Genomic DNA, 57,671 nt, shown 5'->3' with positions numbered 1-57,671 from the left:
GTGAGCTGCCCTACCAACTGTCGATGGGCCCCTACATGTTCTTGTGGTTTCGGCTGGACCAGCCGTTGCCGGGAGGAAGCCGCGCGTGACGACCTTGGACCTGACGAAGCTGCCGGAGTACCTCAAGAGTCAGCGCTGGTTCGCCGGGAAGGCCTGGCCCATCAAACAGGTCGCAGTGGTAGACCACGCCCAACTGGACGCCTCGCCGTGCAACCTGTCGCTGGCCGTGGTGGAAGTCACCTACGAGCTGGGTCAACCCGAGCGCTACCTGCTGCCGGTGAAGCCCTCGTCGGATGGAATCCGCGACGCGCTGGAGGACGACGGCTGCATTCGCGCCCTGTTCGACCTCATCCGTGACGGCGCCCAGCTGCCCTCCGCTTCGGGCCGCATCGTGGGGGAATGGATTGCGGGGCCCGAGGGCTTGTTGGGCATGCCTTCGCCGCTCACGGTGCGCCGGCTGATGGTGGAGCAGAGCAACACCTCCATCGTGCTGGGCGAGAAGGTCATCGTGAAGATCATCCGCAAGCTGGAGGCCGGGGTGAACCCCGAGCACGAGGTGGGGCGCTTCCTCGCCACGCGGACGACGTTCCGGGCCACCCCTGCCCTGCTGGGCGCGCTGCGACTGGAGGGCGCCGCCGGAGCGACGCTCGCGCTGGCGCACCGCTTCATCCCCGACGCGGTGGACGGATGGAAGTACACGTTGGACCGGTTGCGCCAGGCGCGGCCGATGGGAGACCGCTTCCTGGAGGAGATGGAGGAGCTGGGCGCGCGGCTGGGAGATCTGCACCTGGCCTTCGGCTCGGCGCCCATGGACGACGCGGCCTTCGCGCCGGAGCCGTTGCTGCAGGAGGACCTGCAACGCTGGAGCGCGTCCATCGTCGGCGAGCTGGGCGTGACGCTGGCGGAGGCGGGCCGGCTTCATCCGGACCTGGAGGGGCGCCGCGAGGGGCTCATCGAGTACGCGAAGCGACTGGCCCAGGTGGCGCCGTCCGGCCAGAAGATCCGCATCCACGGCGACCTGCACCTGGGCCAGGTGCTGCGGGCCAACGAGCAATGGCTCATCTTCGACTTCGAGGGCGAGCCTGCGCGCAGCTTCACGGCGCGGCGGGAGAAGTACAGCCCGCTGCGAGACGTGGCGGGGATGATTCGCTCGTTCGACTACGCGGAGGCCACGGTGGCGCTGGAGGGTGGCACGCCGCGAGGTCGCGTGGGGCCCAGCCGGTCGGCCTTCCTGGAGGGCTACCGCAAGGCGACCCAGGGGGCGGCCTTCCTGCCGACGGACGCCGCGGCATTCGACACGATGCTGCGCGCGTTCGAGCTGGAGAAGCTCCTGTACGAAGTGAGGTATGAGATGCAGAACCGGCCAGACTGGGTGCGCATCCCCGTCGAGGCCCTCTTGCGGATGGAGGAGTCCCAGTGAGGAAGCCCGCGGAAAAGGTGCAGGTCGACGCGGAGCTGCGACGCGTGGTGGAGCTGCGGCACCCGGAGCCCCACTCCGTGCTCGGCATCCATCCGGACGGCGATGGCGTGGTGGTCCGCGCCTTCCGTCCTGACGCCGTGGCCATCCACGTCCTCCCGGAGTTCGGAGGCCGCGTCCCGATGACGCACCGCCAGGACGGCGTCTTCGAGGCCCGCGTCAACGGACGGGACAAGACCTTCGGCTACCTGTTGGAGGTGGAGTACCCCGGCAAGCGCGTCTTCACGCTGAGAGACCCCTACAGCTTCCTCCCCACGCTCGGGGAGATGGACCTGTACTACGCGGGCGAGGGACGCCACGAGCGGCTCTGGGAGCGCATGGGCGCGCACCTCATCCACCACAACGGCACGCGCGGCGTGTCCTTCGCGGTGTGGGCGCCCACGGCGGCGGGAGTCTCGGTCGTCGGCGACTTCAACAGCTGGGATGGTCGGCTGCACTCCATGCGGCGCATGGGCGCATCGGGCATCTGGGAGCTGTTCGTTCCCGAGGTGGGCGAAGGCGCGCGCTACAAGTTCGAGATTCGCCCCGGCCAGGGCGGGCCTCGCGTGCTGAAGTCGGACCCGTTCGCCTTCCGCGCCGAGATGCCTCCGGCCACCGCGTCCGTGGTGCATGACCTGGGGCGCTACGGCTGGGGTGATGGCCCCTGGTTGGAGGAGCGCACTCGGAAGTCCGACGTCACGCACCAGCCCTGGAGCGTGTACGAGGTGCACCTGGGGAGCTGGCGCCGGGTGGTGGAGGACGGCGACCGCCCCATGACGTACCGCGAGCTGGCGCCGGCGCTGGCGGAGTACGTCAAGCACATGGGCTTCACGCACGTGGAGCTGCTCCCCGTGTCGGAGCATCCCTACGGCGGCTCGTGGGGCTACCAGGTCAGTGGCTACTACGCGCCCACCGCGCGCTTCGGCCACCCGGACGACTTCCGCTTCATGGTGGACCACCTGCACCAGGAGGGCATCGGCGTCATCGTCGACTGGGTGCCCGGCCACTTCCCCCGGGACGCGCACGCGCTGGGCGAGTTCGACGGCACGGCGCTGTACGAGCACGCGGATCCGCGCAAGGGCGCGCAGCCGGACTGGGGCACGCTGGTCTTCAACTTCGGCCGCAACGAGGTCCGCAACTTCCTCATCGCCAACGCGCTGTTCTGGATTGAGGAGTACCACATCGATGGTCTGCGCGTGGACGCGGTGGCGTCGATGCTCTACCTCGACTACAGCCGCAAGCAGGGCGAGTGGATTCCGAATCGCTGGGGTGGCCGGGAGAACGAGGAGGCCATCCAGTTCCTGCGCGAGCTGAATGAGACGGTGCGCCGCAAGCACCCGGGCGTCGTGGTCATCGCCGAGGAGTCCACCGCGTGGCCGAAGGTCTCCTCGCCCGTGAGCGAGGGCGGCCTGGGCTTCCACTTCAAGTGGAACATGGGGTGGATGCACGACACGCTGTCGTACTTCTCCAAGGACCCCATCTACCGGCAATACCACCACAACCAGCTCACGTTCGGGCTGCTGTACGCGTTCAGCGAGCACTTCATGTTGCCGCTGAGCCATGACGAGGTGGTGCACGGCAAGGGCAGCTTGTACGGGCGCATGCCGGGAGACCCGTGGCAGAAGCGCGCCAACCTGCGCTCGCTGTTCGCGTGGATGTGGGCGCACCCGGGCAAGAAGCTGCTCTTCATGGGCGGCGAGTTCGGCCAGCCGTCCGAGTGGAACCACGACAAGAGCCTGGACTGGCACCTGACACAGGACCCGGGACATCAGGGCATCCAGCGACTGGTCGCGAAGCTGAACCACGTCTACAGGGAGCTGCCCGCGCTGCATGACGCGGACAGTGAGCCGGTGGGCTTCCAGTGGCTGCAGCCGGACTCCGCGGCGTCGAACGTGCTGGCCTTCATCCGGCGCTCGCGGCAGCCGGGACGCCATGTGGTGTGCGTGGCCAACCTCTCCCCCACCGTGCGCGAGAACTACCGCGTGGGCTTCCCGCTGCACACCCACTACGTGGAGATCCTCAACTCCGACGCGGGCGAGTACGGCGGCTCCAACGTGGGAAACATGGGTCAGCTCCACACGGAGGCCACGGGCTGGGATGGACAGCCGGCTTCCGCGCTGCTCACCCTGCCCCCGCTGTCTGTATTGTGGTTCACGCCGGGCTGAAGACAGACAATACAGACAATGCAATCACAGACATTCACGCCTGTCTGCGGTTGCATTGTCTTTCGTTACCAGTCGTCGTCGCTACCCCTGAAAACCACTGAACATCCAGCCATGTAGGCATGGGCCTTCGTGCGCGCCGGTGTCCAGGGCAGCAGACCCGTGCCAAAGGGGTGGAAAATCACTGATCATCAGAGCATGTAGGCATGGGATTTCCCGCCAGGCCGATCGCCGGGTGATCGACTGGCCTCGGGTTTTGGAAGCACTTTCGACCCACTGATAAGATGTTCAGGCATCCTCAAGCCCGCATTATCAGGCCGAAACGCGCTCAACCCCTGATGACTTTTGGACAATTCGCGTAGAGGCGAGGGACAGAAACCACTGATGCCTTGTTCATGTAGGCATGGCCCTTGAGATCGCCGGGTGATCTGAACGGTGGAGCCCGGCGCTCGCTTCCCCTCCAGGCCACCCGCGCCGCGCCGGGCTCGGCGATGGGAGCAGGCATTGCGGCCCCCCTGGGCGGCCCCCACCGTATGGGGACTACACCCCAGCCAGAGGAACGCGAGATGGCCCGAAAGAAGATCGCCGAGGGATATGGCGGCACCAGCGAGCAGCGCCAGCGGCAGCTCCAGGGCGACAACTTCTCAGAACGTGCGCCTCACACCCCGGCCGAAGCCGAGGCCACCCGGAGCACGCCTGACAAGGATGGGACCGTCGTCACCGTCCACCCGCTGGAGGACGAGGACGAGACGGACCTCTGGCACGGCAAGGCTTGAGCGCCGCGTCCTCGGCCGGCTACGCGCGCATGAAGAGGAAGTACAGCAGCGCGCTCAGCACCACGGAAACGAGGATGCTGCCCAGACAACCCAATCGGTTCGAAAAGAAGAAGAACATGGACGCGGAGGGAACCTAGGCACCGCCGCCCGGAATGGCACGGTGCCCCGCCTCCCCTCCCGTCCAGCGTCCGTCAGGCCCCGCCGCGCTTCAGCCGCTCCACGTAATCCGCGGGCAGCCCGGCCGCCTGGGCGCCCCGCACCAGTGCCTCCACGAAGCGGGGGCTCACCGGGCCGTCCTGCGCCGCGCGCCTCGGGTTGGTGACGAAGGCCGTGGCCTCCACCTCCTGCCCGTCCACGAGCACCTTCACCGTGCGCTCCACGCACATGCCCGTCACGAAGCCTTCCTTGTGCTGCACGATGGGCCAGTCCTGGCCCTGGATCTCGAAGAGACGCCCGAACACCTGGCCTCCCGTCGCATCCGCCAGCCCCGCCACCCGCCCACCCCACCAGCGCGACGGGAAGTCGTAGACCAGGTCCACGTCCACCGCCTCCGCCAGCCGCCCCTCCGGCAGCTCGAAGAAGCCATACGAGTGCTGCTGCTTCCACTCGTCGAACGCGGCCCGGTCCAGGATGGTGGAGTACGCGAAGTACAGCCGCTTCGCGTTCGGGTCCGCACCCTCCCGCGCCTTCATCACCATGTCGTAATGCGAATCCATGTGACGTCCCCTACCGCTCGTTCCGCCGCGAGGCGCCGTCCCGGAACACCGCCAGCACCCCGGACACGTCCAACCGCGACGTCTTGATGAACAGCCGCAGCGCCCGCTCCACGTGCTCCGCCAGCGTGGCCATCTTCTCCAGCCGCTCCAGCCGATCACTCGGGACCTGGCCCGCCACCTCCGCCAGCCGCCGCGCCTCGGCGAGGTCCGCGCGGATGCGCGCCACGAAGCCCGCCTCGCGCTCCTCGATGACGTGCCGCACCATCCGCACCAGGTCCGTCTCCGCGCCGTAGCGCCAGACCGTGTCCTGCGGCAGCCGCACCCGCTGGATGACGCCCCAGCGCTCCAAGTCGCGCAGCAGCATGGAGACGCCGCCCTTGGACAAGTCCAGCTCGCGCTCGATTTCACCCGCCGTCAGCGGCTCGCCCCGCAGGTACAGGAGCGCCCACACCCGGCCCTGGTTGCGCTTGAAGCCCCAGAACTCGATGACATTGCCCACCGCGTCCACCGCGATGGCTTCCCACGGCGCGAGCCGGCCCTCGATGACCGGCGCATCCGGGTTGCTCGGACTCCCGTGTCCCCCCGTCCACAGGTAGCCTTTCATGCGGCCCGCCCCTGGACTTGCTCCGCGATTCCCGCCGACAGCTTGCGCGCCCAGCCCACCAGCTCCGCGCCCGCCGGCTCGTGGGCGAAGTGGCCCAGCTTGTCGAGCGCCGCTTCAATCTCCACGTTCATCCGCGCCATGGACGCCTCCACCGCGCCGGTGGCTTCAATCGCGGCGCCAATCTCCTTCGTGCGGTCGGGCGTAATCGTGGAGAAGGCCCACGCGTCCTTCAGCTTGCGCCGCAGGCTCTCGTCCTTCGCCACCGCGAGCAGGATGGGCATCGACGGGGTGCGCGAGTGCACATCCGCGTACCGCGGCTTGCCCACGTCCGTGCCCAGGATGTCGCGGATGTCGTCGGCGATCTGAAACGCCACGCCCAGGTGACGGCCGAACCCGTCGAAGCGGTCCACCGCCTCCGGCAGGTTCGCCAGCGTCGCCGCCGCGTGTCCGCACCAGCCGAACAGCGAGCCCGTCTTGCCCTCGGCGATGAAGCGCAGCCGGTTCATCGGCAGGTCCAGGTCGCCTCGCGCCTCGACCTCGGCGATGGCCGCGCGGGTCATCTCGGAGACGACCGACAGCGCCGACAAGGTCAGCCGCGAGTCGAGCTGCGCCAGGTGGTGCAGGCCCGTGGACAGGATGAGGTCGCCGCTCATCACCGCCACGATGTTGCCCCAGCGCGCGTTCACCGTCGGGCGGCCCCGGCGGAACATGCCCGCGTCCACCACGTCGTCATGCAGCAGGCTCGCCGAGTGGATGAGCTCCGCCGCCACCGCCACGTCCACCAGTCGCTCCGGCGCCACACCCACCGCGCCGCCGAACAACCGCACCAGCATGGGACGCGCGCGCTTGCCGCCAGTGCCCACGCAGAGGTGCCGGGCCGCTTCCATCAGCGTGTCGCCCTTCACGTCCGGACCGGCGTTGCCATCCACCAGCGTGCTGTCGAGCCGCTGCTCCACCGCCGCCAGAAAGTCCGTGAGCTCCCGAGCCAGTTCCATGTGCGCCGTTCTCCTCGGACGTTCATATAGTTCAAGACCGCTTGAACTGCACCTGATTCCAGCGCCCCCTCCGGCCAGGGGGGCGGGCGGCCGGACTCGCCCGGGGCCCGAGCAGGCGGCCAGAGGGGGGACAAGGTCGGATTGAGGCGCCTGGGGGCGCCGTGCGACAGACGGAGGCGCCCCTCGATGAGCACCGCTGCCTTCCGCCGCTACGTCCTGAGCAGCTTCGCCTCGCTCGCCTCCGCCGTCCCCCTCTTCCGTCCGGGTTCGTCGCTGCCCGGCTCGGCCGCGCCCCTCCTGGGTGCTCCCCCGGCGGACAGCCCCGACGTCCCCTCGCACACCCCCGCGAAGAGGCTGCGCGCGACGCTGGGCGCATCCGTGGTGGAGGGCATGTTCACGGAGGTCTTCACCGCCTGCGCGGGCGCCACCGTGCTGACGGCGTGGGCCATCGCCCTGGGGCTGGGGCCGCTGCTGGTGGGCGTGATGACGGCGCTGCCGTTCCTCGCCCAGTTCGTGCAGTTCCCCGCCGCGTGGCTGACGTCCGCCTTCGGCCACCGGCGCGTGGCGCTGACGGCGGTGTGCCTGTCGCGCCTGGTGATGTTCCCGCTGGCCGTCCTGCCCTGGTTGGACCTGGAGCTGGCGGCGCGGCAGCACGTGCTGCTCGTCGTCGCGGGGGCGTCGGCGGTGCTGGGCGTGGTGGGCAACAACGCGTGGGTGGCGTGGATGGGGGAGCTGGTGCCGCGCGCCGTGCGCGGACGCTTCTTCGGACGGCGCACCGCGCTCACCACGCTGGCGGGCACGCTGGCGTCGCTCGGCGCGGGCCTGTTGATGGACCGGCTGCGTCCCGCCGAGGGCCTGGGCGTGGCCCTGCCCCTGCTGGCGCTGGGCGCGTGTGTCATGGGCGTGGTGACGACGCTGCTGATGGCCAGCCAGCATGACCCCGCGCCGCCGGGCACCGCGCCCCGGCTGGAGCTGAGGGGCGCGCTGGTGCCGCTGAAGGACCCGCTCGCGCGGCGCGTGCTCACCTACCAGGTCGCCTGGAACGCGGCGGTGGGCGTGTCCGCGCCGTTCTTCGCGCTGCACAGCCTCCAGAACCTCAAGATGACCTTCGTCATCATGGCCCTGCATGCCGCGGCCGTCGCCGGGGTGCGCATCCTCACCGCCCCTCTATGGGGGAAGATGATCGACAAGGTGGGCGCGCAGCCGGTGCTGCTGGCGTGCTCGCTGGGCATCGGCGTGATTCCGGCGCTGTGGCTCTTGCCGTCGGCGGGGACGCTGTGGCCCCTGCTCTTCGACGTGCTGCTCGCAGGCTCCCTGTGGAGCGGTCACGGCCTGGCCATCTTCGCGCTGCCGCTCAGCGTGGCGCCGCGCAAGGGCCGGCCCTTCTACCTCGCCGCCTTCGCCACGGCGGGCGGCCTTGCCTACTCCATTGCGGCCGCGCTGGGGGGCGCCATCGCCTCCGCCCTGCCCGAGCAGTTCATCCTCGGCGGCATGCCCTGGGTGAACCTGCACGTCCTCTTCGTCCTGTCCTCGGTGGCCCGGCTCGGCGCCGGCATGCTCGCCACGCGCCTGCCCGAGCCCGGCGCCCACCCCGTGACGTCCGTCAGTGCGCTCCTCGCCCGGCTGTTGCCGCGCCCCGCGCGCGTGCTGGCGCCGCCGAGCACGGAGAGCCACCGCCCGGGCTAGGGAGTCGAGCCCCGCCTGAGCTCCGGCAGCGCCCTGAGCGCGGGGCCCCTCTCAGACGCGGTAGGCCCGCACCACTTCGGCCACCCGTTCGGAGAGCAGCCTCAGGGACACCGCGGAGTCGTTGGTGTTGGAGATGCGTGTCACCGTGTCGCCCATCAGCGCGTTCAGCTCGTTGACGGCGGTGAAGATCTGCTCGATGCCCGTGGCCTGCTGGTTCACCGTCTGGGCAATCTGCCGCGCGGCCGCGGTGCTGTCCTGGACGATGGTGGTGAGCTGGCGCAGCGTGTCCCCGGACGCGCGCGCCTGCGTCAGCCCCGCCTCCATCCGCTGCGTCCCCTCGGCGGTGATCTGCACCGTGCCGGCGATGGCCTCGCCGATGTCGGAGAGGATCTTCCGCACCTGATTGGTGGCCCGGATGGACTGGTCCGCCAGGGCGCGGATCTCCCGCGCCACCACCGCGAAGCCCTTGCCGTGCTCACCGGAGCGCGCCGCTTCAATCGCCGCGTTCACGGCCAGGAGGTGCGACTGGTCCGCCAGGTCCTTCACCGTCTCCGTGATTCCGCCAATCTGCTGCGTGCGCTCGCTCAGCGACATGATGCGCAGGGTGATCTGCTCCACCTGCGAGCGCAGGTCCACCATGCCCTCGATGCTCGCCGACACGGCATCCTCGCCGGACTTGCCCAGCGCCTCCGCGCGCTCCGCCACCTCGATGACGGACTGCGCGGAGCTGGACGCCAGGAGCGCCGTCTGGCGGATCTCCTGCGCCGTCACCTGCGTCTCCTGGACCGCGGCGGCCTGGCGGGACACCATCTGGTTCTGCTCGTTCGCGGACTCGTTGAGCCCCATCACCGAATCGCTGAGCAGCTCCGTGGACGAGTGCAGCTGGTGCAGCAGGTCCTTGAGCTTGCCCACCAGCAGCCCCACCGCGCGCGCCAGGTCTCCGACCTCGTCCTGCGTGGAGACGTGCACCGGCTCGCGCAGGTCGCCATGCTCGGCGATGCGCCGCACGGCGCCGGTGAGCGCGACGAGCGGAGCGACGATGCGACGGCTCATCATCCACGCCAGCGCCATCAACACCACCAGCGCCGCCAGCAGCACGATGCGCAGGTTGCTCACGATGCCGTCGATGTGGCCCCGGGCCTCCGTGCGATTGAAGCCCACGTGCACGGTCCCCAGTCCGCCGGGCACCTGCGCGCCCATGTCCAGCAACTCCACGTCCTCGGCATGGAGCGGCGTGCCCTCCTTCGTGACGGTCAGCTCGGAGGCGTGAGCTCGCAAGAGCTGCGCGTGGGGCCCCGACACGGCCACCAGCGCGCCCTTCGGGTCCACGAGCGCCACGTAGGCCAGCGCGCCTTCCTTCGCCACCGCGTCCAGCGTGGGCTGGACCTCCGCCTGCTCGCGGTTTCGCAGCAGGTCCGCCATCGCGGAGGCGAGCGCCGTCGGCACCGCCGCGCTCATCGAATGGCCCTGCTCCTCGAAGGCCTCGCGGAGGCGGGGAATCGTGTACCCCACCGAGAGCAGGGCGAAGAACAGCGCCACGACGAGCGGCGCGAGGATGATTTTATGAGCGAGGGTTATTCGCATCCGAGCACGAGGGAATGCAGGGCGAACGCGGCGCGGCCATTCTGGACACGTGGCAGGCAAAGCCGCAACCCCGCCCGCCGATTCGTGAAGACACACATTGAAGCAAGGGTCCGTCGATACCCCAATCCGTGCTCGCCGGTGCGTGCGTCGCCGTCTATCTTTCCCGGCGGCTCGCGGCTCCAGGAGAAAATTGCACCATGAAGCTCCGTCGCAAGGTCCTCGTCTTCTCGCTCGCACTCCTCGTCGGGGTCCTCGCGGCCACCCTCCGGTGGGACGTGTCTCCCGCGGAGCTGGAGGCGCGCTACGCGACACGTCCTTCGCGCTTCCTGGACGTGGAGGGTTTGCGCATCCACTACCGCGAGCAGGGCCAGGGGCCTCCGCTGCTCCTGCTTCACGGCTCCAATTCCTCTCTTTTCACGTGGGAGGGCTGGGTGCGTGAGTTGTCAGAAAACTACCGCGTCATCACCCTGGACCTCCCCGGCCATGGCCTGACGGGTCCGGACGCACGGGGGCGATACACGGCCGATGCGATGGCGGAGGTGGTGGAGTCCTTCCGCGCGCGCCTGGGGCTGGAGCGCTTCGTCCTGGCCGGCAACTCCATGGGAGGCTCCGTCTCCTGGCGCTATGCCCTGCGGCACCCGGAGCGGGTGTCGGCGTTGGTGCTGGTGGACTCGGCGGGCTATCCGAGGGACACGCCCGCGCCGCTCGTGTTCCGGCTCATGCGCGCGCCCGGCGTGGGCGAGGTGCTGTCCCTCTTCTCTCCGCGCTGGGTCATCGACCGGAACCTGCGGGCCGTCTATGGAGACCCGTCGCGCGTGACGGAGGCGCTGGTGGAGCAGTACCACGCGCTGCTGCTGCGCGAAGGCAACCGCCGGGCCACGCGCGAGCGGCTGCGCTCGGTCAGCGACGAGACGCGGTGGAAGCACCTGGGCGAGCTGCGCATGCCCACGCTCATCCTCTGGGGCGGGAAGGACACGTGGATTCCGCTGGAGCACGGCCACCGCTTCGCCCGGGACATCCCCGGCGCCCGGCTCATCGTCTATCCGGAGCTGGGGCATGTCCCCATGGAGGAGGACGCCGCGCGCACCGCCGCCGACGTGCGAGGTTTCCTGGAGGCGTCTTCGGCCCCCTCGCCCTTGTGAGCAGCGGGGCCTTCAGCCTTCAGCCCGAGACCCGCGTCGTCATCGGGCACGAGGAGGCCTCCGGAGTGGCTCCGCGCTCGTGGGAGATCTCCAGCAGCGTCACCAGCCGATTGCGGGGGTCCACGACATAGTGGACCGTCAGGTCCTCCACCTGGAAGGTGGTGGACGCGGACAGGGCCGGCGCTCCGAGCGTGGCCACGCCTTCCAACCGGGCCTGGATGGCGCGGTAGCTCTCCTGGGAGAGCCGAGCGACCTGGTTCCAGGCCGCCGCGGAGATCTCCACGGTGTAGGGGCGATGGGTGTTCCTCGGAGACTTCATGCGGTGGTGGCTCATTGCAGGCCGCGCGCCACCACCTCTTTGAAGAAAACCGGACGGTTGGCGCCGGGACTGCTTGCGTCCCTGTAGAAACGTCAGCCGGCGCCCCCTGCCCTTTCAGTGCAGCCCTTTGGGCTCCGACTCCGGGTTGGGTTCCTCGTCCAGGCACGCCAGCGCGGCGAGCAGCAGCGTCTCGCACCCGAAGCGCAGGCTGTCGACCGAGGGGTCGAAGCGCGACGAGTGATTCGACGGCAGGGCCTGGACCTTCTCCCAGGGCGTCTTGCCTGGCGCCCGCTTCCAGGCTTCGTGAGACGTGCCCCCGAAGAACCAGTAGACGAGCGGCACCGGCGCATGGGCGTCCTGCGCGGACGTGCGCCCGTCGAAGTAGGGAAAGTCCTCGCTGCCGCTGCCCAGGCCCGTGTCGACGATGCGCTCGGCTCCGAACCAGGCCGCGTGCGCGGCGCGGACGCGGGTGAAGTAGGAGTCGTCGTTCACCATCACCCGCGTGTGCTCCATCACCTCGATGTCGGGCGGCTTGGGCGAGCGCCCCGCTTCGCACTCCGCCTTCGCCATGCGGGTGATGGCGTCGAGCAGCTGCTTCTGGAGGGCATCCGTCGGTGTGCGCACCGTCAGCTCCAGCACGGCCTCGTCCGGGATGACGTTGGAGCGGGAGCCCGCGTGGATGCTGCCCACGGTGAGCACCACGCCGCCGCGCGTGAGGTCCACCTCGCGAGAGACGATGGTCTGCAGCCGTGTCACCAGATACGCAGCGATGACGACAGGGTCCACCGCCGTCTGGGGCTGCGAGCCGTGCCCGCCCTTTCCGAAGATGCGCACGCGCACGTTGGCGGAGGCCATCATGTTGGCACCGGGATGGTGCCCCACGAGCCCCACCTCCAGCGGCGCCACGTGCTGCGCGAGCGCCACGTCTGGCTTGCCGAAGCGCGCATAGAGCCCGTCCTTCATCATGGCCCGTGCGCCCTGGAGCGTCTCCTCCGCGGGCTGGGCCACCAGCATCAGCGTCCCGCGCCAGTGGGGGCGGGATTGGGCCAGCAGCTCCGCCACGCCCACCAGGCAGGTGATGTGGACGTCATGTCCGCACGCGTGCATCACCGGCACCATCTTCCCGTGAGCATCCTTCATCCGCACGTGGCTCGCGTCAGGGCGGCCGGTCTTCTCCTCCACCGGCAGCGCGTCCATGTCCGCGCGCAGCAGCACGGTGGGCCCCGGACCGTTGCGCAGCACGCCGACGACCCCGTACCCGCCGACTCCGGTGGTCACCTCGTAGCCGATGCGCTCCAGCCACTTCGCCACCTTCGCCGCGGTCTGTTGCTCCTGCGTGGACAGCTCGGGGTGCGCGTGCAGATCTCGATAGAACGCCTCCAACCTCGGAGCGAGCTGCTCGTGTGCGAGCGTCAGATTGGGACGCCAGGCGTTCGTGGGCTGGGTCCGTTGCAAGGTCTCTGATACTTCCATTCCACATCCTCCCCGATGACGGCGCGGAAGATGGCCCTCTCCCGGCGCGCGCGAGCGGCGAGTCCGCCAGGTCTCCGCACCAATGTCCGTGGACCAACGGGCCTGCGGGCATGCGCCGCTTCGCTGTCCTCGCCGCGACGCTCACCGCGCGCGGTGGGGCAATGGTCGGGGGTGGCCTTGTTCCCCACGTTGCCCCAGATGAAGACCGCCATCTTGAGTCTGGGTGTGGTGCTGAGCCTCTTCGCGAGCTCCGCGCTGGCCGCGTCCAAGGAGGGAGAGGCGTGCACCGAGCCTTGCGGCGCGCGCTCCCGTCAGCTCAAGGGGCACACGTTCCTGTTTCCCATCCTCCAGCAGAGCGCGTTCGTCACCTCCCATGTGGGCATCCGGGAAGGGCTCGCGCGGTATGACGTCCCGGACGTCCCGGTGAACGACCTCGCGCCGCTGGATGTCCACCTCACCGGCATCCAGCAGACGTTGGACTTGAGCCTGAGCATCACGAACTGGCTCGGCGTCACGGGCTATGGCCGGGCGACCATCATCACCGGGACGAACGCGGATGGGCTGCTGGCCTCGGGCGCCACCGTGGACCTCCTTGGACAGTTGGGAGCCGTCGCGCGCATCCTGCGCAGCGACACGAGCGGCACGCAGCTCTCGTTCCGAGCGCACTATGGCTACAACCGGGGTCGGGAGATCACCCTGCTCCCGCTGGTCAACGCCATCGTCAACACGCCCCAGATAACAGTGGGCGGCATCATCGATGGAGACCTGGGCCAGTTCCTCTTCGTGCCCCGGAAGGAATCCAGTGCCCAGGGAGGACTCTATGTGGCGCAGTCCTTCGGGCCGGTGTTCTCGCTTCAGGCCTCCGGAGCGGCGGAGTACGCGTGGCAGACGCGTCGCCCCTTCGACAGCGTCCTGGGCGGGCGGTTCGACCAGGACACGCACGCGTTTCGCGTCTTCTTGTCGGTCGCGGCGACATTGGACATCTACCCGGTGACGGCGGTGCCCCTGGCGGTGATGGGAGAGTATGTCTTCCGCACGGGGTTCCAGGAGCGGGTGGACCAGGATGACCGGACCCTGAAGGACAGCACGGCGGCGCTGGGCATCTATTACTCGGGCCGTGCCAATCTCCAGCTCGGCATCGGCGCGGTGAGGACCTTCAACGCGGAGCCTCGCCCGGGCCTGGGTGAAGGGGGGCGACAGCTCGAATCCGGCGAGCCGTCCCTCTCCTACGGAGAGCTCATCCTCCGCTATGTCTGGTGAGTGCGTGCCGTAACAGGGCCGCGAGGAGCTCCGACGGCCCGCCGCAACTCACCTTCTGACAGGCGCGTGTCGCCTACAACGAGGAGGCGGGTGTCGCCATCATCGGCACGAAGGCGAGGTCCAACACCGTTCGTGGCAACACGAGCAACGCGAACGGGGGAAAGGGCATCGGGCAACACGTCAGAGCACGGCGGATGCAAGAAAGTGGTTCACGGAGGCCCCCGTGGTTCGCTGTGCACGAGCGGGCCCATGAGGCCCGCTCGCATCCGCCTGGCGGCCACCTGAATGCTCAGTGCCCTGCCCCGCTGGTGGCCTTCAGGCCGATGATGGCGACCAGCAGCATGGAGAGGAAGACGATGCGCAGCGGAGAGATGGGCTCATGGAAGAGCACCACGCCGAGCACCGCCGCACCGAGCGCTCCGATGCCCACCCACACCGCGTAGGCCGTGCCGATGGGCAAGGTCTTCGCCGCCGTGGACAACAGGAACATGCTGGCGACGATGGCCACGCCCGTGAGGACGCTGGGGACAAGACGGGTGAAGCCCTCGGTGTACTTGAGGCCTACGGCCCAGCACACCTCGAGCAGCCCCGCGATGACGAGAATGATCCACGCCATGACGTACGACTCCTGAGATGAGCGTCGTCTTGTCGTGACCGGGTACGGCGCACCTCGTCCGGGCCCGCTGAACCCACCCTGGGCTCAACGGACGGCGAGGTCTATAGCGCCTCGCCCCTCTGGCTTCAACGTCCTCGAACCCTCCGGGATTCCCCTTCACCCCTGCGACACGGCCGGAGCCTCCACCACGGGCACCGCCTTCGTGCGCGGAGCCACCTGGCGCTGCATCGCCAGCCCCTCCAGGTCCTTCTCCACGCCCAGGCCCGGCGACGCATCCGAGCGCGCCGGCTTCACCCCCCTCAGGAGGCACAGGTCGCCGCTCGCCTGCATTTAGACCTGGCACGTCGTTCAAGTCTGGAAGGGCTGGCAGTACCTTGAGTCTGCCTTTACGCGAATTCCTCTCGCGCGGGCATTCACTCGGAGCTTCTCGCCCATGTCCCATCCGTCTGACTCCCGGTCCGCCGGGAGCGTTGGCCTGTTCACAAGTGGCGACACCCGAGCCCGTCTGGAGGAAGCTGTCCGGTTGGCGCGGCACAGGAACCGAGGCCGTCTGGCCGCGCTGTCTCTGCTGCTGTTGCTCCCCATGACGGGAGGGGCTTCGGAGCCTCCTGTTCCCGAGGACGAGCCGACATCCCCTGCCCAGGCCCCTCCAGCGCGCAGGTGGTACTACGTGACGCGCGTGGAAGCGACGACGCTGGCGCTCCTTCCTCGCGCTGGCGTGGGGGAAGATGAAGGCTTCATCCAGGTGGAGCCCACCTTCATCATCGACGGTGGCCCCGAGTTCGGCGTCAACGTGGGCGCTCCCGTGCGCTTCAGCATGTCGGGCGGCGGTGATGGCGCGGCCCTTGTGCGTCATGAGGACTGGGACACGATCTCGGACTGGGGGCAGCTCGTCCGCGGTCTCAAGTTCGGCTCGGATAACGCGCCGTGGGGCGTGTGGTTCGGCGGACTGGACAGCTACAGCCTGCTCACGGGGCACCTCGTCCGCCGCTACTCCAATCGCACCAATCCCGACTACCACCCGGCAGGTGGCTTCCTCACTGGGACGGTGGGGCCCCTGTACACGGAAGCCTTCGCCTCGGATGTGCTGGGCGCGCGGTTGATGGGGGCGGAGTTCTCCCTGGACATGGAGCACCTCCTGTTCGGCAAGCCCGAGCAGAAAGGGCGGTACACGCTGGCACTGTCGGCGGTGCATGACTGGGGACGCGCTGGAGGGCGCGCGGCCTCGGTGACACTGGCGCATCTGGACGCTACCGCGGTGGTGGTGGTGAAGCCTGGCTATGAAGCGCTCGTGATTGCCGGCTGGGGCGGTCCGTCCTGGTGAAGCGGGCGCATGGGGCGCGGTGGTTGGCGCGGGAGTGGACGCGGTGACACCGACGCTGGACACGACCTTGCGGCTGGAAGCGCGCCTCCAGCATGGCGGTTTCCGTCAAGGCTTCTTCGGTCCTGACTACGAACTGGCGCGTTTCAAGGCGGCGGGCCCTGACGACGTACCGCTCGCGGATGCGCCCTTCCCGGATGGCTACTCCGTCCATGGCGAGGCGGTGGTGGGCTGGGATGCAGTCAGCTACGGAGGCATCTACAAGCACCTCAAGCTGTCTCTTGGTGTCGAAGCGTTCTCTTGGGGACGACTCGACATGGACGGACGCGTCGCCGTGCAGTTGTTCGAACGCAGCCTGGAAGTGGCGATGAAGGGGCTCGCGGTCGGAGCTGGGAAGCCAGGGGCACGCTTCCTGGGTGCCACGGAGGTGCGCTGGCGATTCCTGGGAGGGAGGCTCTACGCGATGGGGACGGGCGGCACGCTGCTGTTCCCCACGAGGGAGGGGGCGTTGCGGCCGGGGGCGTTGCGGCCGGAGGCCTTCGCCTCGGTGGGCCTGGGGGTGGACAATGCGCGCTGACGCCCTGGTGTTGGCGGTGTTGCTGCTGGCCACGGCCTGCGCCTCCGTGCAGCGTGCTCCCGGGCAGGGCCAGGGCTTGAGCTACACGCCGCGCGTGGCCACTCCTCCCACGTGGATGGAGCCTTCGAACAGTGGCCCGCCCCACTCTCCCGTGACCGTGCCGCGTGCCGTATCAGGGGCCGATGAACCGGCGAGGATGAGCCGGCGTCGGCTCCACCGCGAGGATGCGACAGGAGCCGGGCCAGGCGCCGCGGCGACAGCCGTGGGTGGCACCTACACAGCCGGGCCTTCGCATGCGGATTCATGGGACGCGCTGCTCACGAACGCGGGGCTTGAGGATGGAGACGAGCGCCCGATTCCAGGAGGAACGCTCACCCCAGTCCACGCAACGCGACTGTTGAAACGACTGTTGGGAAAGCCCGTCACGCTCGGACAGTTCCCCTCGCGCCTCGCGGCGGGCCACTTGCTGCGCAAGTCGTTGGAGGGCGGCGAGCTGTCGCGCGCCGAGCTGCTGCGCCAGGTCGAGCGCTTCACTCATCTCGCAGTGCTCCGTCCCGACGGCTGCCTCGCGTGGGTACGGAGTGGGAAGACGCAACAGCGAGTAGCCCCCGTGGAGTGGCGAGACGGTGGCTTCCGCGCGCACGGCTTCGAGCTGGGCCGTTTCTACGACGGGCGCACGGGCGTCTACCGGCTGCTGGATGGCGACCTGCGGGAGGCCGACGGGCGCCCGCTGGCGGAGGTCTACGACGACGCGGACTACGTGGGCCGCACGCTGGATGGGACGCAATCGGCTGTCGTGAAGCTGGCGCTCTCACTCGGTCATTTCTTCACATATCCGCTGGACAGCATCTCCGCGCTCAAGAACCTGCCCGCTGGCGTGGCCGCGCTCATCGAATCGTCGCCGGAATACTTCGAGCGCTTCCGGTACATGACGAGGGGCGAGCAAATCGAAGCGGTGGCGGAGCTGGCCACGAACCTCCTTCTCACGACGGGTACCGCTGCTGCGACGACGCGCACGGTGACTGGGGTACTGGCGGGGGCCGAGGCCACGGTGCCGGTGTTGTCCCTGTCCGCACAGGGAGCGCTGACCCTCGAGCGCGTGGCGGTGCCGGTGGGGCGCGCGGCGTCGGTGCTGGGGGGCGGTCCTGGAGCTGCCATCATCCTTCACCGTGCCAATGCGAACACGGGGCAGTCCGCGCCCTCCGGAGGAAAAGGACCCGGGGAGTGGGGACCGTCAGACGAGAAAGGCGCGTCCGAAAGTGCTCGGGCGTACCAGGAACAAATCTCGGGCCGCTCCTACGACGAGGCCTACTGGGTCGGAGGCGTTGGCAGAAAGAGCGGTGGGACGAAGTTCGATGGCTTCAAGGATGGCGTATTGCTGGAGGCAAAGGGACCCAGCTACGCCAAGTTCTTCGAGAAGAACCTCTCTCCCAAGAGTTGGTATGTGGATTCGGGAAAGGCCGAGGAGCTCGTTGATCAGGCCCGGCGGCAGACCGTTCGGGTCGCAGGCAGGGGCATCCTCATCGAGTGGCACGTCGCGGAGAAGCATGCAGCGAATGCCATCCGGAAGCTGCTGGCGGATAGGGGCTTCCCCGAGATTTCCGTCATCCACACCCCGGCACGCGCCCTGGTACCCTGAGACGAGAGAACATCATGAGCACCCAGCCCACTCCCCCGGAATACCCCGAGACCTACTACGCAGGTGCCTACTGGGGCCCGCGACAGGAGTCCGCCGAAGAGTGCGCCCGCCGCGCGGTGGCCTTCCTCGAAATGCTGGCCGCTTGTGACCCCTTTCTGTCGCACTGGAACAAGATTCCCAAGCCGCGCGGACGAGGCCGCAAGACCCCCCTCATGCCGCCTGAGCTCTCCACCTTGACCGAAGCGTACCGACGTGGAGTCAACCGGGAACCCGGCGGGCCGCCTGTCGAATCCCTAGGCCTGACCGTCTCGGCGTACAACGACGGCACTGGCCAGGACCGCGCGACGTTGAGCATGAACTGCGGCAGCTATGCGAACGGCATGTCGAATGCGTGCGTCCTGTCCCTCCCCTCAGAGGGAGAAAACGCTGAGCGAGTCATCGCGACGTCCGTCCTGAGCGAGGTGGTGCGCGCCATGGCGCTGGCCTGGGAGCCAGACTGGGCCGTGGCAATGTCACATGCGTACCGGGACCTGGACGGGAGGCAGGACAGGTCGGACATGTGGCTTGGCTGGGTGACGTACATCGCTCGTCATCGAGGCACGGTGCCTCCGCTCCCAGCTCCCGTGCGCATCGAACCGGTGGAAGACAGAGGCACGCTCATCGTCCTGACCCCGGAACGCTTCACGGTGGCCAACCCTGAGCATGTGGTGCTCGCGAAGCGAGTGCGGGAGCTTCTTTCGAGGGCAGACATCATGCGGCCTGCGGTGTCCTGACCGGGCCCTCAGTGCCTCGTGAGCGTCACCCCTGCGACACTGCCGGCGCCTCCGCCACGGGCACAGCCTTCGTGCGCGCAGGCACCTGGCGCTGCATCGCGGTGTCGGCGATGCGACGGATGAGCGCCGGATAGGACAGCCCCCGCTCCCTCGCTCCGAGCGCCACCTCGCACTGCGCCTCCAGGTAGGGATTCGGATTCACCTCCAGGAGGAACGGGTCCTTCGTCGCACTGGAGACCCGGAAGTCGATGCGCGCGTAGTCACCCAGCTTGAGCGCGCGGAACGCGGTGATGGCGGCGCGGGAGATGCGCCCGAGCAGCTCATCCGACAGGTCCGTGGGCAGCACCAGCCTCGGGCTTCCCGCTGTCTCCGGGCCGAACTTCACCTCCCGGTTGGCGATCTTCATCCGCTTGCGGCTCCACTTCTTGCCGAAGTCCAGCTCCACCACCGGCAGGACTTCCGGCCGCGAGGGGTCTCCGAGCACGCCCACGTACAGCTCGCGCCCCTCGATGAACTCCTCCGCGAGCGCCTCGTCACCGAACTCCTCTCGAATCCTCCGCACCCGCCGCGCCAATCCCTCCAGGTCCTTCTCCACGCCCAGCCCCAACGACGCATCCGAGCGCACCGGCTTCACCACCACCGGGAAGCGCAAATCACCGCTCGTCTGCAGCGAGCCCCCATCGAACGTGGCGAACCGAGGCGTGAGCACCCCGTGGTACTGGAGCAGTTGCTTGGTGAGGACCTTGTCCTGCGCCAGCAGCAACCCCGCCGTACCGGAGCCCGTGAAGGGCACGCGCGCCAGCTCCAACATCGCCGCGACGTTGACCTCCAGCCGGTAGTCGTCGGCGAACGTCTCACAGATGTTGAAGACCAGGTCGGCGCGGCTGCGGCCCACCTGGCGGACCAGGTCGGAGACGCTCTCATCCACGCCAATGGCCACCGTGTCGTGTCCCCCCTCCTCCAGCGCCGAGCACACCTGGCCCACGACGGGGTCCGGCGGCTCTCCCTTGGGTTGATAATGGAGGACCGCGATACGCCAGGGGCCAGGGGCCATGTTCACTCCTCGAAGAAGCGGTCGGTGTAGAGGTGGTTCATCGCCAGCGCCGTCACGAGCGAAGCAATGCGCAGCGCGGCCTCCCGGCTGTCATCGGGATGCAGCGTGAGCCCCAGGGACGCGGTCCTGTCTCCCAGGTGGTCCAACAGCGCTCGCACCACGCTCGGGCTGACGCCGGTGTAGTGGCTCACGCTCGACAGGAGCCGCTGCCGCTCGGCGCGCACCAGCGTCTCCGCGCGCACGGGCGCCACGCCGGGCCCCTCGAAGATGTCCTCCAGGAACTGGTCGAACGCGTCGCGCAGCTCCAGGTCCACCTTCTCGTCCAGCTCCCGCTGACGGTAGTGGTCGAGGACCGTGCCCTCCATCTCCTCCGTCGTCAGGTCCGGCTGCGCCAGTTGGACGAGCGGCGGCGTGCGGCCCAGCCGAGCCACCGCCTCCTCCACGTACTGGAGCTTCCGCAGCGCCCCCCAGCCCTGGTACCGCTTGCGCCAGTCGCTGTCAGGCGTGAGCCACACCGCGAAGGTCTCCGCGAAGTCCTCGTCCGGGTGCTTCTGCGCGTACCAGCCCGCGATGTGGTGGACGTAGCGCCGGGAGAAGGGCCGGGCCTTGTAGTCGTCCCGGTACGGCCGCGAGTAGTCGCCGAACACCTTGCGCCACTCCTCCGTCTCATAGAGCTGGTAGGCGTAGTTGAAGGCGTGCCCGGCCTCGTGGCGCAGGTACATGAGGATCTCCCCTTCCGTCTCCACGCTGCCGCCCAGCTCCGCCTCGATGGAGTGCAGGTCCGGGTCCGCCAGGTAGAACGGCACGCCGATGACGGGCACGCCGGAGGGACAGCCCCACTCGTCGGACAGGTAGCACTGGGGCTTGAAGGAGATGCCTCGCGCCTCCAGCTCCGCGTGGAGCTGGTCGATGTGCCGCTCCAGCGGGGTCCCCGCCAGTCGCAGCGACAGGTCCTTGATGCGAGCCTGGAGGAGCTGCTCGCGCCGAGGAGGAAGTCCGCCGCGTCCGTCGCCCTGCTGGGCCGGGTGCTTCTCGCGCAGGGGGAAGGCGGGATGGGAGGGAGGAGTCCACATGCCCTCTTCTAGATAAGAAGCCCCGCGCCGAGCGGGCAGCCCGGGGCACGTGCACAGCGAGCGACCTGCCGAGGCCCCGCCATGTCGCCCGTCAATGCAGGGCCGGGGGCTCGGGGCTGGGGAGCACGTCTCCGTCACGTCGCTGGAAGCGGGCCACGGCGGCCTCGACGGTGAGGTAGACGTTCTCCTCGCCCAGCCGCTCCATCATCCCCGTGCGCCGCAGCATTCCACGCAGCGGCGCGTTCGCGTCGGCGATGACCAGGACGATGCCCTCCGCCTCCAGTTCGCGGCGCAGCTTCTCCAGGCCCTCGGCGGCGGTGATGTCCAGGTCGAACACGGCGCTCGCATCCAGCACCACCTCGCGCAAGGGCGGCGACGCCTGGGCGACCAACGTGCGCAGCTGCTCCCGGAGGTGGCGGGCATTGGCGAAGAACATGGGCGCGTCGAAGCGATAGACGAGGAGCCCCGGCACCGTGTGGGTGCCCGCGTGGCGGGAGACGTCGTGCCAGCCGGGCACGCCCTCGCGCTCGCCGAGCACGGCGTCGTGAGGATGCGCCGCCCGGCGGATGAGGTCCCCCAGCGCCAGCGCCACGGCGATGAGGATGCCCTGGAGGATGCCGAGCACCAGCACGCCCAGCGTGGTCGCCACCGCGAGCACCGCCTCCACGCGCCGCACCCGCCACAGCGCGGCGATGGCGCCCACGTCCATCAGGTACACGGCCGCGACGATGACGATGCCCCCGAGCGTCACCAGCGGGAGGCTCTGGAGCAGCGGCGTGAAGAAAAGCGCGAACACGGCGACGAGCACGGCGGCGATGACGCCCACCAGCTGCGACTTGCCGCCCATGGCGTCATTGACGGCGGTGCGCGAGTCGCTGCCCGTCACCGGAAAGCCCTGCGTGAAGGCGTTGGCCAGGTTCGCGGCCGCCTGCCCGAGCAGCTCCTGGTTGCCGTCCAGGCGATAGCCATGCTTGTCCGCGTAGAGGCGACCGGCGAGCACGGAGCTGGCGTAGTTGACCAGCGCGAGGCTCATCGCGGCCGGCAGCAACGCCCGGACATCGCCGAAGCCCACCGAGGGCAGCCCCAGCGACGGTGGCGTGGCGGCGATGGGCCCGACGACCTTCACACCGCCATGCTCAAGCTGGAACACCTCCTCGAGCGCGGTGGTGAGCACCACGAGGATGAGCGGACCGGGCAGCTTCGGCAGGAAGCGCCGCAGGAGCACCAGCACGACGACGATGCCCAGCCCGAGCAGCAGCGTGGGCACATGCGTCCGGCCCAGCCCCCGGCCCACTTCCACCAGCTGTCCCGGAAAGTCATCCGCCTTGCGCTCCAGGCCGAACATCCGCGCAAGCTGACTGCCGATGATGATGAGCGCCGCGCCGTTGGTGTAGCCGATGAGGATGGGCTTGGAGAGGAAGTCCGCGAGCGCCCCCGTCTTGAACAGGCCCGCCGCCAGGCTGATGAGCCCCACCATCATCGCCAGCAGCGCCGCGAGCGAGGCATACCGCGCGGGGTCCGCGCCCGCCGCGACACCGCCCAGCGCGCTCGCGGCGATGATGGCCGCGCCCGCCTCGGGGCCGAGCATCAGGTGCCGGGAGGGACCGAACAGCGCATACGCCAGCATGGCGATGACGCCCGCATACAATCCCGCGGCGGGCCTGACGCCGACAATCTGCGCGTAGGCCAGGCCTTGCGGCACCAGCATGGCGCCAATCGTCACCGCGGAGAGCAGGTCCGGACGCAGCCAGGACCTCGAGTAGCCCTCCACCCAACGCAGGCCCGGGATGAACCGGCGCGCGCTCCGCCATCCATGAGTGGCCGTGAGCTTCATCGTCTCGCATCGCTCCGGTGAGGACCCGCGCCCTGACGATGCGTCGCCCGCGAATCCTCCGCACGGTCCGCCGGGGAGGGACAGGCACGCGGGGCAAGCACTGCTCGCGGGTCAACGTGAAAGGGGCCCGCGAGGGTCCGGCGAGCCTGGGGCACTCCGAGCCCACTCGCCACCGCATCCCCAGCTTCAGCCGACCATGACAGGAGGGGGTTCCATGTCTCGATACTTCGCCATGTCCGCGCTGTTGGCCACGCTGCTCGCCGCGCCGCCCGCCCTGGGAGGAGCATTGAGACAGTCGGCCGAGTCCACTGCGGGCTTCATCGAAGAAGAGCCGCCCGTGGCCGGCAGCTTCACGTTCAACCTGGGAATCGGCATCGTCTTCCCGACCTTCGAAACGAACAGCCGGTTCAAGGAAGGCTGGGCCTTCCTGCTCGGCGCGGGCTACCACCTCACCGAGCGAATCGGCGTCGTCGCGGAGTACCAGTACAGCGACTATGACTTGAAGAGCGACCTCCTCGCGGACAGCAGCTTCTCCGGCGACCACATCATGCAGTACGGAGATCTCAACCTGCTCATCGGCCTGGCGCCTCGCGGGCGGTTCGGCCTGTATCTCACCGGTGGCCCGGGTCTGTACTACCGCAAGGTGGAGGTCACCCAGTTCGCCGGCACGGCCATCGTCCCCGTCTGCGACCCGTGGCTGCTCTTCTGTGACAGCGAAGTGGTTCCGGTGGACGCCGTCATCGGCTCGCGCAGCACGACGGACTTCGGATTGAACGGGGGCGTGGGCGTCTCCTACCGCATCTACGGACCGATGCGCGTCTATCTGGAGGCGCGCTACCACTACATCTTCGGTCCTGAGTACTCGACGCCCACGGGCTCGCGCCGCGCGAACGGCCAGTACCTCCCCATCAACCTGGGCCTGCGCTTCTGACGTCCTGGCGGCGGGCGCTGGCTTTGGCTGCCCGCCGCTCCCCGCGGGGCGCCTCCTTCGGGGAGAGGGCCACGCACTACCCTGGAACAGGAACCTGGAGGGACGCTCGCATGAGAAGCCAAGCGCGCCATGCCACCATGCTCGTGGGTGCCGCCGTCGTCGGTCTGGCGGTCATCGCCTTCGCGCAGGGACAGCCCACGCCTCCCGTGCAGCCGCAGCCTCACGGAGTCTTCGGCGCGCTGCTGGACTACCTGCGCCGCCAGCCCTTCATCCTGATGTTCCTCGTGGTGGCCGCGGGCTATGCCTTGGGCCAGGTGAAGGTGAAGGGCGTGAGCATGGGCTCGACGGCGGCGACGCTGCTCCTGGCCCTCATCGTCAGCTTCTGGGCCTTCCAGTCCTACAAGATTGAGTACTCCCTGCCGGAGTTCACCAGCACGGTGTTCTTCAACCTCTTCATCTTCGCCATCGGAATGAAGGTGGGGCCACAGTTCCTGGGTGGCATCCACCGGGAAGGCAAGCACCTCATCATCCTGGCGTTGATCGTACCGCTGCTGTCGTCGGCCCTCGTCTATGCGTCGCGCTACTTCACGCACCTGGAGCCAGGGCTGCTCGCCGGCATCCTCTCCGGCGCGAACACGGCCACGCCGGGCTTCGGCGCGGCGCAGGCGGCGCTGGCCAGTGGCTCCTCGGTGCTGACGGGGGAGGCAGCGCGCGCGGCGCCGGACAACCTCACCACGTCCTACGCGTTCCTCTACTGCATCAGCATGGTGGTCTTCACCGTGTTGATGTCGGTGATGCCCAAGATGTTCGGCAGGGACGCGGTGGCGGACGGCAAGGAGATGGAGAAGGAGCTGGCGGGCGAGGACTCCGCGCCGCTGCCGGGCACGGCGGAATCGTTCATGGGGGGCTACATGCCCTTGGACCTGCGGGTGTTCCGCGTGGAGAACCCCGCGCTGGAGGGCCGCACGGTGGCGGACCTGGACCACGCGCACCCCCGGGTGGCCATCGAGCGCGTCTACCACAAGGGGCGCGTCTACAACCCGCCACCGGACCTGGTGCTGAATCGCGGTGACGAGGTGGCGATGCTCGGGCCGGTGTCACTGCTGCTGGCGGGCGGGCCGCACATCGGGCCGGAGGTGGATGACTCGAAGCTGCGGAACGTGAAGTTCGACACGGTGGAGTTCATCGTCCACAACGACGAAGTCGTCGGGAAGACGCTGGGGGCGCTGGCGCTGAGGATGGGCCACGGCATCTACCTCAACGCCCTCTTCCGGGCGGGAGATCAGCTCCCGGTGAGCCGGGACCGCGAGGTCAACCGGGGTGACGTGCTGCGCATCACCGGCAGCCCCAAGCGGGTGGCGGAGCTGCGCAAGGTGCTGGGCCCCGCGGTGAAGCCCAGCCTGTCCACGGACATCATCACGCTGGGCCTGGGGCTCGCGGCGGGTGCCTTCCTCGGGGCCATCACCGTTCCGCTGTTCGGCATCCAGTTCAGCCTGGGCTCCGCGGTGGGTCTGCTCATCGTCAGCATCGGCTTGAGCATCCTGCGCACGCGCAACCCGGCGCTCGGTGGACCGTTCCCGGAGTCCGCGCGGCAGCTGCTCGAGGACGTCGGGCTGAATGTCTTCATCGCCATCCTGGGATTGAACGCGGGCGCGGGAGTGGTGCATGCCATCGCGGGCGGCCTGCTGGCGCCCACGCTCATCATCGGCTCCATCGCGGCCTTCGTTCCGCCCATCATTGGTTGGATGGTGGGTCAGTACATCTTCAAGATGAACAGCGCGGTGTTGATGGGCGCCATCGCCGGAGCGCGCTGCAACAGCGCTGGCATGAGGGCCGCACAGGAGGCGTCGAAGAGCATTGTGCCGGCGATTGGATATCCGGTGACGTTCGCCATCTCGAACCTGCTGCTCACCCTCATCTGCTACCTGTTCGCCCTGCTGGGCTGAGGAGGCACACCATGAGCGCTCCCCTTCCCTCCTGGAATGACGGCACGGCGCGCCAGGCGCTGCTGGACTTCGTCGACGCGGTGACGACGGAAGGTGCTTCGAGCTTCGTCCGGCCGGAGGACCGGCCACGCATGCGGGGATGACCACGGGGGAGTTCTCCCGGACGGCGAAGGCCAAGCCGGTGCTGGTGAAGCGGCCGAGCCTCACCAGCATCGACGATGGCGAGGGCAAGCCCATCAACATCCACCTGCACCCGGACACTCGGGACGTCCGTCAGTCGCTCAGCGCATCAATGGCCGGAGGGACGTAGGCCCCGCGCAGCACCGCCTCGGAGGGGCCGTAGATGCGCAGCAGGACATAGAAGCGCCCGTCGGGGAGAGGCAGCCAGTTGGCCACCCGCTGTGGCTCGGGGGCGTCGTGCTGGAGGAAGAAGGAGATGGAGCCATCGCTCGACTTCTTCAAATCACGCGAGCGGTCCCCGACCGAGTAGCGCTGGATGGGATTGTCCACCAGCATCCGCGTCTCCGCGTCGTAGGCCGTGAGCGACCAGAAGAACCGGGCGGGAGGTAGCGCATCCGCCGCGAAGCGCAGCACGTAGCGACTCCGGCTTCCATCCAACAAGCGGTCCTCACCATCCTGGTGGGTGATGGGATAGACGGCCTCCTCGGGAGAGTTCGCGTAGATGTAGTTCCACGCGACATGCGCACGCAGCAGGTAGTCGTCCCCGAACGCGCCCACCTTCGGGTCCGGCAGCTCCCAGCCCCGGTGCAGCACGGGGCGCTTCTGGATGACCCGGCGCGCATCCTTCACGCCCTCCAGCATCGCCGCGCGCACCTCGGGCGCGAAGGCCTGGGCATCCATGCGCGCCCCAGGCCGGACGCCAATGCGGGCGAAGCGCGCCAGCAAGGGCTGCTCCGCGTCCGTGAACCGGTGCCACTGCATCATGAAGTTGACGTACTCGAACGCCTTCAGCGAGCTGTCCGCCTTGTCATCGAAGTACGGCGGCCAGACCACGTCGGGCAGCTTCGGCGCGGGGCGCTTCGTGAGCACATGGAGCGGCGTCAGGCGGAACTGTTGCTGGAGCGACGCCGCCGCGGACACGTCCTCGGGCCCCTGGACGCCGATGCGCAGCAGCGCCGCCACGAACCTCGAGGGCGACCGGATGACGCGCGCATCCGCCAGTGACTCCGGCAGCTCACCCAACCAGTCGGGTCCCGCGATGACGAAGCGCCCAGGAGACGTCCCCGTGGCCCGCGTCCCGATGTACTCCAGGTTGTTCGTCGTGATGTCGACCAACTGGATGCAGAAGTACCGTCCTCCCAGCTCGGGAGTGTCCAGCACCACGGGCTCGCCGCGCAGGTCCAGGTTCGCCTCCGAGTAGAGCGTGTCGTTGTTCGCGGAGACGACGTCGCGGTCCTTCGGGGTGAAGAGCCGGGAGAAGTGCAGGAAGACGTTGGCGGGCCGGACCTGCGGCGAGTCCGACAGGAAGCCCAGCGCGAAGAGCCGGTAGTGCTCCACCATCGGCAGTCCAAAGACATAGGCGTCGCGCGCCAGGTCTTGAATCTCCTGGGCCGTCAGTCCCGCGGTCGATGGCTCCAACATGGTGGCACCTCTCCCGTGGAGCGAGGACGGTGGAATCACCAACCCTGCTCTCACGCCCGGCAACGTGGGCCGGAGCTGACGTGCACGCAACAGTCGGGGGACCGGCGAGGGAGGGCCCGCCGCGAGCCGCCGCGCACGCTGCTCGCTCGCCCCACCTCGCGGCCCGGGAGGGCCGGGCCTGGCGAGCCCTCGAATCGGCGCGGGCTCGATTGTCGGACCGGCGCGCGCTCAACAGCGTGTGCGGGACACGACCGTCGGAGCGACCCACATGCCGGAGACCTCCCATCCACACGGCCCCGGAGCCCACTCCGTCGCGCGCTTCCTGCCGTTCCTGTCCTGGCTCCCCAAGTGGCGTCCCAGTTCGCTCAAGCGCGACGTCGCGGCGGCGCTGACCATCACCGCGCTCCAGATTCCAGAGGCCATGGCCTACGCGGAGCTTGCGGGCGTGCCACCGCAAGCCGCCTTCTGTGCGGGCCCGGTGGCGCTGGTCCTCTCTGCCCTGCTCGGCACCTCCCGGCAGCTCGTGGTCGCCATCTCCGCCACGGTGGCCGTGCTCTCCGCGTCCACGGTGGCCGCGCTCGCGCCCTCGGGCACCCCTCGCTTCATCGCGCTCACCGCCGCGCTGGCCATGCTCGCCGGCGCCATCTCCATCCTCGCCGGCGTCCTGAAGCTCGGGCGCATCGCCCAGTTCTTCTCGGAGTCGGTCCTCACCGGCTTCGTCTTCGGCCTCGCGCTGGTCATCGCCATCAAACAGGTGCCCAAGCTGCTCGGCATCGAGGCCGGGGGGCGGCAACTTCTTCGAGCGCCTGTGGCACCTCGTCACGCACCTGGGGCAGACGCAGCCGCTCACGCTCGTCATCGGCGCGGCGAGCGTGGCGGTGTTGCTCATGCTGGGTCGGCTCCTGCCACGCCTGCCCGCGTCCCTCGTCGTGCTGGTGCTGGGGACCGTCGTCGTCGGCGTGCTCGGCCTCCAGACGCACGGCGTGAAGGTGGTGGGAAACATCCCCTCGGGCCTGTCGGGCCCGGCCATTCCGGACGTGGGCATGGGCGACCTCTTGAAGCTGCTGCCGGGCGCGTTCGGAATCGCGCTGGTGGCGCTCTTCTTCACCCCGCTGTTCCGCACGCTGCCGGAGGCCACGCTGGCCGCCATCGTCATCCTCGCCACGGTGGGGATGATGGACGTGAAGGAGATGCGCCGCCTCTTCAAGCTGCGCCGCACCGACTTCCTCCTCGCCGCGGGCGCGCTCCTCAGCGTGCTCGTGCTCGAGGTGCTCCTCGGGCTGATGGTCTCCGTGGGCCTGTCCGTGGCGCTCCTCGTCTGGCGTGCCAGCCAGCCCCGCGTCAGTGAGCTGGGCCGCGCGCCGGGCACGCTGGACTTCGCGGACGTCCGTCGCCAGCCCGCCCCCCTCACCGTGCCCGGGTTGCTGATGCTTCGTCCGAACGAGGGCATCTTCTTCGCCAACGCCACGGCCCTCCGGGACGCCATCATCAGCCGCGTGGACAGCGCGACCTCGCCCGTCCACGTCGTGCTGCTGGACCTGGAAGTCACCTCGGACCTCGACGTGCCGGGCGCGGACATGCTCGGCGCGCTGAAGGACTCGCTGGAGCACCGCGAAGTCACGCTGATGCTCTCCCGCGTGCTGAGCCAGACACAGCGGATGCTGGACCGGACCGGCGTGACGGAGCGCATCGGCGCGAAGAACATCCACCCGCAGACCTTGAACGGCGTGGTGGAGTACCTGTCACACCGGAATCACCACTCGAAGGCCGAGTGGTCGCTCGTGAAGGACGGGCTCCACCGGTTGAACGCCCTGGTGGAGGAGGCCATCCCCGCCGCCGAGGGCGACGACGACCGCCGCCGGCTGGAGGCACTGCGCCATCGGCTGGCTCGGCTCGACGACGGCTCCTCTCCACACGAGTAGGCGTCCACCCCGCTCCCCGGGGCCCATGGACAGACGCAACGGTGATATTCTGGACAGGTCGTACTAGCCAGAACTCATCGGACGGTTCCGCCTGTCCAACGAGGGGGGCCCGTGAGCAAGCGACGCCAGAGCAAGAGCAGACCCAACGTGGTGGAGCAGCGAGGCGGGTCCCCACTTCCCGTGGGTGACGCTGGCGGGCGCAATCAGCTGGTGCACGCGGTGCAGGGCGCGCGGAAGGAAGCAGCGCGAGTCCCCGCCTGGGTGGGCTATGTCGAGAAGCGGTTGGCGACCATCATCGCGCTGCTGTTGGCGGGGCTCGCGCTGACGAACCTGCCGCAGATCCACAACATCGTGTTGCAGCTGCCGGGTGTGGCCTCGCTGCAAGCGGGCGGCTCCGCGCTGATGGCCGTGACGTTCTGGGCGTACGTCCTCCTGCTCGGGGCCTTCTTCCTGATGAGCGCGATGTGGGTCTTCGTGCCGCGCGAGGACGTGCCCCGGTGGATGGAGCGCCGCAACTTCGTCAGTCGGGCGGTGCTCGCGGTGTGCCGACGCCTGGTGACGCTGGCGCGCTTCCCCCTGGCTTTTCCCGCCAACGGACTGCGGACCTCAGGAGGGCTGCTGTATTGCGGCATCATCGTCGCGGCGCTGGCGCTGGGCCTCGTCGGCTTCCTGGGACTGCTGCCCGCGCCGTGGAAGGCTCGGGATTCGGGGCCCATTCTCGTCGCGACGCTGGCGGCGGCGGTGGGGGTGCTCGGACTGGTGGGAGCGAGGGTGATTGCCTGGAAGCCCTCGCTGCGCGTCCTGACGGAGGTCATCACCCGGGGGCTGGTGATGTCGCTGGGCTCCTACTTCCTCGCGGAGCTGCTCTGGGGCTTCTTCATCCCGACGATTCCCGAGGCCAGCTTCCGGCTCTACACCATCTGGGCCATCTACCACCTGCTCTTCGTGATTCTGTGCGCGGCCCGCGCGCTCGACCTCGTGGAGAACGTGGTCCAGCGCGCCGTGCTCGCCCTCGCGCTCCTGGGCTCCGGCTTCCTCGTCGTCGACCTTTTGGACAGGCAGGAGTTCCTCACGCCCCTGCCGCTGGCCGACGGCGTGTCCGCGAGCGAGGACGCCGTCTTCACCCGCTGGCTCGGCACGGCGAACCGTCGCCTGGAGCAGATGTGTGACGGGCCGGTGGTCTTCGTCTCCGCGGCCGGCGGCGGCTCGCGCGCGGCCATCTTCGCCATGCTCACACTGGAGAGCCTGAGCCGGATGCACGTGAGCGTCCCCGACGCCACCTCCGAGCGGTGCCGCGCGCAGCGGCTGTCGGACCACGTGCTCTTCATCAGCAGCGTCTCCGGCGGCAGCGTCGCCAGCGCGCACTTCTCGCACCGGCTGGCGGCGGGGACGCTGGGGGCGATTGTCCCGGCCGACGTGCCGCTCAAACACGCGCCTCGCGAGGAGCTCGCCTCCCACCTGATGAACGGCGCCTGTCGCCTGAAGGCGGACCGCCTGTGGCCGCTGAGCAGCGACGCGCTCGACGACATGTTCGTCGACTTCAACGCGCCCCTGCTGCGCGGCGTGGTGATGCCGGGGGTGAGCCGTGGCGGAGGCCTGGCGTCCTTCTGGTCCGACTACCTGGGCTGGCCCGCGAGCCTCCCCGAGGATGGCAGCGTCCCCCTGCTCTTCCTCAACACGGCCAGCGCGCGGACGGGCGGCCGGGTCGTCACCGGCAAGCCTCCCCTGCCTCCGCGCATGGTAAGCGACGGCACCCAGCCGGAGGCCCAGGCGCGCTCCACCAGCGAGCTGACCACGACGGGGGACATCGCGCTCGCCGACGCCGTCCGGGCCTCCGCGAACTTCCCCTTCATCGTCGACCTGCCCGGCGTCATCGACGCGACGGGACACCGCGAGCCGCTCATCGACGGAGGCGTGTTCGACAACACCGGGCTCGACACCTTCGTCCTGTTGCTGCGAGGGCTCACCGACACGGAGCGCTGGAAGCAGAACCCCCAGGCGCAGGCGGGCATCGACCTGTTCTTCAAGCAGCTCCAGGCGCGGGGCGTGCTCTTCGTGGAGATCGACTCGGGCGCGAAGCCGCCGTCGCTGGACGAGAGCGAGGACACGACAGGCCCTATCTCCACTCCGCTCTCCGCCCTCTCCCGCTCCAGCCACGCCTTCGCGCGCGACATGGCCGAATACCAGAAGGCGGAGATCGGCCGCCTCCTCGCGGGCAGGCAGGTGACGATGATGCAGACCAGCTACGCGTACGGAGACGTCGAGCTGGCCGAGGACGCGAGCGACGCGCAGCGCCAGTGCATGGAGGAGAACCAGGACGAGGTGATGACCGCGTGGGCCCTGGGCCCCAAGGACAAGGGCCGGCTGCTGGGCCAGTTCCTATGGCAGGAGGAGAGCGCGAGCGACCTCATCGCAAGCCACATCAAGAACCTCCAGGGCGCGGCGCAGACCGAGCGCATCGTCGCGAGCGACTCCTTCTATGCGCCCCTCTCCGTCCACTCCCATCCGGCGTTGATGGAGCGGCTGAGAGACCCCATCACCCGGATGCTCGCCGTGCAGCTCACCCAGAAGATCGCCGCCGACCAGGTCTCCCTGCAGCGGGAAGGCACGCCCTGGCTCTATGACCGGGACGCGCCCGCCGTGCAGGTCAACTCCCAGGCCGAAGCGGACGCGCCGGACCTGGCGACGCGGCTGGGCGAGGGCAGCAAGGACGCCTGGGTCTACCTGGGCCAGTACCTGTCAGGCACCAACACCTGGCGCACCTGCTTCTACTGCAAGCAATCCCAGGCCGAGTGGTCCCTGCCACCGCAGCGCTTCGTGGGCAGCACGCTGGAGAGCACCGCCCCCTCGCTCCTGCGAGACGACCCACCGGAGGGCGAGCCGGCCGCGTACGGCAAGCTCCTGGGCGCGCTGCGCGTCGGTCAGCACGTCACCGTCAAGGCGGTGCAGGACTGGAACAACCTGGGCTTCATCTGGGCGAAGGTGAGCATCCACCCCAAGGACCCCGCCCGGGCGAAGCGCTGACGGAGCACGTCACACGGGAACGCCATCCGACGGCACGTGCCGCGAGGGCTCCGAGTCGTGCTGACGCTTCACCCAGAGCTTGTAGGGCGTGAGCGCCAGCAACCGGATGACGATGTAGGCCCCGACCACGCCCGCGACCTCCAGGGCCCGGTAGTTCGGATAGCTCTGGATGATGATGGTCATGGCCAGCACCGGGTGCGCGAAGGCCGTGGCCAGCGCCACCGCCTTGCGGTCCTCCAGCCTGGGCGCTCCGGCCCAGTGCCCGAGCAGGACCGAGATGGTGACGACGACCACCAACGCGAAGATGGCGATCCACGCGACGTGGAGGAGCCTGGGCCCGACGATGAAGAGCAGCCCCACGGCCACGACGAGGAGCAGCACGTTGAACACCTTGCTGCACCAGGGCGCCAGGGCCTTGGCCACGTTCGGGAGGTAGTGGCGCAGGGCGATGCCCACCGCGAGCGGCGGGAGGATCTTCACCGCCAGCAGGCGGAAGACCAGGTCCGGGCTCGCCTTGAACTCGACCCCGAGCAGCCGGTCCACGCCCATCACCCAGAGTGGCACCGTGATGAGCGCGAACACGCTGAGCAGGAGCAGCAGGTTGATGGAGGTGGAGGGATTCGCACCGAGAGCCTTCGCCTGATTCACCTGCAGCGGCGCGCCGGGGCAGATGGCCATCAGCAGGATGGCGCTGGCCACCACCGTCGGCAGATGGAAGACCTTGACCACCGCCAGGGCGACCAGGGGCACGAGCAGCAACACCACCAGCAGGGCGCGCACGTAGAGCGCGGGGCGCTCCAGGACGTGACGAATCTCCCCGGGACGTCGCGCCAGTCCCTCGGTGAACATGAACAGGGTCACGATGTTGCCCAGCACGAATGCGACCACGGACCTGAGCATGCTCGCCTCCTCGCGGGCGGCGCGCAGTGGAGCCCCCGCACAGTGATCTTCACCTTCTCGTCGTCGAGCGAGTCCCCGGCACCCGACCACCCGGGCGCCCGCCAAGGCTCAGCTCAGGCTCTTGCGCAGCTGGGACACCACCGCGAGGAACTGCCTGTCGAGCACCAGGAGGATGACGAGCGGCGCGAGGCCCGCGGCGGCCACCGCGAGCGCCGACCGCTGGTCCCACGGAAACAGCTTCATTCTCCGGGCGACCATGAAGGACGAGCCCAGGTCCGCCAGGGACGAGAAGTCCGGCGAGCCCAACGGGTTGGCGTTCGAATCCCGGTGGAACCACTTGTCCTCGAACCGTCGCGAGTGGTGCGCGGCGACCGCGGAGAACCACGGGTCTCCCCGCCGCTTGGCGTGCACGAGCTGCGGAGAGAAGAAGACCAGCGGCGCGAACACGGCGAGGCAGGCGAGCACGGCGTAGAGGACCTGCGGCATGATGTAGTCCAGGGGGGACTCGGTGATGGCCGCGGCATTCGCCCGGAACGAATACGTGGCGACGGGCACCGCCACCGCGAACACCACCGGCGCGAAGCTGGCCTGGCAGATGGAGAGGAAGCCCAGCCCGCCGGCCTGGTCCGGGTGGGTGGGAGACAGCCGGAGCGGGAGCCGGGAGACCCGCAGGAGGAAGACGCCCCAGCCGAAGGCGCGCCACATCCACCGGAACGCGAGGAAGCGCGCGAGAGGCTGGCTCACGTACTGGTACCAGCCGCCCGCGAGCGACAGTCGCGGCGTCGGGTCCGCCACGACAAGCCACTCCTTCGCCGGGTCCGGCGCGGACCCGAGCGCGAACGCGATGACGAGGCCCAGCAGCAGCAGCTCGATGAGCGGAGCATCTCGCCACCGCGTCAGTCCCCGGGCCATGGCCTCGAATGACTCGCGGCCCTTCTCCTCCACCAGGTCCGCGCGGAGGAACTGCCGCGCCGCCACCCCGACGCGACTGTCGACGTACGGCTCCGCCGCCACGAGCACGGGCAGCGACATCAGCAGCATCGCATGCACCTGGAAGTCGGAGAGGAACAGGCGCGTGGCCTCCTTGCCCTGCAGCAGCGCCAGCAGCGCCAGCGGCGCCCAGCTCACGAGCGTGAAGCACAGCGCCGACCGCCAGGCCTCGAACCGGGGCGGCCCGACGAGATGCAGGCCGCGCTCCAGTTCGAAGAACGGTCCTCCCCTCACCAGGGAGAAGTCGGGGAGCAGACGGGATGCGGCCATCAGTACTCCTCGAACATCCGCTGCACCCGATTCGGGTCCTTCGTCTCCAGCAGGGCCAGCTGCAACAGCACGCGCGACTTCGCCGGGTTCAGCTCGCCGGAGGCCACGAAGCCCTTCTGGTCGTCGTTGATTTCGTTGTTGCGCAGCACCAGCCCGCTGGGCAGTCGCGTGCTGCGCACCACCACCACGCCCTTCTTCACGTGCCGGGCCAGCGTGTCGAGCGCCGGCTGGGTCATGTTCCCGTCCCCCACCCCCGCGATGACCAGCCCCTTGGCGCCGTTCTTCACCGCCGAGTCGATGAGGTCCGGGCTCATGTTCGCGTGGGCGTACAGGATGTCGACCCGGGGGAGCGTGTTCTTGCCGGTGACGGAGAACTCCGAGTCCACCGTGTGCTTCTTGTCCATCCGCTCGAACCAGTGGACATCCCCGGTGTTGACGACGCCGGCCGGGCCCCGGTTCGGGCTGCGGAAGGTCTCCACGTTGGTGGTGTTCGTATTGGTGACGTTGCGGGCGGTGTGGATTTCATCGTTGATGACGATGAGCACCCCGCGCCCCTTCGCCTCCGGAGACGAGGCCACCGCCACCGCGTTGTAGAGGTTGCCCGGCCCGTCCGCGCTGATGGCGGTGGCCGGACGCATGGAGCCCACGAGCACGACGGGCTTGTCGCTCTTGACGACCAGGTCCAGGAAGTACGCCGTCTCCTCCAGCGTGTCGGTGCCGTGCGTGACGACGACGGCGTCGACTTCCGGCGAGGCGAGCAGCTCGTTGGTCCGCTTCGCCAGCTTCAGCCACACCGCGTCGTTCATGTCCTGGCTGCCGATGTTCGCCACCTGCTCACCGGTCAGCTTCGCCACCTTGTCCAGGTCGGGGACGGCCTTGATGAGGTCCTCGACCTTGAGGGCGCCGGCCTTGTAGCCGTAGCCCTGGGGATTGCCCTGCGCCCCGGCGATGGGGCCGCCCGTGGCGAGGATGCGCACGGAGGCCAGCTCCTCGGGATTCTTGGCCCCTGCTTCCTGGGGGCCCGGCACGCCCTTCGACGAGCCCGGGTTCGTCGGCGGCGGGCTCTCCTGCGCCGCGATTCCCGCGCCCGTCAGCAGCAAGCCCAGCGCGCACAGCAGTCCTCGAGCAGTGGTCTTCGAACTGTTCATGGCGGACCTCTCAATTCGGGGTGGGCGTCACGCATGCTCACGAGTCCAGGTCGCGGCCCTTCCACTCCGCGATGGCGCGGATGACGATGTCCTTGAGGCTCTGGCCGATGCGCGGGTACTCGTCGTCATCCAGGTTCGCCAGCGACACCCGCGCCGACCACTCCGGCCCCTCGAAGCCGCTGCCGTTGAGCAGCACCACGCCGTGCCGCCGGGCCAGGGAGAGCACGATGTCGAGCGGGTCATGCCGCGACTCCTCGTACTCGACGAAGTCCGGGCCCACGTGCTTGCGCGCCCACGCGTCCAGGTCCAGCGTCTGGTAATACGCGGTGCGCAGCGGGTCCTCGGGCAGGTCGATTCCCATGCCCCGGTACAGCCCCGCGAGCCTGTCGCGGCAGATCTTCCGGCAGCGCTTCTTGTACGCGTCGTCCTTGTCCAGCAGGGCGAACAGCAAGAAGAGGGTCATCTGGAGCTGCTGCGGCAGGGACAGGCCCGCGGTGTGGTTCAGCGCGACGGCGCGGCTGTCCGCCACCATCCGGTCGATGAACTTCAGCCGCTCCGGCTCCAGCGAGATGGAGCCATAGCGCTCGTTGAGCATCTCCCGCTGGCCCTCCGGCAGCCGGGTAATCATCGAATCGATGACGTTGTCCTCGTGGAGCGCCACGACGCCCAGGCGCCACCCGGTGCACCCGAAGTGCTTCGAGTACGAGTAGACCAGGAGCGTGTTGTGCGGCAGCTCGGCGGCCAGGGAGCGGAAGCCCTCGACGAAGGTGCCGTACACGTCGTCGGTGAGCAGCAGCAGGTCGGGCCGCTTCGTGCGGACCAGGTCCACCAGCAGGTCCAACGACTCGCGCCGCATGGCCGTCGCGCCGGGGTTGCCCGGGTGCACGACGAAGAACGCCTTGATGCGCGGGTCCTCCAGCTTGCGCAGCTCCGCCTCCGGGTACTGCCACGCGTGGCGGCCCTCCTCGGTCATCGCGCTCTGGCGGATGTCCACCGTGCGCAGGTCGAACTCCTCCAGGCGCGGTATCTCCAGATACGGCGTGAAGATGGGCGTGCCCAGGGCGATGGTGTCGCCCTTCTGGAGCAGGCCGTTCACCATCAGCGACCGGAAGATGTACGTCATCGCCGCGGTGCCGCCCTCGACGGCGAACAAGTCGAAGTTCCCCGGCGGCGGACGGTTGTCACACATCTCCTGGGCCAGGTAGGCCCGCACGATTCGCTCCGCGTGCACGAGCATCCGGTCCGGCACCGGATAGTTGTCGCCGATGGCCGCGTCGGTCAGCTCCCAGACGAACTTGTCCGCGTCGAAGCCCAGCTTGGAGACGCCATGGTCCAGCCCGTCCCGCAGGAGCCGGATGGCCGCGCTGTCGTCGCTCTCGTCGAGGAAGCGCCGCAGCCGCGCGGCGATGCCCGGGGACTTCGGCATGCCCGCGAGCCCCACGTCAGGCTCGTTCCACGTGCGCCGCGCCTCGCGCAGCGCGAACTGGCCCATCAGGAAGAACGCCTCGCGCGGCGTGGTGGCAATCCAGTTGGGGTTGCCCCGGCCCGCGTTGAGCATCACCGCCGCGCGCGTCTTCGCGGACTCATCCGCCAGCGCGAGGAGCGTGTCCTTCAGCTCGAACGGGCTGAGCTTCTGCAGCTCTCGCGTGTCGGGCGTCTTCTCGTCCCGGAGTGCACCCGTCTGCGTCTCGGTCGTCGTGTCGGTGCTCATGTCCGTCGCGCTCCATCCGCCGCCCACCGTTCGCGGGGCTGTCGGTTCGGGTCGAACCGCGTTGGCGAGAGGACGTTGTCCACGCGTGCACAGGCCGCCAATCCGCGCGGCGGCCCCACGCCGGGCGCTCGCAGGACCGGGTGCCCGGGCCGCGCCTGCCCTGTGCCTCGCCTCGGGAGCCCACCCTGGAGGGCCGGCTTGTCGCCCGCGACGGGGCCGCCCAGCTTGCCGCCAGGGGACTCCTCCAGTCCCCTCCACGGAGCGAGGCGCCAGATGAGCCGCACGGATGTCGTTGAGGGAGCCGCGCCGCTGGAGTCGCGCGCACCGCGTCCTGAGAACGAGATCGACGCGAGCGCGGCGCCCGGTGAAGCGCCGTTCCCCGGCATGGCGTGGATCCCCGGGGGCACGTTCTGGATGGGCTCGGACCGCCACTATCCGGAGGAGCGGCCCGAGCACCAGGTGACGGTGAGCGGCTTCTGGATGGACCGCTGCACCGTGACGAACGCCGACTTCGCGCGCTTCGTGGAGGCGACGGGCTACCTCACCGTGGCCGAGCGCCCCCTGAATCCCGACGACTTCCCGGGCGCGGCGCCGGAGCTGCTCGTGCCCGGCGCCCTCGTGTTCCGCAAGACGGCCCAGCGCGTGGACCTGAAGGACTTGTCCCACTGGTGGGCCTACACGCCCGGCGCCTGCTGGAAGCAGCCGGAGGGCCCCGGCACCACCTGGAAGGGCCGCGAGTCACATCCCGTGGTCCACGTCGCCTACGAGGACGCGGCGGCCTATGCGGCCTGGGCCGGCAAGGCCCTCCCCAGCGAGGCCGAGTGGGAGCGCGCCGCACGCGCCGGCCTGGACCGCAAGGTCTACGTCTGGGGCGACGAGTTCTCCCCGGGAGGCCAGCAAATGGCGAACATCTGGCAAGGCGAGTTCCCCTGGCAGAACTTGAACACGGATGGATTCAAGGGGACCTCGCCAGTGGGGAGCTTCCCACCCAACGGGTATGGCCTGTTCGACATGGCGGGCAACGTCTGGGAGTGGACCACGGACTGGTTCCAGGAGCGCCACCAGGGCAACGGGGGCAAGGCGTGCTGCATCCCCGTCAATCCCCGAGGCCCTCCGTCGCACGGAGGGAGCTTCGACCCCTGCACGCCCGAGGTGAAGATTCCGCGCCGCGTCCTCAAGGGAGGAAGCCACCTCTGCGCCTCCAACTACTGCCTGCGCTACCGCCCCGCCGCACGTTCTCCGCAGGCCGTTGACAGCGGAACCACACACATCGGATTCCGCTGCATCGTTCACGTCACGGAGCGATGACCCGGCAAAATCTCCAGTTTCCGCCCGGTTGAGCCCCCCCTGTTCGCGAACACGAAAGCCCTGCTAGTTTGCGCCCCCACTACAGACCTGTGTTATCAGCAGGCCCTGTTTCGCGCGTGAGCTGCTGAAACAGTGATTCAGCCCAGGGGTATCTCGAGTGAAGAGCGACGCGACACGGACGCTGTTGGTGACTCGGTCCGACCTGCGCTGCATCGTGGAGGCGGTCGGCGCGAATGCGCTGATGGACGAACTCATCCACGCGCTGACAGAAGCGCTGCGCACCTTCGATGGTGAGCAGACGGAGGTCCGCAAACGGGACGGCTTCTTGTTGGAGTCCGCGCGCCAGCCAGGGTGTCTGGAGTGGATGCCGGTGATGCAGCGCGGGCAGGCAGTGACGGTGAAGATGGTGAGCTACAGCCCGCACAATCCCGAGGAGCGGGGGCTGCCCACCATCATCGCGACCAACAGCCTCTATGACGTGCACTCCGGCCATCTCATCGCGTTGATGGACGGCGTCTTCGCCACGGCGCTGCGCACGGGCGCGGCCTCCGCGGTGGCCACGCGCTGCCTGGCCTCGCCGGACAGCCGCGTCATCGGCCTGATTGGCTGCGGTGCCCAGGCGGTGACGCAGCTCCACGCCATCAGCCGGTTGTTCCCCATCACCGAGGTCCTCGGCTACGACACGAATCCGGAGGCGCAGGAGTCGTTCGCGCGCCGCACGGCGTTCCTCGGGCTGAACGTGAAGATCGTCCCCCTGGCGGAGCTGGAGGAGCGCTCGGACATCATCTGCACGGCCACCTCCGTCGCCGTGGGAGGCGGGCCCGTCCTCTCCGAGAAGAAGCTCAAGCCGCACGTGCACATCAACGCCGTGGGCTCGGATTTGCCCGGCAAGACGGAGCTGCCGAAGTCGCTGCTCGAGCGCAGCCTGGTGTGCCCCGACTTCACGGTGCAGTGCCTGGTGGAGGGCGAGTGCCAGCAGATCCGCCCCGACCAGGTGGGCCCGGACCTCATCACCCTGGTGAAGAACCCGGATGTGTACGAGCCGTGGCGCGAGCGCTCCACCGTGTTCGACTCCACGGGCTACGCGCTGGAGGACCAGGTCGTCACCGCGCTCTTCCTGAAGCACGCGGAGCGGCTGGGCCTGGGCACCTCGGTGGCCCTGGAGACCGTCGGTGGCGACGCGTTGGACCCCTACGCGCTGCTGCACACGCCGGAAGCCGCGCCCAAGCGGGACGTCCGCCTGGCCACGGGGAGCTGAGCGTCAGAGCTCCAGGACAATCTTCCCGAAGCTCGCGTTGGACTCCATGTGGCGGTGCGCATCCGCCACGCGCGCCAGCGGGAAGGTGGAGTCGATGACGGGGCGGACCCTGCCGGCGACGAGCTCCGGCAGCCACCGCTCCTGGAAGCGCCGCATGACGGCCAGCTTGGCGGGCAGCGGCAACGGACGCAGGGCCATGCCCTTGATTTGAAGCCGGCGCAGCACCACCTGCTTCAAGTCGATGTCGCCGCGCATCCCATCCATCAGCCCCACCAGCAGCAGGCAACCGCCCAGGCGCAGTGAGGCCAGGTTGCGCTCCAGCGCCGCGCCGCCGACGAAGTCCTCCACCACGTCCACGCCGCGCCCCTCCGTCCACCGCGCGAGCGCCGGCGCGAAGTCCTCCTGGGTGCGCACCACGCCCGCGTCCGCGCCCAGCGCGAGACACCGGCGCCTCTTCTCCTCGGTGCCCACGGTGATGAACACCCGCGCGCCCACCGAGCGCGCCACCTGGATGCAGGCGGTGCCGATTCCGCTGCCTCCCGCGTGGATGAGCACGGACTGCCCCGCGGCCAGGCCGCCAAGTTCCAGCAGGGACTCGTGCGCGGTGCAGTACGCCTCCGGCGTGGCCGCCGCCTCGACGAAGGACCAGCCCTCCGGAACGGGCACCGCCATGCCCTCTTCCATCAAACACGCCTCCGCGTACCCGCCACCATCCACCAGGCCGAAGACGCGCTGACCGGGCACGAAGGCGCGCACGCCCTGCCCCACGGCCTCCACGACACCGGCGACCTCCACGCCGAGCAACGGGCTGGTGACGTCTGGAGGCAGTGCATAGCCACCGGCGCGCTGCGTGGTGTCCGTGCGGTTGAGGGCGGAGGCGCGCACCCTGACGAGGAGCTGGCCCGGGGCGGGAGTGGGGCGAGGGAGCTCTTCCAGGTGAAGCTGCTCTGGACCTCCTGGGGTCCGCACCACCACCGCCGTCATCACTTCAGTAGTTGGCATCCACATCCACGCCATGGCGCCGCAAGGGCACGAGGAAGGAGCGCTCGAAGGTCATCACGACGGTGCCGTCCGCCTTGAGGCCCTTGGTCTCCACGGTGACGACTCCCTGCTTCGGGCGAGAGCGGGACTTCCGCTTCGCCAGCACACGGCTCTCCGCGTACAGGGTGTCCCCCACGAAGACGGGGGCCGTCAACCGGATGCGATCCCACCCGAGGTTCGCCACGCCCTTGGCACTGGTGCTGTTCAGACTCATCCCCCCGACGATGGCCAGGGTGACGAGGCTGGAGATGAGCGGCTGCTTCCACTCCGTCTTGCTGGCGTAGACGGCGTCGATGTGGAGCGGGTGGGTGTTGAGGCTCAGCAGGGACTGCCACATGTTGTCCACGTCGGTGATGGTGCGGCCCGGACGGTGCTCGAAGACGTCCCCCACCTCGAAGTCCTCGTAGAAGAGGCCGTATGTCTCACGGTAGCGCTGCTTGCCCACCTTCTTGTGGGCGGCCACCAGTTTCTTCATGAGTCTCCACTCCTGGAGCCCGCCCGGAGTTGGACGGGTGACAGGGCCTCCTCGAGCTGGACGCTGGCCAGCACGCGCCGAGCCACCGTCACCAGCGGAGGACCAATCATGCTCCCTCCGACGACGTGGATGCCTCCTTTTCCGTCCCCTGCCTGCGCGAGCACGCGCCGCGCATGGGCCACCATCTGCGCGGTGGGCCTCAGCGCGGCGTGGACGACGCCCACCTGGTCCGGGTGGATGACGATCTTCCCGGTGTAGCCCAGCGCGCAGACCCGGCGCGTCTCGTCCTCCAGCTCCGCCAGGTCCTCCAAGTCGAAGAACGGCGAGTCGATGGCGCTCACCCCGGCGATGGTCGCCGCCATGGCGATGCGGGAGCGCGCGTAGAGCAGCGGCTCCCAGGTCAGGGGCACGCCGAGCTGCGCGGACAGGTCCGCGGCGCCGAAGATGAGGCCCCGCAGGCGGGGGGTGGACATGGCGATGGCGTCCACCGCTTCCACGCCGCGCGCCGTCTCGATGATGGCCAGCAGGGACAGCTCCGGGAAGCGCTCGCCGAGCAGCGCCTCCACTTGATGCAGCTCCGAAGGGGATTCGACCTTCGGCAGCAGCAGGGCCTCCAACCGGGCGTTGGAGTCCAGGAGGGCGAGCACGTCGCGAAGGCCCGCTTCGGTGCGCAGGCTGTTGATGCGCAGGCACAAGGGGCCGCGCGGTCTCGAAGAGGACAGGTAGGAGATGGCCAGCCGGCGCGCCTCGTTCTTGAGGCTCTCGGGGACGCCATCCTCCAGGTCCAGCAATCCCATGTCCGCCCCCACCTCCACCGCCTTGTCGAAGCGCGAGGGGTCGATGGCGGGAGTCACCAGGAAGGACCTGCATTGCAAGGGCATGGTCATGATGCGCGTGGCTCCTTGGCTCAGGTGCCGGGCGAGGTCAGCTCCAGGACGACGTCACAGAGTCGCCGGAGAGCCTCGGAAGAGATGTTGGAGCGAAGCATGATGCGCAGCCCTGCCCGCCCCTTCGGGACGATGGGGAAGAACACCGCCGACGAGTAGAAGCCCCGCTCCATCAGCTTGCGCGAGTACTCCACGGCGACGGCCTCGGGCCCCACGTCGATGATCTTGATGGGGAAGTCCTCGCCCGAGGTCCGCGTGGGCACCCGCTCGTCGAAGTAGCGCACGTTGGCTCGCAGGGCCTTCTGTCGCGCGGCCAGCTCGGGGGTGCCGTGGAGGCGCGCGGAGGCCACGCTGGCGCCGATGGCGGGAATCGCCAGGCTCTGTGACCAGCCGAGCGGCCCCGCGAAGCGGCCCACCAGGTCCGCGTGCTGCGTCGGCCCGAGCATGATGGCGCCACCCGCGGTGCCGAAGCCCTTGCCCAGCGAGCCGATGATGATGGTGCGCGGGTTGACCTCGCCCGCCATCGTCGCGCGCACGTAGCCCTCTCCCGCGCCGCCGTAGATGGAGAGCGAGTGGGAGTCATCGAAGTAGAGGAACAGGCCGTACTTGTCCTGGAGGGCGAACAGGTCCTTCACGATGGCCACGCCGCCCATCGAGTAGAAGCCATCCGCGACGTACGCGACGCGCGCGTGCTTGCGGCAGAGGTCCTCCAGGAAGTTCAAGTCGTTGTGTGGCGCGGTGACGACCTGGGTCTCATCCGCGCAGATGGGCTTGATGAGGTTCATCGAGAAGTGCGCGGATTTGTCGAAGACGAGGATGGGCTTCTGTCCGTCCGGCAGCAGGTGTCCGGAGGCGATGAGGGGCAGCAGGCCCGCGCTGGCGGAGCTGGCGGAGTTGGTGACCACCGTCTTCGCGCGCCAGAGGTGCGTCAGCTCCTCCTCGAGCGCATCCAGGTCCGCCAGTCGCACGCGCAGGCGGGAGATGGACATGGTCATCGTCTTCTCCCGGGTGAGGACGTCGATGGCGCCCTGGAGCACGTCGGGGTGCGAATCGAGCCCCAGGTAGGAGCACGAGCAGGTGTTGATGAACTCACGGCCATCCGTCAGCGAGAGCGAGCCGTGTCCGGTGTTGTGCACGGACAGGTCCAACAGCCCCGCCTCTTTCGCGGCGGTGAAGGATGGATTGCCGTGGCCAATCATCGACTCCGTGTTGCGATAGCGATTCTTGAGTTCCATGACGGCGCTCACTCCTGCACTTCGAATCCGGGGACCACCGCATCGATTCCGACCGCCATGTCCGGCGACGCCAGCACCCGCTCCAGGAGCACGGTGAAGGCTTCGCGCAGCCGTCTGGGCGTGTCGGGCTCGAAGAGGTCGGTGTTGAACTCCAGCAAGCCGGAGAAGCCGTCCGCGCGCTCCTGCAGCGACAGCGTCAGCTCGTAGATGGACGCGCCCCGGTCCGCGGGCATGGGGACCAGGGTCAGCTCCGGGAGCACCAGCGCTTCCATGGGCGTGTTCTGGAGGACGAACATCACCTGGAAGAGTGGCGCCCGGTTCAGCTGTCGCTGGGGGACGAGGGTGTCCACCACCTGGTCGACAGGCACCTCCTGGTGCGCGTAGGCGCCCAGCGTGACGTCGCGGACCCGCGACAGGAGCTGGCGGAAGCTCGGGTTGCCGCGCAGGTCCACGTGCAGGGCCACGGTGTTGACGAAGAGGCCGATGAGCGACTCCAGCTCCGGCAGCGCCCGGTTGGCGATGGGCGAGCCGATGACAATCTCCTCCTGACGCGCCCGGTGACACAGCAAGGTGCCGAAGAGCGACAGGAGCGCCATGAAGGGCGTCACCCGCTCCCGCTGGCAGAGCAGGTTGAGGGCGTCGCTGCGCGCGCGGCCCAGCGATACGGAGATCGACGTGCCGTTGAACGTGCGGGTATCGGGCCGGGGCTTGTCGACGGGGAGGTTGAGCAGCTTCGGGGCCTTGGCCAGGGCGCCGCGCCAGTAGTCGAGCCGGGTCTCCAGCTCCGCGCCGGAGAGCCACCGGCGCTGCCAGGCCGCGTAGTCCGGATACTGGATGTCGAGCGGCGGCAGCGTGGGCGTCTCGCCCCGCGCGAAGGCGGAGTACAGGTGCACCACCTCGCGGGTGATGATGCTCTCCGACCAGCCATCCGAGAGGATGTGGTGCTTGCTGAAGATGAACAGGTGCTCGTCATCCGCCAGTCGGATGAGCGAGCCGCGCACGAGCGGCCCTCGCGTGAGGTCGAAGGGCCGGCGCGCATCCTCCGCGATGCGCCGGAGCAGCTCCGTCTCCGCGTCCTCCCGCCCCCGGAAGTCCTCCAGCGGCAGGTCGATTCGCATCGACTCGGCGACCTTCTGAACCGGCCTGCCGTCCTCCTCGCTGAACGTGGTGCGCAGCGACGCGTGGCGATCCACCAGTCCCTGGACCGCGGCGCGGAGCGCATCCAACTTCAGCGCGCCCTTGAACCGGTACGCCGCGGGCTGGTTGTAGGCCGTGGACGTGGGGTTCGCCTTGAACAACCGCCACAGTCGCTCCTGGGAGTAGGACAGCGGCGGGAGTGAGTCGCGCGACGCGCGCACCAGCGGAGGCAGCACGCTCAGCGGCTCACGCGGCGAGGACTCGAGTCGTCTGGCCAGCGCGGCGACGGAGGGCGCTTCGAACAACGTCTTGAGGTGCACCTCCGCCTTGAGCTGGGAGCGGAGGCGGGACACCAACTGGGTCGCCAGCAGGGAATGGCCGCCCATGCTGAAGAAGCTGTCGGTGACGCTGACGCGCGGCAGCTTCAACACCGAGGCGAACGCCTCCGCCAACCGCGCTTCCATCTCATCTCTCGGCGCCACGAAGGGCGCCGCGCCGCGCAGGCTCTCCACGTTCGGTGCTGGCAGCTTGCCTCGCGCCAGCTTCCCACTCGGCGTCAGCGGCAATGCCTCCAGCTTCATCAACGCGGGGGGCACCATGTGCTCCGGCAGCTTCCTCGCCAGCGCCTCGCGCAGCACCTCCGGCTCCCACGCCGCCCCCGCCCTCAGCACCACGTACCCCACCAGTCGCTTGTCCCCGGGCGCGTCCTCATGCACTCCCGCCGCCGCGTCCCTCACTCCGGCCAACTCCCGCAGCGCCGCCTCCACCTCGCCCAGCTCCACCCGGAAGCCCCGCACCTTCACCTGCGCGTCGAGTCGGCCCAGGAACTCCACCACTCCGTCCCCTCGCCACCTCGCCCTGTCTCCCGTCCGGTACAGCCTCGCCCCCGCCTCTCGCGTGTACCCGTCCGGTACGAAGCGCCTCGCCGTCAGCTCCGCCCTCTCGTGGTAGCCCTGCGCCAGCTGTGCTCCGCCGATGTAGAGCTCTCCCGCCACGCCAATCGGACACAGCCTCCCCTGCCCGTCCAACACCAGCAGCTTGGTGTCTGGCAGCGGCACCCCAATGGGCGGCAGCCTGGGCCAGCTCGCTGGCGGCCCCTTCAGCCGGTGCGCGCTCACCACGTGCGTCTCCGACGGGCCGTACTGGTTCTCCAGCACGCACCCCGGCAGCTTCTCGAAGAGGGCCACCACCGCGGGCGTCACCTGCAGCTGCTCTCCCGCCGTCACCACCTCCCTCAACGTCGACGGCACGCTCGCCCCGTGCGCCACCGCGTCCGCCAGCGCCTGCAGCGCGACGAAGGGCAGGAAGAGTCGCTCCACCCGGTGACTCACCATGAAGTCCAGCAGTGCTGGCACGTCCTGCCTCAGCGCCGCCGGCGGCACCACCAGCGTCCCGCCCGCGCTCCACGTCGAGAAGATTTCCTGGAATGACACGTCGAAGCTCAGCGACGCGAACTGCAACGTCGTCGCCTCCGCCTTCACCGAGTGCGCCCGCTGCCACAGCAGCAGGTTGCACAGCGCCGCGTGCGACAGCGCCACCCCCTTCGGCTTGCCCGTGCTCCCCGACGTGTACACCACGTAGCAGGTGCCTCCCGGCGGCACCGCCCTCGGGGGCGTCATGTCCGGCCGCTTCGCCACCTCCCCCGCTTCTTCATCCACGCACAGCGCCAGCGGGTGCGCCCACTTCGGCAAGGCCTCCCGCTGACTCACCTTCGTCAGCACCCTCACCACCTTCGCATCCCCCACCATGTACCCCAGCCGCTCCGCCGGGTACTTCGTGTCCAGCGGCACGTACGCCGCACCCGCCTTCAATATCCCCAGCACCCCCACCATCTGCTCCAGCGAGCGCTCCATGCACAGCCCCACCCGGTCCCCCGCCCCTACCCCCGCCGCCCCCAGGTGCCACGCCAGTTGATTCGCCCGCTTCTCCAACTGCGCGTACGTCAGCCGCGCGCCTCCAAACACCACCGCCACCGCCTCGGGTGTCCTCGCCGCCTGTGCCTCCACCAGCTCGTGCGCGCAGACCTCCCAGCGCGGTCCCGTCGCGGAGGTGTTCCAGGCTTCCAGCACCAGCCGCCGGTCCGCGTCGGAGACGAGCGGCAGTCCGGACACGCGTTGGAGCGGATTGGCGATGGCGCCTTCGAGCAGCCGTTGCAGGTGTGCCACGAGGCGCTCGGCGGACGCGGGCTCGTAGAGGTCCGTGCGGTACTCCAGCGTGCCCGTGAGACCGGTGGGCGTCTCGCGGAGCATCAGCGTGAAGTCGAACTTCGACGTGCCGCTGTTCACGTCCACGTGTTCGAAGGAGAGCCCCGGCGTGGCCAGCTCCATGGGCGGAGTGTTGAGCAACACCATCGCCACCTGGAAGAACGGCGTGTGTCCCGGCAGGCGCTCCGGCTGAAGCACTTCCACCAGCTTCTCGAACGGCACGTCCTGGTGTGAGTACGCGCCCAGCGTCGTCTCGCGCACGCGCCCCAACAACTCGCGGAACGTCGGGTCGCCGTCCAGCTTCGTGCGCAGCACCAGCGTGTTCACGAAGAAGCCGATGAGCTCCTCGGTCTCCATCTGCTGGCGACCCGCGATGGGCGCACCCACGCAGATGTCGTCCTGCCCCGAGTACCGCGACAACAAGGCCTGGAGGCCCGCGAGCAGTCCCATGAACAGCGTGGCGCCCTCTCGCTGGCACAGGCTCACGAGGCCCCGCGTCAGCTCCCGGGAGAACTCCACCTTGAGCACCGTGCCCGGATTGCGAGCATCCAGGGGGCGAGGCCGGTCCGTGGGAAGCTCCAGTGAAGCGGGGGCCCCTTCGAGCTGTTGCTTCCACCAGGCGAGCTGCCGCTCCAGGACGTCTCCCTGGAGCCACTCGCGCTGTTGGACGGCGTAGTCCACGTATTGGAGGCCCAGCTCCGACAGCGGGGAATGCCGCCCCACGCTGAAGGCCTCATAGAGGGTGACGACCTCTCGGATGAGTACGGCGATGGACCAGGCGTCCGCGATGATGTGGTGCATCGTCACGAGCAAAAGGTGCTCGTGGGCGTCAAGCCGCACCAGCCCCGTACGAAGCAGGGGGCCGCGCGTCAAATCGAACGGCCGTCGGGCCTCGGCCCAGACCAGCCGCAGCGCCTCTGCTTCCTTCTCGGACTCCGGCAGCGACGCCAGGTCCTGAAGCGGCAGTCGCATCCGCGGAGGCGCTCTGAGGGAGATGACCTGGACGGGCTTGCCCTCGCGGGATTGGAAGACGGTGCGCAGGGACTGATGGCGTCGCACCAGCTCCGTGAAGGCCCGCTCCAGGGCCGGCACATCCAGGGCCCCCTTCAACCGGAGCGCGGCGGGGATGTTGTAGAGCGGGCTGCCGGGCCTGTACTGGTCCAGGAACCACAGCCGCTGCTGGGCAAAAGAGAGCATCTCTTCCTCCGTGTCTCCCTGCTCGTTTGAACTTCGGATCCGAGCCCGCGCTCGCGCGAGCATCGACTGAGGAGCGTTTCCCGGCTGGAGCCGCACATCCGTCTCGATGCGCTTCGCCAGCGCCGCGACGGAAGGCGCTTCGAAGAGGGTCCGCAGGGGGACCTCCGCCTTGAGCAGCGAGCGGATGCGCGCCACCACCTGTGTCGCCAGCAGGGAATGGCCGCCCATGCTGAAGAAGCTGTCGGTGACGCTGACGCGCGGCAGCTTCAGTACCGAGGCGAAGGCCTCCGCCAGTTGCTCCTCGAGAGTGTCTCGTGGCGCCACGAAGGGCGCCGCGCCGCGCAGGCTCTCCACGTTCGGTGCCGGCAGCTTCCCCCGAGCCAGCTTCCCGCTCGGCGTCAGCGGCAATGCCTCCAGCTTCATCAACGCGGGGGGCACCATGTGCTCCGGCAGCTTCCTCGCCAGCGCCTCGCGCACCACCTCCGGCTCCCATGCGGCCCCCGCCCTCAGCACCACGTACCCCACCAGCCGCTTGTCCCCGGGCGCGTCCTCATGCACTCCCGCCGCCGCGTCCCTCACTCCGGCCAGCTCCCTCAGCGCCGCCTCCACCTCGCCCAGCTCCACCCGGAAGCCCCGCACCTTCACCTGCGCGTCCAGCCGGCCCAGGAACTCCACCACTCCGTCTCCCCTCCACCTCGCCCTGTCTCCCGTCCGGTACAGCCTCGCCCCCGCCTCGCGCGTGTACCCGTCCGGCACGAAGCGCCTCGCCGTCAGCTCCGCCCTCTCGTGGTAGCCCTGCGCCAGCTGTGCTCCGCCGATGTAGAGCTCCCCCGCCACTCCAATCGGACACAGCCTCCCCTGCCCGTCCAACACCAGCAGCTTGGTGTCCGGCAGCGGCACCCCAATCGGCGGCAGTCTGGGCCAGCTCGCCGGTGGCCCCTTCAGCCGGTGCGCGCTCACCACGTGCGTCTCCGAGGGGCCGTACTGGTTCTCCAGCACGCACCCCGGCAGCTTCTCGAAGAGGGCCACCACCGCGGGCGTCACCTGCAGCTGCTCTCCCGCCGTCACCACTTCCCTCAACGTCGACGGCACGCTCGCCCCGTGCGCCACCGCGTCCGCCAGCGCCTGCAGCGCGACGAAGGGCAGGAAGAGTCGCTCCACCCGGTGACTCACCATGAAGTCCAGCAGCGCTGGCACGTCCTGCCTCAGCGCCGCCGGCGGCACCACCAGCGTCCCGCCCGCGCTCCACGTCGAGAAGATTTCCTGGAAGGACACGTCGAAGCTCAGCGACGCGAACTGCAACGTCGTCGCCTCCGCCTTCACCGAGTGCGCCCGCTGCCACAGCAGCAGGTTGCACAGCGCCGCGTGCGACAGCGCCACGCCCTTCGGCTTGCCCGTGCTCCCCGACGTGTACACCACGTAGCAGGTGCCTCCCGGTGGCACCGCCCTCGGGGGCGTCATGTCCGGCCGCTTCGCCACCTCCCCCGCTTCTTCATCCACGCACAGCGCCAGCGGGTGCGCCCACTTCGGCAAGGCCTCCCGCTGACTCACCTTCGTCAGCACCCTCACCACCTTCGCATCCCCCACCATGTACCCCAGCCGCTCCGCCGGGTACTTCGTGTCCAGCGGTACGTACGCCGCCCCTGCCTTCAGTATCCCCAGCACCCCCACCATCTGCTCCAGCGAGCGCTCCATGCACAGCCCCACCCTGTCCCCCGCCCCTACCCCCGCCGCGCCCAGGTGCCACGCCAGCTGATTCGCTCGCTTCTCCAGCTGCGCGTACGTCAGCCGCGCGCCGCCGAACACCACCGCCACCGCCTCGGGTGTCCTCGCCGCCTGTGCCTCCACCAGCTCGTGCGCACAGACCTCGATTCGCGACTCGGTGGACGTCGCGTTCCAGGTGTCCAGCACGAGCCGGCGATCCACCTCCGTCACGAGGGACAGCTCGGACAGGCGCAGCTGGGGGGCAAGCACCGCCCGCTCCAGCACACGCTCCAGATGCGTCACCAGTCGCTCGGCGGACGCGGGCTCGTAGAGGTCCGTGCGGTACTCCAGCGTCCCGGACAGTCCCGTCGACGTCTCGCTCAGCGTCAACGTGAAGTCGAACTTCGACGTGCCGCTGTCCACGTCCAGCGGACGGAAGCGCAGTCCCGGGCTCTCCAGCGCCGCCATGGGCGTGTTGACCAGGACCAGCGCCACCTCGAAGAACGGCGTGCGCTTGGGCTGGCGCTCCGGCTGGAGCACCTCCACCAGCTTCTCGAACGGCACGTCCTGGTGGGAGTACGCGCCCAGCGTCGTCTCGCGCACGCGCCCCAACAGCTCGCGGAACGTCGGGTCGCCGTCCAGCTTCGTGCGCAGCACGAGCGTGTTCACGAAGAAGCCGATCAATCCTTCCGTCTCTGGAGAGGTGCGTCCCGCGACAGGAGCGCCAACACAGATGTCGTCCTGGCCCGAGTACCGCGACAACAACACCTGGAGCCCCGCCAGAAGTCCCATGAACAACGTGGCCCCCTCCTGGCGACAGAAGCCACGCAGCATGCGGACCAGCCCCACCGGCAGCTCCACCTTGAGCACCGCCCCGGAGTTCGACGCCCCGGCGACACGAGGATGGTCTGTGGGAAGCTCCAGCGCGGACGGAGCCCCCTCCAGCTGCTGGCGCCACCACGTGAGCTGTCGCTCCAGCGCCTCGCCCCGAAGCCGCTCGCGCTGTCGCACCGCGTGGTCCACGTACTGGAGGGAGAGCTCCGGCAGTGGCGATGGCCAGCCCGCGCTGAACGCCTCGTAGAGCGCCACCACCTCCCGGATGAGCACGGAGATGGACCACGCATCCGAGATGATGTGGTGCATCGTGACGACGGCCACGTGCTCGCGCTCCGTCAGCCGCAGCAACCGCGCGCGCAAGAGCGGCCCGCGCACCAGGTCGAACGGACGCCGCGCCTCCTCACGCACGGCGCGCAGGGCGATGGCCTCCCGCTCCACTTCCGGCAGGTAGCGCAGGTCCTCCACCTCCAGGGCCATGGGCGCGTTGCCCGCGTGAGCCACCACCTGGAGCGGCCGGCCGTCTCGCGCGGGAAACACCGTGCGCAACGATTGATGTCGACACACCAGCTCCGTGAACGCGCGCTCCAGCGCCGCCACGTCGAGCGTGCCTTCCAGCCGCAGCGCGGCCGGCAGGTTGTAGAGCGGACTGCCCGGCGCGTACTGGTCCAGGAACCACAGCCGCTGCTGCGCGAAGGACAGCTCCGCCTGCCGCTCGCACGGCACCAGCGACGACGGCCGCTCCCCGCGCGACGCGTGCAGCGGCTCCAGCTCCTCGCCGGGCTGCAACGCCACCAGCGCGTCGATGCGTCCCGCCAGCGCTGACACCGTCACCAGGTCGAACATCTCCTGCAGCGACAGCTCGACTCGAAGCGACGTCCGGATGCGCGAGAGCACCTGTGTCGCGAGCAGCGAGTGGCCACCCAGCTCGAAGAAACTGTCGAGCGCGCCCACCTGCGAGATGTTCAACACCTCACTCCAGATGTGCGCGACAGCGCGTTCGGTCTCGGTGCGGGGTTCCACCGCACGGGTGACGCTTCGCTCTACGAGGAGGTCCTGGGAGCGTGGCTGGGTCATGAGTGGGCCCTGGAGAGGGGAGTCCAGGCAAAACAAGTCTTACTTAGAAAACCTGTGTAATTGCACGCACCCCCCTACCAAGGACGAGCGGTTCACACTTGAGCGCGTGGTGTACGCCTGACCCGGGGATGCAGCGTTCAGGGCAGGGCTTCCGGAAAATTGTTCCAAGCCTGGATGCCCGGCGCACTGCGCCAAAGCAGACTGTCCTATAGTGCGCGATTCAAACCGACCATGAAGACAACGCTCTCACTCATGACGCTCCTCGCCGCGGGTGTAAGCCAGGCCGCGGGGTTTCAGATCGACACGCAGAGCGCTCGCGCCACGGGCCTGGGCAATGCGGCCACGGCGTGGATGGAGGACTCGTCCGCCATCTATTCCAACGCGGCCAACATCCTCGGCGTGAAGACGTTGGACATCACCGTCGGAGACACCGGCATCCTCCCGCTTCTGGAGTTCACGCCGACGGGCGGCTCCACGCAGGGACAGAAGCTGACGGTGTCACCACCGCCGCATGTCTTCGCGGTGTTTCGCCCCTTCGAGAAGCTCGCGTTCGGCGTGGGCGCCTACGCGCCCTATGGCGCGCGCAGCCACTGGGAAGACGACTTCGTGGGACGCTTCCGCGGGCAGCAGTCGAACCTCGCCGCGTACTACATCAACCCCACCGTCGCGTATCAGCTCCACGACGCCATCCGCGTGGGCGCGGGCGTGGACATCGTTCGCTCCACGGTGGAGATCCGCCGGGCGCTGAACTTCCTGGACAGCGAGGGCTCCGTCCACCTGGGCGGCGGCGCGTGGGGCGTGGGCTTCAACGCGGGGCTCCAGGCGGAGCTGCTGCCGGGTGAGCTGACGCTGGGCGTGCACTACCGCAGCTCCGTCGCCGTCACCTTCGAGGGACAGGCCGACTTCCAGAACATCCCGGTGGAGTTCCAGCAGCGCATGACGGACCAGCGCGTGAGCGCGGACGTCACCTTCCCCGCCACGCTCGCCATCGGCCTGGCCTTCTACCCGATGGAGCGACTGACGGTGGCGCTGGACGCCCAGGTCACCTACTGGTCCAGCTTCGAGGCGCTGGCCATCGAGTTCCCCGACACGCCCGCGCTCAACAACCCCATCGCCAAGACGTGGTCGACGAAGGCGAAGTATCACCTGGGCGCCGAGTACGCCGTCACGCCCCAGCTCCAGGCGCGCGCGGGCCTCGTCGCGGACCTGTCACCCAGCCCCTCCGAGACGCTGACGCCGGACCTGCCGGACGCGGACCGCTTCAAGGTGGCCATCGGCGCGGGCTACACCACGCCCTCCGGCCTGCGCGCGGACGTGGGCTACCAGTTCGTGTTCCTCGCGGACACGGAGAGCACCGCGCCGGGCATGGAGGGCAACTACTCCGGCTCCGCGCACGTGCTCGGCGTGACGCTCGGCTACGCGCTGTAGGCCCTCAGTCCACCGGCTGGGTGATGACCTCCATCGTCCGGTGCATGCGCTGCATCCCCAGCCTCACCAGCGCGCGGCGCATCTCCGCCTGCCCCCAGAAGTGCTTGCGGAACACCTCCCGGTCCAACCGCAGCAGCGTGCAGGGCGTCAGCGTCCTCACCGTCGCGGTGGCGCGGCGCCCTCGCAGCAGGGACACCTCACCGAAGACGTCCCCTTCCACCATGTCCGGATACGACGTGGTGCGTCCGCCCGCGTGCGTGTGGAAGACGCCGCAGCGGCCTCGCAGCAGGATGTAGAGCGCCTCGCCCGGACTGCCGTAGGTGAGCAGCTGCTCGCCGGCCTCCACCGAGCAGGGCTCGAGCGCGCTCCCCAACTGCGTCCACAGCTCCGGCGACAGCTCGTTCAAGAGCGCGCTGCCACTCAGCGCATCCGCGAGCAGCCGCTCCCGACACCGCATGGCCACCACCGGCGCCACCAGCCCGTGCCGCGCGCCCATCAGCGTCAGGCCCGTGCGCGACAGCTCCCGCAGCACCGTGCGCTCCAGCGTGACGACGCTCGCCGTCCGCGGGCAGTTCGTCAGCAGCGCCAGCTCCCCGAAGAAGCCTCCTCCCGCCAGTTGCCCCACCTGGCGCCCCTCGCGAGGACCCGCCTCGCGGTACACCCCCACCTTGCCTTCCAGGATGACGAACATGGACGAGCCCGCGTCTCCTTCGCGCACCACCACGCGGCCCGCGGGCAGGAACCGCGTCCACACGGGGAGTGGAGCGGCGCCGACGGGGGACGCCTCCGGCGCGGGGATGGTCGCCCCCACGCGCACAGGCGATTCCCTGAATTCCCCAGACGCGTCAGGTTGGACTTCCAGGGTCGAAAACGGATGTGGAGAAGCCAGTCGCGCCATGCTGCCCCCCTCGGTGGCGATGCATGACAAACGCAGACGCCCTCAATCCGTGACTCAGTGAACGCGTTCACACCGCGGATGCCCAGCACCGCCAAGGGGTTTCCCGCCCCAGGTGGTCCGGATGGACCAGGGTGATTCTCCCGCCCTCATAGGACAGCAATCCCTTGCATCTCCTTTGGGTTGGAAACATCTCGACGCCTTCGCCCCCGGGTCTCACCACTCTTGACACGACCGGTCGAGCATGGCACTAGTCGCCCAATAATGAGAATCATTCTCATTATTCCTCTTTCCCCGGGGCCCCCCGGGTTCCAGAAAGCGAAGGGCCTGATGGGAGACACACCGCGAGTGGCACTGGTGACGGGTGCCGCGCAAGGCATCGGCGCCGAGGTCGCGCGGGTGTTGGCTTCCGAGGCCATTATCGCCGCGCTCGACACGAACGCGGAGGGGCTCCTGTCGCTGGTGGCGGAGCTGCGCGGCAAGGGCCAGAAGGCCACGGCCTGGCCGGTCAGCGTGAGTGACGGCGCCGCGGTGGAGACCGTCGTCGAGCGAATCGAGCGGGAGCTGGGTCCCATCCACACGCTGGTCAACGTGGCGGGCGTGTTGCGGATGTCTCCCGTCGTGTCCTTGAGCGACGAGGACTGGGCGACGACCTTCGGGGTGAACACGAACGGTGTGTTCCATGTTTCGCGCGCGGTGGCCCGGCGCATGGTGCCGCGCCGCGCGGGCGTCATCGTCACCGTGGGCTCCAACGCCGCGGGGACGCCTCGCATGCAGATGGCCGCGTATGCCGCATCCAAGGCCGCCTCCACCATGTTCACCAAGTGCCTGGGGCTGGAGCTGGCCGAGTACGGCATCCGCTGCAACGTGGTGTCGCCGGGCTCCACCGACACCGCCATGCAGCGCGGCATGTGGAAGGACGAGCACGGCGCCCAGGCCGTCATCGCCGGCGCCTCGGAGACGTTCCGCGTGGGCATCCCCCTGCGGCGCATCGCCTCGCCTCGCGACATCGCGGAGGCGGTGCAGTTCCTCGCCTCGGACCGCGCCCGCCACATCACCATGCATGACCTCTGTGTCGACGGCGGCGCCACGCTGGGCGTCTGACACCGCAACCCCCTCCCCCACCCGCAGCCCGGTGGATTCGAGTGGGCCAAAGTTGAGAATGATTATCAGGATCGATATTAAAGTGACAAGTTCGCTCCGAGGCGATGCCCGCGCTGCGGGATGGGCGCTCGGAACAGGAGGTTGGCCGTGAAGACGACCGAACGCGCAGTGGCACCCCAGAAGCTGGCCGCGCAGTTGCTCGAGAGCTACGAAGCGGGCTCCTCATTCTTCTTCGCCTCGCCTCGCCGCACCTTGCTGGCGCAGGGCACCTTCGCGACGGTGCCGCACGTGGGCGGGGCCAGCTCGTTGGAGCGGCTGCCCGAGCGCGTGGCGGCGGTGCTCAGCGAGGCGCGGCAGGCGGACCATGACATCCCAGTGGCGGTGGGCGCGGTGCCCTTCGACGGGAGCGTCCCCGCGCAGCTCGTGGTGCCGATGACCATCCAGCGCGCGGGCCCGCTGGTGTTCGACGACGTGGCGATGCCGTTCCAGGGCGTGCCCACGCGCTACACCGTGCAACCCGTGCCGGAGCCGGCCGCGTACCTGGACGGCGTGGCGCAGGCGCTGAAGCTGATGGAGAGCGGCCCCTTGCGCAAGGTCGTGCTGTCGCGCTCGCTGCACCTGAGCGCCACCACGCCCATCGACCTGCAGCGGCTCCTGCACAACCTGGCCAGGCGCAACCCGTCCGGCTACACCTTCGCGGCGGACCTGCCCACGCGGCCGGGGATGGTGCCTGGCGAGGGCCGGCGCACGCTGATTGGCGCGAGCCCGGAGCTGCTGGTGTCCCGCTCCGGGATGCAGGTGCTGGCCAACCCGCTGGCGGGCTCGATTCCGCGCAGCATGGACCCGGTGGAGGACCAGGCCCGCGCGGCGGGACTGCTCCAGTCCCCCAAGGATCTGCACGAGCACGCGGTGGTCATCGACGCGGTGGCGGAGGCGATGCGGCCGTTCTGCAAGACGCTGGACGTGCCCGCGAAGCCGTCGCTCGTCAGCACGCAGACGATGTGGCACCTGTCCAGCCGCATCGTCGGTGAGCTGGCGGACCCGTCCATCACGTCGCTGACGCTCGCCGTCGCGCTCCACCCCACCCCGGCTGTCTGTGGCTACCCGACGGAGCTGGCGCACGCGGCCATCGGCCACATCGAGCCCTTCGAGCGCGGCTACTACACGGGCACCGTGGGCTGGTGCGACGTGAATGGTGACGGCCAGTGGGCGGTGACCATCCGCTGCGCGGAGGCCGACGAGAACTCGCTGCGGCTGTTCGCGGGCGCGGGCATCGTCGTGGGCTCCAAGCCGGAGTCGGAGCTGGCGGAGACCGAGGCGAAGTTCCGCACGATGCTGGTCGCCATGGGGCTGAGCCAGGGCGTCGAGGTGAAGCCGTGAGCCAGGGTGACTCGCGGCTGCCGGGCTGCCCCACGTGGCCCCAGGATTACGCGGAGCGCTACCGCCGCGCGGGCTACTGGAAGGGAGAGACCTTCGGGAAGATGCTGCGCGAGCGCGCCGAGCGCCATGGCGAGCGCACGGCGCTGGTGTCCGGCAAGGAGCGCTGGACGTACCGCGAGCTGGACGCGCGCGTGGACCGGCTGGCCGCGGGTCTCAAGGGCCTGGGCATCAAGTCCCAGGACCGCGTGGTGGTGCAGCTGCCCAACATCGGCGCGTTCCACGAGGTGTGCTTCGCCCTCTTCCGCCTGGGGGCCCTGCCCGTCTTCGCGCTGCCCGCGCACCGCGCTTCTGAGATTGGCTACTTCTGCGAGTTCACCGAGGCGGTCGCCTACGTCATCGCCGACCGTCATGGCGGCTTCGACTACCGCACCCTCGCCGCCAGCGTGAAGGCGAAGACGCCGTCGCTCCAGCACGTCATCGTCGTGGGCGACGCGGGGCCCTTCACCTCGCTGGAGAGCCTGTACGCCGCCCAGCCCGTGGCGCTGACGGAGCCGCGTCCGGACGACGTCGCGTTCTTCCAGCTCTCCGGTGGCAGCACGGGCGTGCCCAAGCTGATTCCCCGCACGCACGATGACTACCTGTACAGCCTGCGCGCCAGCGCGGAGATCTGCCAGCTGGACACGTCGAGCGTGTACCTGTGCGCGCTGCCCGCGGCGCACAACTTCCCCATGAGCTCGCCGGGCGTGTTCGGTACGTTCTACGCGGGCGGCGCCTCCGTGCTGGCCCTGCACCCGAGCCCCGACGCGGCCTTCCCGCTCATCGAGCAGGAGAAGGTCACCATCACCGCGCTGGTGCCGCCCCTGGCCATGGTGTGGATGGACGCGGCCAAGGCGCGCCGACATGACCTGTCCAGCCTGCGAGTGCTCCAGGTGGGCGGCGCCAGGTTCAGCGCGGAGGCCGCCGCGCGCGTGAAGCCCACGCTGGGCTGCACCGTGCAGCAGGT

The 57,671-nt window shown here is 69.1% G+C and carries 43 protein-coding genes, 2 pseudogenes and 1 riboswitch (2 of these 46 cut by a window edge); of the genes and pseudogenes, 23 read left to right on the top strand and 22 right to left on the bottom strand.

Annotated features, from left to right (window positions below; genetic code table 11):
• The 4 genes from treS to LZ199_RS03135 form a co-directional block, all read left to right on the top strand.
• On the top strand, positions 1-89 hold the final stretch of the coding sequence (treS, locus tag LZ199_RS03150; RefSeq protein WP_253992144.1) for a maltose alpha-D-glucosyltransferase. It extends 1,567 nt beyond the left edge of the window; only the last 89 of its 1,656 coding nucleotides appear in the window; the start codon falls outside the window, past its left edge; it ends in the stop codon at positions 87-89.
• Positions 86-1,420: a maltokinase N-terminal cap-like domain-containing protein gene (locus LZ199_RS03145; RefSeq protein ID WP_253992143.1), complete on the top strand. Its 1,335-nt coding sequence runs from the start codon at positions 86-88 to the stop codon at positions 1,418-1,420. Before treS ends, LZ199_RS03145 begins: the two co-directional genes overlap by 4 nt.
• Positions 1,417-3,621 carry a 1,4-alpha-glucan branching protein GlgB gene (gene glgB, locus LZ199_RS03140; protein WP_253992142.1) on the top strand — a complete coding sequence of 735 codons (2,205 nt, stop codon included), beginning with the start codon at positions 1,417-1,419 and terminating at the stop codon, positions 3,619-3,621. The genes LZ199_RS03145 and glgB overlap by 4 nt, the downstream gene beginning before the upstream one ends.
• Before the next feature lie 563 nt (positions 3,622-4,184).
• Positions 4,185-4,394, top strand: a complete 210-nt coding sequence (locus tag LZ199_RS03135) for a hypothetical protein (RefSeq protein WP_253992141.1) — start codon at positions 4,185-4,187, stop codon at positions 4,392-4,394.
• 191 nt (positions 4,395-4,585) lie between these two features.
• Here the strand turns inward: LZ199_RS03135 and LZ199_RS03130 are convergent, their stop codons facing one another.
• Genes LZ199_RS03130 through LZ199_RS03120 form a run of 3 tightly spaced genes read right to left on the bottom strand, consistent with a single transcriptional unit; the run spans position 4,586 to position 6,709 of the window.
• Positions 4,586-5,110: a gamma-glutamylcyclotransferase gene (locus LZ199_RS03130; RefSeq protein ID WP_253992140.1), complete on the bottom strand. Its 525-nt coding sequence runs from the start codon at positions 5,108-5,110 to the stop codon at positions 4,586-4,588.
• Positions 5,111-5,120: 10 nt separating this feature from the next.
• The gene (locus LZ199_RS03125; RefSeq protein ID WP_253992139.1) at positions 5,121-5,714 is read right to left on the bottom strand and encodes a GbsR/MarR family transcriptional regulator; all 594 of its coding nucleotides are present in this window, start codon (positions 5,712-5,714) and stop codon (positions 5,121-5,123) included.
• On the bottom strand, positions 5,711-6,709 hold the full coding sequence (locus LZ199_RS03120; RefSeq protein ID WP_163869778.1) for a polyprenyl synthetase family protein: 999 nt from the start codon (positions 6,707-6,709) through the stop codon (positions 5,711-5,713). The genes LZ199_RS03125 and LZ199_RS03120 overlap by 4 nt, the downstream gene beginning before the upstream one ends.
• 186 nt (positions 6,710-6,895) lie before the next feature.
• Here LZ199_RS03120 and LZ199_RS03115 point away from each other — a divergent pair, with 186 nt between their 5' ends.
• Entirely contained in the window at positions 6,896-8,395 is a 1,500-nt protein-coding gene (locus tag LZ199_RS03115; RefSeq protein WP_253992138.1) for an MFS transporter, read from the top strand.
• A gap of 51 nt (positions 8,396-8,446) precedes the next feature.
• Here the strand turns inward: LZ199_RS03115 and LZ199_RS03110 are convergent, their stop codons facing one another.
• The gene (locus LZ199_RS03110; RefSeq protein WP_253992137.1) at positions 8,447-9,979 is read right to left on the bottom strand and encodes a methyl-accepting chemotaxis protein; all 1,533 of its coding nucleotides are present in this window, start codon (positions 9,977-9,979) and stop codon (positions 8,447-8,449) included.
• Positions 9,980-10,176: 197 nt separating this feature from the next.
• Between LZ199_RS03110 and LZ199_RS03105 the strand changes: the two genes are divergently transcribed.
• On the top strand, positions 10,177-11,121 hold the full coding sequence (locus LZ199_RS03105) for an alpha/beta fold hydrolase (RefSeq protein ID WP_253992136.1): 945 nt from the start codon (positions 10,177-10,179) through the stop codon (positions 11,119-11,121).
• A gap of 19 nt (positions 11,122-11,140) precedes the next feature.
• Here the strand turns inward: LZ199_RS03105 and LZ199_RS03100 are convergent, their stop codons facing one another.
• Positions 11,141-11,440: a hypothetical protein gene (locus LZ199_RS03100; protein ID WP_253992135.1), complete on the bottom strand. Its 300-nt coding sequence runs from the start codon at positions 11,438-11,440 to the stop codon at positions 11,141-11,143.
• A gap of 114 nt (positions 11,441-11,554) precedes the next feature.
• Positions 11,555-12,913, bottom strand: coding sequence for an amidohydrolase (locus LZ199_RS03095; protein ID WP_253992134.1), 1,359 nt, complete (start codon positions 12,911-12,913; stop codon positions 11,555-11,557).
• A gap of 198 nt (positions 12,914-13,111) precedes the next feature.
• On the opposite strand from LZ199_RS03095, the gene LZ199_RS03090 reads away from it, so the two are divergent.
• Complete coding sequence (locus LZ199_RS03090) at positions 13,112-14,173, top strand: hypothetical protein (RefSeq protein ID WP_253992133.1); 1,062 nt, start codon at positions 13,112-13,114, stop codon at positions 14,171-14,173.
• Between the two features lie 289 nt (positions 14,174-14,462).
• Here the strand turns inward: LZ199_RS03090 and sugE are convergent, their stop codons facing one another.
• Positions 14,463-14,789 carry a quaternary ammonium compound efflux SMR transporter SugE gene (gene sugE / locus LZ199_RS03085; protein ID WP_253992132.1) on the bottom strand — a complete coding sequence of 109 codons (327 nt, stop codon included), beginning with the start codon at positions 14,787-14,789 and terminating at the stop codon, positions 14,463-14,465.
• Between the two features lie 18 nt (positions 14,790-14,807).
• Positions 14,808-14,867, bottom strand: a riboswitch (guanidine-III (ykkC-III) riboswitch).
• 78 nt (positions 14,868-14,945) lie between these two features.
• Complete coding sequence (locus LZ199_RS03080) at positions 14,946-15,119, bottom strand: hypothetical protein (protein ID WP_253992131.1); 174 nt, start codon at positions 15,117-15,119, stop codon at positions 14,946-14,948.
• A 253-nt stretch (positions 15,120-15,372) separates the two neighbouring features.
• Here LZ199_RS03080 and LZ199_RS03075 point away from each other — a divergent pair.
• The 3 genes and pseudogenes from LZ199_RS03075 (at position 15,373) to LZ199_RS03065 (ending at position 19,099) form a co-directional block, all read left to right on the top strand.
• Positions 15,373-16,687, top strand: a pseudogene (locus LZ199_RS03075) (hypothetical protein).
• On the top strand, positions 16,677-18,326 hold the full coding sequence (locus LZ199_RS03070) for a Tox-REase-5 domain-containing protein (RefSeq protein WP_253992130.1): 1,650 nt from the start codon (positions 16,677-16,679) through the stop codon (positions 18,324-18,326). Before LZ199_RS03075 ends, LZ199_RS03070 begins: the two are co-directional and overlap by 11 nt.
• Positions 18,327-18,340: 14 nt before the next feature.
• Complete coding sequence (locus LZ199_RS03065) at positions 18,341-19,099, top strand: immunity 52 family protein (protein ID WP_253992129.1); 759 nt, start codon at positions 18,341-18,343, stop codon at positions 19,097-19,099.
• Positions 19,100-19,124: 25 nt separating this feature from the next.
• Here LZ199_RS03065 and LZ199_RS03060 read toward each other — a convergent pair whose 3' ends face one another.
• The 3 genes from LZ199_RS03060 to LZ199_RS03050 form a co-directional block, all read right to left on the bottom strand.
• Entirely contained in the window at positions 19,125-20,153 is a 1,029-nt protein-coding gene (locus LZ199_RS03060; RefSeq protein ID WP_253992128.1) for a D-alanine--D-alanine ligase family protein, read from the bottom strand.
• Positions 20,154-20,155: 2 nt separating this feature from the next.
• The gene (locus LZ199_RS03055; protein ID WP_253992127.1) at positions 20,156-21,226 is read right to left on the bottom strand and encodes a putative zinc-binding metallopeptidase; all 1,071 of its coding nucleotides are present in this window, start codon (positions 21,224-21,226) and stop codon (positions 20,156-20,158) included.
• Positions 21,227-21,317: 91 nt separating this feature from the next.
• The gene (locus LZ199_RS03050; protein ID WP_253992126.1) at positions 21,318-23,060 is read right to left on the bottom strand and encodes a SulP family inorganic anion transporter; all 1,743 of its coding nucleotides are present in this window, start codon (positions 23,058-23,060) and stop codon (positions 21,318-21,320) included.
• Between the two features lie 214 nt (positions 23,061-23,274).
• On the opposite strand from LZ199_RS03050, the gene LZ199_RS03045 reads away from it, so the two are divergent.
• The 4 genes from LZ199_RS03045 to LZ199_RS03035 all read left to right on the top strand — a co-directional run bounded on the left by LZ199_RS03045 (position 23,275) and on the right by LZ199_RS03035 (position 26,247).
• A complete protein-coding gene (locus LZ199_RS03045) occupies positions 23,275-23,991 on the top strand; it encodes an outer membrane beta-barrel protein (RefSeq protein WP_253992125.1) in 717 nt (238 codons plus the stop codon).
• Positions 23,992-24,101: 110 nt separating this feature from the next.
• On the top strand, positions 24,102-25,937 hold the full coding sequence (locus LZ199_RS03040) for an aspartate:alanine exchanger family transporter (RefSeq protein ID WP_253992124.1): 1,836 nt from the start codon (positions 24,102-24,104) through the stop codon (positions 25,935-25,937).
• Positions 25,938-25,948: 11 nt separating this feature from the next.
• Entirely contained in the window at positions 25,949-26,080 is a 132-nt protein-coding gene (locus tag LZ199_RS46005; RefSeq protein WP_256568771.1) for a hypothetical protein, read from the top strand.
• A complete protein-coding gene (locus tag LZ199_RS03035) occupies positions 26,077-26,247 on the top strand; it encodes a hypothetical protein (RefSeq protein WP_253992123.1) in 171 nt (56 codons plus the stop codon). Before LZ199_RS46005 ends, LZ199_RS03035 begins: the two co-directional genes overlap by 4 nt.
• On the opposite strand, the gene LZ199_RS03030 is transcribed toward LZ199_RS03035, so the two are convergent.
• Positions 26,211-27,539, bottom strand: coding sequence for a DUF1254 domain-containing protein (locus tag LZ199_RS03030; protein ID WP_253992122.1), 1,329 nt, complete (start codon positions 27,537-27,539; stop codon positions 26,211-26,213). The genes LZ199_RS03035 and LZ199_RS03030 overlap by 37 nt on opposite strands.
• A 268-nt stretch (positions 27,540-27,807) precedes the next feature.
• Here LZ199_RS03030 and LZ199_RS03025 point away from each other — a divergent pair.
• From LZ199_RS03025 to LZ199_RS46595, 3 genes and pseudogenes are all read left to right on the top strand, one after another.
• A pseudogene (locus LZ199_RS03025) lies at positions 27,808-28,260 on the top strand (SulP family inorganic anion transporter); the annotation flags it as partial.
• Positions 28,261-28,345: 85 nt separating this feature from the next.
• Entirely contained in the window at positions 28,346-29,461 is a 1,116-nt protein-coding gene (locus LZ199_RS03020; protein WP_323389229.1) for a SulP family inorganic anion transporter, read from the top strand.
• A 111-nt stretch (positions 29,462-29,572) separates the two neighbouring features.
• A complete protein-coding gene (locus LZ199_RS46595; protein WP_253992121.1) occupies positions 29,573-32,485 on the top strand; it encodes a patatin-like phospholipase family protein in 2,913 nt (970 codons plus the stop codon).
• A gap of 9 nt (positions 32,486-32,494) precedes the next feature.
• Here LZ199_RS46595 and LZ199_RS03010 read toward each other — a convergent pair whose 3' ends face one another.
• The 4 genes from LZ199_RS03010 to aspD form a co-directional block, all read right to left on the bottom strand.
• Complete coding sequence (locus LZ199_RS03010; RefSeq protein WP_253992120.1) at positions 32,495-33,385, bottom strand: hypothetical protein; 891 nt, start codon at positions 33,383-33,385, stop codon at positions 32,495-32,497.
• 108 nt (positions 33,386-33,493) lie between these two features.
• Positions 33,494-34,645, bottom strand: coding sequence for a hypothetical protein (locus LZ199_RS03005; protein ID WP_253992119.1), 1,152 nt, complete (start codon positions 34,643-34,645; stop codon positions 33,494-33,496).
• Positions 34,645-35,793, bottom strand: a complete 1,149-nt coding sequence (locus tag LZ199_RS03000) for a type II asparaginase (RefSeq protein WP_253992118.1) — start codon at positions 35,791-35,793, stop codon at positions 34,645-34,647. Before LZ199_RS03000 ends, LZ199_RS03005 begins: the two co-directional genes overlap by 1 nt.
• A 37-nt stretch (positions 35,794-35,830) precedes the next feature.
• Positions 35,831-37,504, bottom strand: coding sequence for an aspartate 4-decarboxylase (gene aspD / locus LZ199_RS02995; protein WP_253992117.1), 1,674 nt, complete (start codon positions 37,502-37,504; stop codon positions 35,831-35,833).
• 273 nt (positions 37,505-37,777) lie between these two features.
• Between aspD and LZ199_RS02990 the strand changes: the two genes are divergently transcribed.
• On the top strand, positions 37,778-38,812 hold the full coding sequence (locus tag LZ199_RS02990) for a formylglycine-generating enzyme family protein (RefSeq protein WP_253992116.1): 1,035 nt from the start codon (positions 37,778-37,780) through the stop codon (positions 38,810-38,812).
• Positions 38,813-38,999: 187 nt separating this feature from the next.
• The gene (locus LZ199_RS02985) at positions 39,000-40,070 is read left to right on the top strand and encodes an ornithine cyclodeaminase family protein (protein WP_253992115.1); all 1,071 of its coding nucleotides are present in this window, start codon (positions 39,000-39,002) and stop codon (positions 40,068-40,070) included.
• 3 nt (positions 40,071-40,073) lie between these two features.
• On the opposite strand, the gene LZ199_RS02980 is transcribed toward LZ199_RS02985, so the two are convergent.
• The 5 genes from LZ199_RS02980 to LZ199_RS02960 are packed head-to-tail and all read right to left on the bottom strand — an operon-like array spanning position 40,074 to position 51,861.
• Complete coding sequence (locus LZ199_RS02980) at positions 40,074-41,072, bottom strand: NAD(P)H-quinone oxidoreductase (protein ID WP_253992114.1); 999 nt, start codon at positions 41,070-41,072, stop codon at positions 40,074-40,076.
• Positions 41,059-41,586: a MaoC/PaaZ C-terminal domain-containing protein gene (locus LZ199_RS02975; protein WP_253992113.1), complete on the bottom strand. Its 528-nt coding sequence runs from the start codon at positions 41,584-41,586 to the stop codon at positions 41,059-41,061. Before LZ199_RS02975 ends, LZ199_RS02980 begins: the two co-directional genes overlap by 14 nt.
• Positions 41,583-42,473 (bottom strand): aldolase/citrate lyase family protein, encoded by an 891-nt coding sequence (locus LZ199_RS02970; RefSeq protein ID WP_253992112.1) that lies wholly within the window; start codon positions 42,471-42,473, stop codon positions 41,583-41,585. Before LZ199_RS02970 ends, LZ199_RS02975 begins: the two co-directional genes overlap by 4 nt.
• A 20-nt stretch (positions 42,474-42,493) precedes the next feature.
• Entirely contained in the window at positions 42,494-43,708 is a 1,215-nt protein-coding gene (locus LZ199_RS02965; RefSeq protein WP_253992111.1) for an aminotransferase class I/II-fold pyridoxal phosphate-dependent enzyme, read from the bottom strand.
• 8 nt (positions 43,709-43,716) lie between these two features.
• The gene (locus LZ199_RS02960) at positions 43,717-51,861 is read right to left on the bottom strand and encodes a non-ribosomal peptide synthetase (RefSeq protein WP_256568770.1); all 8,145 of its coding nucleotides are present in this window, start codon (positions 51,859-51,861) and stop codon (positions 43,717-43,719) included.
• Positions 51,862-52,113: 252 nt separating this feature from the next.
• On the opposite strand from LZ199_RS02960, the gene LZ199_RS02955 reads away from it, so the two are divergent.
• Complete coding sequence (locus LZ199_RS02955; protein ID WP_323389108.1) at positions 52,114-53,289, top strand: OmpP1/FadL family transporter; 1,176 nt, start codon at positions 52,114-52,116, stop codon at positions 53,287-53,289.
• Positions 53,290-53,293: 4 nt separating this feature from the next.
• Here LZ199_RS02955 and LZ199_RS02950 read toward each other — a convergent pair whose 3' ends face one another.
• Positions 53,294-54,100 carry a cyclic nucleotide-binding domain-containing protein gene (locus LZ199_RS02950; protein ID WP_253992108.1) on the bottom strand — a complete coding sequence of 269 codons (807 nt, stop codon included), beginning with the start codon at positions 54,098-54,100 and terminating at the stop codon, positions 53,294-53,296.
• 414 nt (positions 54,101-54,514) lie between these two features.
• Between LZ199_RS02950 and LZ199_RS02945 the strand changes: the two genes are divergently transcribed.
• The 3 genes from LZ199_RS02945 to LZ199_RS02935 form a co-directional block, all read left to right on the top strand.
• Positions 54,515-55,288, top strand: a complete 774-nt coding sequence (locus LZ199_RS02945) for a 2,3-dihydro-2,3-dihydroxybenzoate dehydrogenase (RefSeq protein WP_253992107.1) — start codon at positions 54,515-54,517, stop codon at positions 55,286-55,288.
• Between the two features lie 147 nt (positions 55,289-55,435).
• Positions 55,436-56,668, top strand: coding sequence for an isochorismate synthase DhbC (gene dhbC, locus LZ199_RS02940; RefSeq protein WP_253992106.1), 1,233 nt, complete (start codon positions 55,436-55,438; stop codon positions 56,666-56,668).
• Positions 56,665-57,671, top strand: the 5' portion of a protein-coding gene (locus tag LZ199_RS02935; RefSeq protein ID WP_253992105.1) for a (2,3-dihydroxybenzoyl)adenylate synthase. It continues 625 nt past the right edge of the window; the window shows 1,007 of its 1,632 coding nt (coding positions 1-1,007); its start codon is at positions 56,665-56,667; the stop codon falls past the right edge of the window. The genes dhbC and LZ199_RS02935 overlap by 4 nt, the downstream gene beginning before the upstream one ends.

Source organism: Myxococcus qinghaiensis (assembly GCF_024198215.1).
GTDB lineage: Bacteria > Myxococcota > Myxococcia > Myxococcales > Myxococcaceae > Myxococcus > Myxococcus qinghaiensis.
The sequence above is the reverse complement of the archived record's forward strand: the minus strand, read 5'-3'. Positions and strand labels throughout refer to the sequence as shown.

Bases quoted from the DNA above. Each gene is read 5' to 3' on its own strand.
- LZ199_RS02990 (WP_253992116.1), top strand. From the start codon at position 37,778: ATGAGCCGCACGGATGTCGTTGAGGGAGCCGCGCCGCTGGAGTCGCGC.
- LZ199_RS03035 (WP_253992123.1), top strand. From the start codon at position 26,077: ATGACCACGGGGGAGTTCTCCCGGACGGCGAAGGCCAAGCCGGTGCTG.
- LZ199_RS02980 (WP_253992114.1), bottom strand. From the start codon at position 41,072: ATGCCAACTACTGAAGTGATGACGGCGGTGGTGGTGCGGACCCCAGGA.
- LZ199_RS02945 (WP_253992107.1), top strand. From the start codon at position 54,515: ATGGGAGACACACCGCGAGTGGCACTGGTGACGGGTGCCGCGCAAGGC.
- LZ199_RS02960 (WP_256568770.1), bottom strand. From the start codon at position 51,861: ATGACCCAGCCACGCTCCCAGGACCTCCTCGTAGAGCGAAGCGTCACC.
- LZ199_RS03050 (WP_253992126.1), bottom strand. From the start codon at position 23,060: ATGAAGCTCACGGCCACTCATGGATGGCGGAGCGCGCGCCGGTTCATC.
- sugE (WP_253992132.1), bottom strand. From the start codon at position 14,789: ATGGCGTGGATCATTCTCGTCATCGCGGGGCTGCTCGAGGTGTGCTGG.
- LZ199_RS03055 (WP_253992127.1), bottom strand. From the start codon at position 21,226: ATGTGGACTCCTCCCTCCCATCCCGCCTTCCCCCTGCGCGAGAAGCAC.
- LZ199_RS03030 (WP_253992122.1), bottom strand. From the start codon at position 27,539: ATGTTGGAGCCATCGACCGCGGGACTGACGGCCCAGGAGATTCAAGAC.
- LZ199_RS03115 (WP_253992138.1), top strand. From the start codon at position 6,896: ATGAGCACCGCTGCCTTCCGCCGCTACGTCCTGAGCAGCTTCGCCTCG.
- LZ199_RS03125 (WP_253992139.1), bottom strand. From the start codon at position 5,714: ATGAAAGGCTACCTGTGGACGGGGGGACACGGGAGTCCGAGCAACCCG.
- aspD (WP_253992117.1), bottom strand. From the start codon at position 37,504: ATGAGCACCGACACGACGACCGAGACGCAGACGGGTGCACTCCGGGAC.
- LZ199_RS46005 (WP_256568771.1), top strand. From the start codon at position 25,949: ATGAGCGCTCCCCTTCCCTCCTGGAATGACGGCACGGCGCGCCAGGCG.
- LZ199_RS03045 (WP_253992125.1), top strand. From the start codon at position 23,275: ATGTCTCGATACTTCGCCATGTCCGCGCTGTTGGCCACGCTGCTCGCC.
- LZ199_RS03120 (WP_163869778.1), bottom strand. From the start codon at position 6,709: ATGGAACTGGCTCGGGAGCTCACGGACTTTCTGGCGGCGGTGGAGCAG.
- LZ199_RS03000 (WP_253992118.1), bottom strand. From the start codon at position 35,793: ATGAACAGTTCGAAGACCACTGCTCGAGGACTGCTGTGCGCGCTGGGC.
- LZ199_RS03070 (WP_253992130.1), top strand. From the start codon at position 16,677: ATGCGCGCTGACGCCCTGGTGTTGGCGGTGTTGCTGCTGGCCACGGCC.
- LZ199_RS03005 (WP_253992119.1), bottom strand. From the start codon at position 34,645: ATGGCCGCATCCCGTCTGCTCCCCGACTTCTCCCTGGTGAGGGGAGGA.
- LZ199_RS03110 (WP_253992137.1), bottom strand. From the start codon at position 9,979: ATGCGAATAACCCTCGCTCATAAAATCATCCTCGCGCCGCTCGTCGTG.
- LZ199_RS02965 (WP_253992111.1), bottom strand. From the start codon at position 43,708: ATGGAACTCAAGAATCGCTATCGCAACACGGAGTCGATGATTGGCCAC.
- LZ199_RS03100 (WP_253992135.1), bottom strand. From the start codon at position 11,440: ATGAAGTCTCCGAGGAACACCCATCGCCCCTACACCGTGGAGATCTCC.
- LZ199_RS03105 (WP_253992136.1), top strand. From the start codon at position 10,177: ATGAAGCTCCGTCGCAAGGTCCTCGTCTTCTCGCTCGCACTCCTCGTC.
- LZ199_RS03065 (WP_253992129.1), top strand. From the start codon at position 18,341: ATGAGCACCCAGCCCACTCCCCCGGAATACCCCGAGACCTACTACGCA.
- LZ199_RS02955 (WP_323389108.1), top strand. From the start codon at position 52,114: ATGACGCTCCTCGCCGCGGGTGTAAGCCAGGCCGCGGGGTTTCAGATC.
- LZ199_RS03090 (WP_253992133.1), top strand. From the start codon at position 13,112: ATGAAGACCGCCATCTTGAGTCTGGGTGTGGTGCTGAGCCTCTTCGCG.
- LZ199_RS03040 (WP_253992124.1), top strand. From the start codon at position 24,102: ATGAGAAGCCAAGCGCGCCATGCCACCATGCTCGTGGGTGCCGCCGTC.
- LZ199_RS02975 (WP_253992113.1), bottom strand. From the start codon at position 41,586: ATGAAGAAACTGGTGGCCGCCCACAAGAAGGTGGGCAAGCAGCGCTAC.
- LZ199_RS03095 (WP_253992134.1), bottom strand. From the start codon at position 12,913: ATGGAAGTATCAGAGACCTTGCAACGGACCCAGCCCACGAACGCCTGG.
- LZ199_RS03130 (WP_253992140.1), bottom strand. From the start codon at position 5,110: ATGGATTCGCATTACGACATGGTGATGAAGGCGCGGGAGGGTGCGGAC.
- LZ199_RS03080 (WP_253992131.1), bottom strand. From the start codon at position 15,119: ATGCAGGCGAGCGGCGACCTGTGCCTCCTGAGGGGGGTGAAGCCGGCG.
- LZ199_RS03010 (WP_253992120.1), bottom strand. From the start codon at position 33,385: ATGCTCAGGTCCGTGGTCGCATTCGTGCTGGGCAACATCGTGACCCTG.
- LZ199_RS02970 (WP_253992112.1), bottom strand. From the start codon at position 42,473: ATGACCATGCCCTTGCAATGCAGGTCCTTCCTGGTGACTCCCGCCATC.
- LZ199_RS03060 (WP_253992128.1), bottom strand. From the start codon at position 20,153: ATGGCCCCTGGCCCCTGGCGTATCGCGGTCCTCCATTATCAACCCAAG.
- LZ199_RS03135 (WP_253992141.1), top strand. From the start codon at position 4,185: ATGGCCCGAAAGAAGATCGCCGAGGGATATGGCGGCACCAGCGAGCAG.